At 61.6% G+C, this 56079-nt stretch carries 53 protein-coding genes and 1 pseudogene (1 of these 54 only partly in view); 32 read left to right on the forward strand and 22 right to left on the reverse strand.

Annotation, left to right across the window (positions count from 1 at the left end; genetic code table 11):
* Positions 1-96: 96 nt before the first annotated feature.
* Positions 97-1503, forward strand: coding sequence for an amino acid permease (locus ACW9IB_RS04935; protein WP_457412582.1), 1407 nt, complete (start codon positions 97-99; stop codon positions 1501-1503).
* Here the strand turns inward: ACW9IB_RS04935 and ACW9IB_RS04940 are convergent.
* Entirely contained in the window at positions 1449-2339 is an 891-nt protein-coding gene (locus ACW9IB_RS04940) for a LysR substrate-binding domain-containing protein (protein ID WP_457365893.1), read from the reverse strand. The two genes, ACW9IB_RS04935 and ACW9IB_RS04940, sit on opposite strands and share 55 nt — an antisense overlap.
* A 174-nt stretch (positions 2340-2513) precedes the next feature.
* Here ACW9IB_RS04940 and ACW9IB_RS04945 point away from each other — a divergent pair, with 174 nt between their 5' ends.
* From ACW9IB_RS04945 to ACW9IB_RS04965, 5 genes are all read left to right on the forward strand, one after another.
* Positions 2514-3278 (forward strand): sulfite exporter TauE/SafE family protein, encoded by a 765-nt coding sequence (locus ACW9IB_RS04945; RefSeq protein ID WP_457412583.1) that lies wholly within the window; start codon positions 2514-2516, stop codon positions 3276-3278.
* Between the two features lie 124 nt (positions 3279-3402).
* Positions 3403-3993 (forward strand): NAD(P)H-dependent oxidoreductase, encoded by a 591-nt coding sequence (locus tag ACW9IB_RS04950; protein ID WP_457365891.1) that lies wholly within the window; start codon positions 3403-3405, stop codon positions 3991-3993.
* A gap of 31 nt (positions 3994-4024) precedes the next feature.
* Positions 4025-4921: a LysR substrate-binding domain-containing protein gene (locus ACW9IB_RS04955; RefSeq protein WP_457412585.1), complete on the forward strand. Its 897-nt coding sequence runs from the start codon at positions 4025-4027 to the stop codon at positions 4919-4921.
* A 103-nt stretch (positions 4922-5024) separates the two neighbouring features.
* Complete coding sequence (locus ACW9IB_RS04960; protein WP_457412587.1) at positions 5025-5918, forward strand: NAD-dependent epimerase/dehydratase family protein; 894 nt, start codon at positions 5025-5027, stop codon at positions 5916-5918.
* 186 nt (positions 5919-6104) lie between these two features.
* The gene (locus tag ACW9IB_RS04965; RefSeq protein WP_457412589.1) at positions 6105-7550 is read left to right on the forward strand and encodes a SulP family inorganic anion transporter; all 1446 of its coding nucleotides are present in this window, start codon (positions 6105-6107) and stop codon (positions 7548-7550) included.
* Here ACW9IB_RS04965 and ACW9IB_RS04970 read toward each other — a convergent pair whose 3' ends face one another.
* Positions 7551-7943, reverse strand: coding sequence for a lysozyme inhibitor LprI family protein (locus ACW9IB_RS04970; protein WP_457412591.1), 393 nt, complete (start codon positions 7941-7943; stop codon positions 7551-7553).
* A gap of 258 nt (positions 7944-8201) precedes the next feature.
* On the opposite strand from ACW9IB_RS04970, the gene ACW9IB_RS04975 reads away from it, so the two are divergent.
* From ACW9IB_RS04975 to ACW9IB_RS04990, 4 genes are read left to right on the forward strand one after another with little or no spacing between them, the layout of a single operon-like run.
* Positions 8202-9551, forward strand: a complete 1350-nt coding sequence (locus tag ACW9IB_RS04975) for a GntT/GntP/DsdX family permease (RefSeq protein WP_457412592.1) — start codon at positions 8202-8204, stop codon at positions 9549-9551.
* Between the two features lie 12 nt (positions 9552-9563).
* Positions 9564-10424, forward strand: a complete 861-nt coding sequence (locus ACW9IB_RS04980) for a MurR/RpiR family transcriptional regulator (RefSeq protein ID WP_457412593.1) — start codon at positions 9564-9566, stop codon at positions 10422-10424.
* Position 10425: 1 nt separating this feature from the next.
* Positions 10426-11889 carry an N-acyl-D-amino-acid deacylase family protein gene (locus ACW9IB_RS04985; protein WP_457412594.1) on the forward strand — a complete coding sequence of 488 codons (1464 nt, stop codon included), beginning with the start codon at positions 10426-10428 and terminating at the stop codon, positions 11887-11889.
* 29 nt (positions 11890-11918) lie between these two features.
* Positions 11919-12287, forward strand: coding sequence for a glyoxalase superfamily protein (locus ACW9IB_RS04990; protein ID WP_457365883.1), 369 nt, complete (start codon positions 11919-11921; stop codon positions 12285-12287).
* Positions 12288-12924: 637 nt separating this feature from the next.
* Here the strand turns inward: ACW9IB_RS04990 and ACW9IB_RS04995 are convergent.
* The 3 genes and pseudogenes from ACW9IB_RS04995 to ACW9IB_RS05005 form a co-directional block, all read right to left on the reverse strand.
* Positions 12925-13788, reverse strand: coding sequence for a methyl-accepting chemotaxis protein (locus ACW9IB_RS04995; protein WP_457377542.1), 864 nt, complete (start codon positions 13786-13788; stop codon positions 12925-12927).
* A 39-nt stretch (positions 13789-13827) separates the two neighbouring features.
* A pseudogene (locus tag ACW9IB_RS05000) lies at positions 13828-14934 on the reverse strand (methyl-accepting chemotaxis protein); the annotation flags it as partial.
* Between the two features lie 74 nt (positions 14935-15008).
* The gene (locus ACW9IB_RS05005; protein WP_457412596.1) at positions 15009-20705 is read right to left on the reverse strand and encodes a membrane-targeted effector domain-containing toxin; all 5697 of its coding nucleotides are present in this window, start codon (positions 20703-20705) and stop codon (positions 15009-15011) included.
* 176 nt (positions 20706-20881) lie between these two features.
* Here ACW9IB_RS05005 and ACW9IB_RS05010 point away from each other — a divergent pair, with 176 nt between their 5' ends.
* Positions 20882-21499 (forward strand): FKBP-type peptidyl-prolyl cis-trans isomerase, encoded by a 618-nt coding sequence (locus ACW9IB_RS05010; RefSeq protein ID WP_106578202.1) that lies wholly within the window; start codon positions 20882-20884, stop codon positions 21497-21499.
* Between the two features lie 130 nt (positions 21500-21629).
* Here ACW9IB_RS05010 and ACW9IB_RS05015 read toward each other — a convergent pair whose 3' ends face one another.
* From ACW9IB_RS05015 to ACW9IB_RS05025, 3 genes are all read right to left on the reverse strand, one after another.
* A complete protein-coding gene (locus ACW9IB_RS05015) occupies positions 21630-21887 on the reverse strand; it encodes a PA4570 family protein (protein ID WP_457365881.1) in 258 nt (85 codons plus the stop codon).
* A gap of 161 nt (positions 21888-22048) precedes the next feature.
* Positions 22049-22390, reverse strand: a complete 342-nt coding sequence (locus ACW9IB_RS05020) for a zinc ribbon domain-containing protein YjdM (protein ID WP_457365880.1) — start codon at positions 22388-22390, stop codon at positions 22049-22051.
* Positions 22391-22577: 187 nt separating this feature from the next.
* Complete coding sequence (locus tag ACW9IB_RS05025; RefSeq protein ID WP_457365879.1) at positions 22578-23546, reverse strand: polyprenyl synthetase family protein; 969 nt, start codon at positions 23544-23546, stop codon at positions 22578-22580.
* A gap of 239 nt (positions 23547-23785) precedes the next feature.
* Between ACW9IB_RS05025 and rplU the strand changes: the two genes are divergently transcribed.
* The 7 genes from rplU to ACW9IB_RS05060 all read left to right on the forward strand — a co-directional run bounded on the left by rplU (position 23786) and on the right by ACW9IB_RS05060 (position 29365).
* Positions 23786-24100: a 50S ribosomal protein L21 gene (rplU, locus tag ACW9IB_RS05030; protein ID WP_007950961.1), complete on the forward strand. Its 315-nt coding sequence runs from the start codon at positions 23786-23788 to the stop codon at positions 24098-24100.
* A 34-nt stretch (positions 24101-24134) separates the two neighbouring features.
* Positions 24135-24392: a 50S ribosomal protein L27 gene (rpmA, locus tag ACW9IB_RS05035; protein ID WP_003205738.1), complete on the forward strand. Its 258-nt coding sequence runs from the start codon at positions 24135-24137 to the stop codon at positions 24390-24392.
* Positions 24393-24585: 193 nt separating this feature from the next.
* A complete protein-coding gene (gene cgtA, locus ACW9IB_RS05040; protein WP_457365878.1) occupies positions 24586-25809 on the forward strand; it encodes an Obg family GTPase CgtA in 1224 nt (407 codons plus the stop codon).
* A gap of 109 nt (positions 25810-25918) precedes the next feature.
* On the forward strand, positions 25919-27037 hold the full coding sequence (gene proB, locus ACW9IB_RS05045) for a glutamate 5-kinase (protein WP_457412679.1): 1119 nt from the start codon (positions 25919-25921) through the stop codon (positions 27035-27037).
* 16 nt (positions 27038-27053) lie between these two features.
* The gene (locus tag ACW9IB_RS05050; protein WP_457365877.1) at positions 27054-27518 is read left to right on the forward strand and encodes a CreA family protein; all 465 of its coding nucleotides are present in this window, start codon (positions 27054-27056) and stop codon (positions 27516-27518) included.
* Positions 27519-27618: 100 nt separating this feature from the next.
* Positions 27619-28101 (forward strand): glutathione peroxidase, encoded by a 483-nt coding sequence (locus ACW9IB_RS05055; protein WP_457365876.1) that lies wholly within the window; start codon positions 27619-27621, stop codon positions 28099-28101.
* Between the two features lie 160 nt (positions 28102-28261).
* A complete protein-coding gene (locus ACW9IB_RS05060; protein WP_457412598.1) occupies positions 28262-29365 on the forward strand; it encodes an NADH:flavin oxidoreductase in 1104 nt (367 codons plus the stop codon).
* A gap of 51 nt (positions 29366-29416) precedes the next feature.
* Here the strand turns inward: ACW9IB_RS05060 and ACW9IB_RS05065 are convergent, their stop codons facing one another.
* The 3 genes from ACW9IB_RS05065 to cysZ form a co-directional block, all read right to left on the reverse strand.
* Positions 29417-29686 carry a hypothetical protein gene (locus ACW9IB_RS05065; RefSeq protein WP_457412599.1) on the reverse strand — a complete coding sequence of 90 codons (270 nt, stop codon included), beginning with the start codon at positions 29684-29686 and terminating at the stop codon, positions 29417-29419.
* Positions 29687-30009: 323 nt separating this feature from the next.
* Positions 30010-31188, reverse strand: coding sequence for a glycosyltransferase family 4 protein (locus ACW9IB_RS05070; RefSeq protein WP_457365873.1), 1179 nt, complete (start codon positions 31186-31188; stop codon positions 30010-30012).
* Between the two features lie 54 nt (positions 31189-31242).
* A complete protein-coding gene (gene cysZ / locus ACW9IB_RS05075; protein ID WP_457365872.1) occupies positions 31243-32007 on the reverse strand; it encodes a sulfate transporter CysZ in 765 nt (254 codons plus the stop codon).
* Positions 32008-32300: 293 nt separating this feature from the next.
* Between cysZ and trxB the strand changes: the two genes are divergently transcribed.
* Entirely contained in the window at positions 32301-33263 is a 963-nt protein-coding gene (gene trxB / locus ACW9IB_RS05080; RefSeq protein ID WP_457365871.1) for a thioredoxin-disulfide reductase, read from the forward strand.
* A gap of 182 nt (positions 33264-33445) precedes the next feature.
* Here trxB and ACW9IB_RS05085 read toward each other — a convergent pair whose 3' ends face one another.
* The 6 genes from ACW9IB_RS05085 to ACW9IB_RS05110 are packed head-to-tail and all read right to left on the reverse strand — an operon-like array spanning position 33446 to position 36378.
* A complete protein-coding gene (locus ACW9IB_RS05085) occupies positions 33446-33784 on the reverse strand; it encodes a HopJ type III effector protein (protein WP_457412600.1) in 339 nt (112 codons plus the stop codon).
* Entirely contained in the window at positions 33777-34073 is a 297-nt protein-coding gene (locus ACW9IB_RS05090; RefSeq protein WP_457365869.1) for a DUF1244 domain-containing protein, read from the reverse strand. Before ACW9IB_RS05090 ends, ACW9IB_RS05085 begins: the two co-directional genes overlap by 8 nt.
* 22 nt (positions 34074-34095) lie before the next feature.
* Complete coding sequence (folX, locus tag ACW9IB_RS05095; RefSeq protein ID WP_003176029.1) at positions 34096-34467, reverse strand: dihydroneopterin triphosphate 2'-epimerase; 372 nt, start codon at positions 34465-34467, stop codon at positions 34096-34098.
* Positions 34468-34469: 2 nt separating this feature from the next.
* Entirely contained in the window at positions 34470-35030 is a 561-nt protein-coding gene (gene folE, locus ACW9IB_RS05100) for a GTP cyclohydrolase I FolE (RefSeq protein WP_457365868.1), read from the reverse strand.
* Positions 35031-35050: 20 nt separating this feature from the next.
* The gene (folM, locus tag ACW9IB_RS05105; protein ID WP_457412601.1) at positions 35051-35761 is read right to left on the reverse strand and encodes a dihydromonapterin reductase; all 711 of its coding nucleotides are present in this window, start codon (positions 35759-35761) and stop codon (positions 35051-35053) included.
* A 56-nt stretch (positions 35762-35817) separates the two neighbouring features.
* Positions 35818-36378: an antibiotic biosynthesis monooxygenase gene (locus tag ACW9IB_RS05110; RefSeq protein WP_457412603.1), complete on the reverse strand. Its 561-nt coding sequence runs from the start codon at positions 36376-36378 to the stop codon at positions 35818-35820.
* A gap of 215 nt (positions 36379-36593) precedes the next feature.
* On the opposite strand from ACW9IB_RS05110, the gene ACW9IB_RS05115 reads away from it, so the two are divergent.
* Complete coding sequence (locus tag ACW9IB_RS05115; protein ID WP_457412604.1) at positions 36594-37550, forward strand: MerR family transcriptional regulator; 957 nt, start codon at positions 36594-36596, stop codon at positions 37548-37550.
* Between the two features lie 2 nt (positions 37551-37552).
* Here ACW9IB_RS05115 and ACW9IB_RS05120 read toward each other — a convergent pair whose 3' ends face one another.
* Both ACW9IB_RS05120 and ACW9IB_RS05125 read right to left on the reverse strand, forming a co-directional pair.
* Positions 37553-38158, reverse strand: coding sequence for a hypothetical protein (locus ACW9IB_RS05120; protein WP_457365864.1), 606 nt, complete (start codon positions 38156-38158; stop codon positions 37553-37555).
* A 58-nt stretch (positions 38159-38216) separates the two neighbouring features.
* Entirely contained in the window at positions 38217-38684 is a 468-nt protein-coding gene (locus tag ACW9IB_RS05125; RefSeq protein ID WP_457365863.1) for a PAS domain-containing protein, read from the reverse strand.
* Positions 38685-38822: 138 nt separating this feature from the next.
* On the opposite strand from ACW9IB_RS05125, the gene ACW9IB_RS05130 reads away from it, so the two are divergent.
* On the forward strand, positions 38823-39278 hold the full coding sequence (locus ACW9IB_RS05130) for a flavodoxin (RefSeq protein WP_457365862.1): 456 nt from the start codon (positions 38823-38825) through the stop codon (positions 39276-39278).
* Here the strand turns inward: ACW9IB_RS05130 and ACW9IB_RS05135 are convergent.
* Positions 39259-40155 (reverse strand): LysR family transcriptional regulator, encoded by an 897-nt coding sequence (locus ACW9IB_RS05135; protein WP_457365861.1) that lies wholly within the window; start codon positions 40153-40155, stop codon positions 39259-39261. The genes ACW9IB_RS05130 and ACW9IB_RS05135 overlap by 20 nt on opposite strands.
* A gap of 98 nt (positions 40156-40253) precedes the next feature.
* Here ACW9IB_RS05135 and ACW9IB_RS05140 point away from each other — a divergent pair, with 98 nt between their 5' ends.
* The 8 genes from ACW9IB_RS05140 (at position 40254) to ACW9IB_RS05175 (ending at position 50754) form a co-directional block, all read left to right on the forward strand.
* Positions 40254-40640: a CidA/LrgA family protein gene (locus ACW9IB_RS05140; protein ID WP_457412605.1), complete on the forward strand. Its 387-nt coding sequence runs from the start codon at positions 40254-40256 to the stop codon at positions 40638-40640.
* The gene (locus tag ACW9IB_RS05145; protein ID WP_457365859.1) at positions 40630-41316 is read left to right on the forward strand and encodes an LrgB family protein; all 687 of its coding nucleotides are present in this window, start codon (positions 40630-40632) and stop codon (positions 41314-41316) included. Before ACW9IB_RS05140 ends, ACW9IB_RS05145 begins: the two co-directional genes overlap by 11 nt.
* A gap of 150 nt (positions 41317-41466) precedes the next feature.
* A complete protein-coding gene (locus tag ACW9IB_RS05150) occupies positions 41467-42249 on the forward strand; it encodes a class II aldolase/adducin family protein (protein ID WP_457412606.1) in 783 nt (260 codons plus the stop codon).
* Positions 42249-43154, forward strand: coding sequence for an alpha/beta fold hydrolase (locus tag ACW9IB_RS05155; RefSeq protein WP_457365857.1), 906 nt, complete (start codon positions 42249-42251; stop codon positions 43152-43154). The genes ACW9IB_RS05150 and ACW9IB_RS05155 overlap by 1 nt, the downstream gene beginning before the upstream one ends.
* Before the next feature lie 330 nt (positions 43155-43484).
* Positions 43485-44396, forward strand: a complete 912-nt coding sequence (locus ACW9IB_RS05160) for an SDR family oxidoreductase (protein ID WP_457365856.1) — start codon at positions 43485-43487, stop codon at positions 44394-44396.
* 498 nt (positions 44397-44894) lie between these two features.
* The gene (locus tag ACW9IB_RS05165) at positions 44895-46673 is read left to right on the forward strand and encodes a DUF1302 domain-containing protein (protein WP_457412681.1); all 1779 of its coding nucleotides are present in this window, start codon (positions 44895-44897) and stop codon (positions 46671-46673) included.
* Positions 46674-46700: 27 nt separating this feature from the next.
* Complete coding sequence (locus ACW9IB_RS05170; protein ID WP_457412608.1) at positions 46701-48059, forward strand: DUF1329 domain-containing protein; 1359 nt, start codon at positions 46701-46703, stop codon at positions 48057-48059.
* 190 nt (positions 48060-48249) lie between these two features.
* Positions 48250-50754, forward strand: a complete 2505-nt coding sequence (locus tag ACW9IB_RS05175) for a LuxR C-terminal-related transcriptional regulator (protein WP_457412610.1) — start codon at positions 48250-48252, stop codon at positions 50752-50754.
* 4 nt (positions 50755-50758) lie between these two features.
* On the opposite strand, the gene ACW9IB_RS05180 is transcribed toward ACW9IB_RS05175, so the two are convergent.
* Positions 50759-51637 (reverse strand): helix-turn-helix domain-containing protein, encoded by an 879-nt coding sequence (locus ACW9IB_RS05180; RefSeq protein WP_457412611.1) that lies wholly within the window; start codon positions 51635-51637, stop codon positions 50759-50761.
* Between the two features lie 138 nt (positions 51638-51775).
* Here ACW9IB_RS05180 and ACW9IB_RS05185 point away from each other — a divergent pair, with 138 nt between their 5' ends.
* Positions 51776-52678, forward strand: a complete 903-nt coding sequence (locus tag ACW9IB_RS05185) for a DMT family transporter (RefSeq protein ID WP_457412612.1) — start codon at positions 51776-51778, stop codon at positions 52676-52678.
* A 255-nt stretch (positions 52679-52933) separates the two neighbouring features.
* On the opposite strand, the gene norR is transcribed toward ACW9IB_RS05185, so the two are convergent.
* Positions 52934-54478 carry a nitric oxide reductase transcriptional regulator NorR gene (gene norR / locus ACW9IB_RS05190; RefSeq protein WP_457412614.1) on the reverse strand — a complete coding sequence of 515 codons (1545 nt, stop codon included), beginning with the start codon at positions 54476-54478 and terminating at the stop codon, positions 52934-52936.
* 146 nt (positions 54479-54624) lie between these two features.
* Between norR and hmpA the strand changes: the two genes are divergently transcribed.
* Entirely contained in the window at positions 54625-55806 is a 1182-nt protein-coding gene (hmpA, locus tag ACW9IB_RS05195) for an NO-inducible flavohemoprotein (protein ID WP_457365851.1), read from the forward strand.
* 196 nt (positions 55807-56002) lie between these two features.
* Positions 56003-56079 carry the 5' portion of a disulfide bond formation protein B gene (locus ACW9IB_RS05200; protein WP_457365850.1) on the forward strand. 430 nt of this gene lie beyond the right edge of the window, so only the first 77 of its 507 coding nucleotides appear in the window; the start codon lies at positions 56003-56005; the stop codon falls past the right edge of the window.

A 56079-nucleotide genomic window follows, 5' to 3' on the forward strand; every position in this document is an offset into this window, starting at 1 on the left:
GCGTCGGTGCATTTACAACCGCCATCGCAGGCAAGCCAGCTCCCACAGGTTTCAGCGCCAGCAACAACAATCACAATAAGAAAAGGGGCTCACCACGTGACCACGCCAGACACCGGCTTTGCAGAGATCACCCATCGTGAGCAGGGCCTGCGGCGCCAGCTCACTTCCGGCCAGATGAGCATGATCGCCATCGGTGGCGCCATTGGCACCGGACTGTTCATGGGCAGTGCTTACGCCATCGGCTATGCCGGGCCCAGTGTGTTGGTGAGCTACGCCATCGGTGCGTTGATCACCTTGCTGTTGATGGGTTGCCTGGCGGAGATGACGGTGGCCCATTCCACCTCGGGCTCCTTTGGAGCCTACGCCGAGTTCTACATCAGCCCGCTGGCCGGCTTCCTGGTGCGCTATGCCTATTGGGCGGCGATTGTGTTGGCGGTGGGGGCCGAGGTCACGGCGGTGGCGATGTACATGAAATACTGGTTCGCCAACGTGCCGGAGTGGGTGTGGATCGTGTCGTTTTCCAGCGTGTTGATCCTGCTCAATGGGATCAGCGTGAAGACTTTCGGCAACTTCGAATACTGGTTTTCCACGATCAAGATCAGCGCCATCGTGGGCTTCATCCTCCTCGCCGTCTACGTGGTGTTCGGCTCGGGCAACCCGGAGTATGGCGTGCAGAACTACACGGCCCACGACGGCTTTTTCCCCCATGGATTGAGCGGTATGTGGATCGCGGTGATCGTATCGATCTTCAGCTACCTGAGTGTGGAGATGATCGCCGTGGCCGCCGGTGAAGCTGCCGACCCGGAGCAGGCCGTGAAGAAGGCCTTCCGCGCCACCATCGTGCGCCTGGTGGTGTTCTACCTGTTGACCCTGGCGCTGATGCTGGCCATCGTGCCGTGGAACCAGGCCGGGCAGGCTCAGAGCCCATTCGTCACGGTGATGCAGACGCTGGGCATTCCCGGTGCCACCGGGGTGATGAATTTCGTGATCCTGATCGCGGCCCTGTCGGCCATGAACAGCCAGCTCTACATCACCACGCGCATGATGTTCAGCCTGTCCCGTGCCGGTTTTGCGCCCAAGGCCATGGGTGCCTTGAGCAAGCGCGGCATTCCGCTGAACGCGTTGGTGCTCTCCAGCTCGGGCATTGCCCTGGCGACCTTGCTCAACGTGGTTTACCCGGAAAGCTCATTCACGCTGATGATGGCCATTTCCATGTTTGGCGCGATCTTCACCTGGTTCATGATCTTCCTCACGCACTGCTTCTTTCGTCGTTACCGCAAGCGCCATGGCGGGCCGCAGCTGTCGTTCCAGCTGCGCCTGTTTCCCTACAGCACGCTGTTGGGTCTGGTGTTGATGGGCGCGGTGATGATCACCACGTATTTCACCGAAGCGTTCAAGATGACCCTGGTGTTTGGGGTGCCGTTCCTGCTGATTCTGTCGGCGGTGTATTACGGGTTCTTCCGCAAGGGCAGGGCCAGGGCGTCGAACAAGGCTTTGGCGTAACCCGGCAACTGTTCGAATGCGCGCGCGCAGAGCAGCAGCTTTCGGCAGGCCCAGTCTTCTTGCAGGGAGTGGACCTTGAAACGCTGTGCCAGCGGCCAACGCGCCAGTGCCGCCTGGGGAACGATCCCCAGGCCTGCGCCGCCTGAAACCATGCGGATCAACCCGTCAAAGCCCTCGGCGCGGATGCGCGTTTGCAGGCGAAAGCCTGCGTGCAGGGCCTGTTCTTCCAGGTAGACCGTCAAGGCGCTGCTGGCGGTCAAGCCGACGAAATCGTGGTGCAGGCTGTCGATGAAACTGCCGTGGGTGAATGGATGATCCAGTGGTGCAATCAGCACCAGCGGGTCATCGCGAAAGGGCAGGGTCTGCAAACCCTGGGTGTCCACTGCGTCGGAGATGATCCCCAGGTCCGCCGTGCCCTGGCGCAGGGCCTGGGTGATGCGCAGGCTGGGCAGTTCCTGGAGGTCGATTTCGAGGTTGGGATGTTGGCGCAAAAAGTCGGCCAGCAGCTCCGGCAGGTATTCGCTGAGTGCCGTGGTGTTGCACAGCAGGCGCACTTGGCCTTTGACGCCATTGGCATACTCGGCCAGGTCCTGTTGCAAGTGTTCGGCCTGTTGCAGCAGCAGACGCGCGTGACGGGCCAGGGCCTTGCCCGCCGCCGTGGGCGTGACGCCCCGGCGATTGCGCTCCAGGAACTCGATGCCCAGTGACGCTTCCATCGCGCGGATGCGGGCACTGGCGGCGGCCAGGGACAAGTGGCTGCGCGCTGCGCCGGCGGTGATGTTGCCGGCGTCGAGGATGTGCAGGTAAAGGCGCAGGTCGATCAGGTCAAAGTGCATGGTCGGGTTTCTCGGGTGACTGGAATGGCCTCATCGCAGGCAAGCCAGCTCCCACATACATCAAATGTGGGAACTGGCTTGCCTGCGATGACGTCTTTAGCCTCATGCAAAACAAGAGGCTGCCTCAGTATATGGCGAATTTTCGATCCCATCGAAAAGCGCCACAATCGGCCCATGAATACCTTCCTGGCGTTTTACCAAGACATTGGCCCAGCCCTGACTTTGCTGGTGATCGGCACCTTCCTGCTGGCCGGCGCCGTCAAGGGGGTGATCGGCCTGGGCCTGCCCACCGTTGCCATGGGCTTGCTTGGCCTGGCTATGCTCCCGGCGCAGGCTGCGGCCTTGCTGATCATTCCGTCCACAGTGACCAACCTTTGGCAGTTGGCGATCGGCGGGCATTTGGGCGCGCTGCTCAAGCGGCTATGGCCGATGCTGTTGCTGATTTTCTTCGGGACCGGGCTGGGTACGCTGGGGCTGGGCATGAACGGCGCCACTTGGGTGGTGCATGCCCTGGGCGCAGCCTTGCTGCTGTACGCGCTGAGCGGGTTGTTCCTGCCGGTGCTCAAGGTCAAGCCTGCGGCCGAGCGCTGGCTGGGTCCGCTGTGTGGGCTGATCACCGGGATCATTACTTCGGCGACCGGTGTGTTCGTGATTCCGGCGGTGCCGTATCTGCAAGCCCTGGGCTTGAACCGTGATCAATTGGTGCAGGCGCTGGGGCTGTCGTTCACGGTATCGACCCTGGCGCTGGCGGCTGGATTGGCCTGGCGTGGAACCCTGGGCGGTGGCGAAATCAATGCGTCCCTGTTGGCACTGTTGCCCGCGTTGCTGGGCATGTGGCTGGGTCAGGCAGTGCGTCAGCGCATCAGCGCAGTGTTGTTCAAACGGGTGTTTTTCATCGGTATGGCGGTGCTGGGGGGGCATCTGTTGATTAGTGGCTAAAATCAAAAGTACGGCGCTATTCGTGCTTTTTGATCAAAGGTGTTTTGCCGTGCCCCTGCTTATTCCGCAGGGGCAATGCCGATAGCCTGCCTCCAGAAATTTTCAACCTTCTGGATACCCTCCCATGAAAAAAGTACTCCTGCTCAACGGCGGCAAACAATTCGCACACTCCGACGGCCGCTACAACACCACGTTGCATGACGCCGCCGTGGCCCTGTTGGACCGCGCGGGGATCGACGTCAAAGTCACCCATATCGACCAAGGCTATGACGTGGCCGAAGAAGTCGCCAAGTTCCTCTGGGCCGACGTGGTCATCTACCAGATGCCCGGTTGGTGGATGGGCGCGCCGTGGATCGTCAAGAAGTACATGGACGAAGTGTTCACCGAAGGTCACGGCAGCCTCTATGCCAGCGATGGCCGTACCCGGTCCGATGCGTCGCAGAAGTACGGCAGCGGCGGCCTGATCCAAGGCAAACAGTACATGTTGTCCCTGACCTGGAACGCACCGCAGCAAGCCTTCGATGACCCGACCGATTTCTTCGAAGCCAAGGGCGTGGACGCGGTCTACTTCCCGTTCCACAAGGCCAACCAGTTTCTGGGCATGACCGGCCTGCCGACCTTCTTGTGCGTTGACGTGATGAAGCGCCCGGCCATCGAGGCCGACGTGGTGCGTTACGAACAGCACCTGGCGCAGGTGTTCAGTTTCTCGGTGTAAGCTGCTACCCACCGAATACAGAGGACTGCCCGTGAAAGCCCGATCCGATGAGCTACAGATCTTCGTCAGCGTGATTGAGTGCGGCTCGATTTCCGCTGCGGCGGAGCAGGTCGGGCAGACGCCGTCGGCGGTGAGTCGCACCTTGTCGCGCCTGGAGGCCAAGCTCGACACCACGTTGATCAACCGCACCACGCGGCGCATGGACCTGACCGAAGAGGGCAAGTATTTCTTCGAGCAGGCCAAGGTGATCCTGGCGCAGATGGACGAGCTGGAAGAGCGCCTGTCATCCCGTCACAAAAAACCGGCGGGGCGGCTGCGCATCAACGCCGCCGTGCCGTTCGTGCTGCATGGCTTGATCCCGTACATCGCCGAGTTTCGCAGCCTCTACCCGGATATCCAGCTGGAGTTGAACAGCGATGACCTGATCATCGACCTGCTGGAACAAAGCACCGACATCGCGATCCGCATCGGCGTCCTGGCCGACTCCACCTTGCACGCGCGCTCCCTCGGGTGCACGCCGCTGCATATCCTCGCCAGCCCTGAATACCTCAAGCAATACGGCACGCCGACCAGCGTGGCCGAGCTTGCGCAGCATACCTTGCTCGGCTTCACCCAGAGCGACACGCTCAACCACTGGCCGCTGCGCCATGTGGAAGGCGACCGCTGGCTGATCCAGCCGAGCATCGCGGCCTCCAGCGGCGAAACCGTGCGCCACTTGGCGTTGGAGGGGCAGGGCATTTGCTGCCTGTCGAACTTCATGACCATCGCCGATATCGAGGCCGGGCGGTTGGTGCCGGTTCTGGAGGCGTTCAACAGCGGTTATCGCCAGCCGATCCACGCGGTGTTTTATCGCAACTCGCAGTTGGCGTTGCGCATCCAGTGCTTCCTGGACTTCATTCAAGCCAAGCTGGTGCGCTATGCCTGCTGATTCGTGACTATCGCGCAAGACTGATTTGGGCGATGAGGGCTTATTCGGTGGCGCATGGGCCTTGATACTGGGCCCATCACTTACCCAGTCAGGAGAACCTTCCATGAACGTATTCGTTACCGGTGCCGCAGGTTTTATCGGCGGTTCCATCGCCACCGGTCTGGTCCAGGCCGGCCACCGTGTCACCGGCCTGGTGCGCAGTGCCGAGCAAGCAACTGAAATGACCGCTCTGGGCATCACCCCGGTGATCGGCACGCTCGACGATGCCGGCGTATTGACGGAGCAGGCGCAGCAGGCCGATGCGGTGATCAATGCCGCCAGCAGCGATCACCGTGCAGCCGTGGAAACACTGCTGGCGGCATTGAAAGGCTCGAACAAGCCGTTCCTGCACACCAGCGGTTCGAGCATCGTCGGGGACGCGTCGGGTGGTAAATCCAGCGACGTGATCTACTTCGAAGACAACCTGCCGGAGCCAACCGTCGACAAAGCGGCGCGCGTGGCCATCGACAACCTGATCCTCGCCGCTGCGAAAGACGGGGTGAACTCGGCAGTGATCTGCAACACCCTGATCTACGGTCACAGCCTGGGCGTGAAACGCGACAGCGTGCAACTGCCGCGCTTGCTCAAGCAGGCGCGCAAGAGCGGCGTGGTGCGCCATGTGGGCAGCGGACAGAACATCTGGTCCAACGTGCACATCGAAGACGTGGTGGCGCTGTACCTGCTGGCGCTGACCAGGAATGTACCGGGCACGTTCTACTTTGTGGAAAGCAGCGAAGCCTCGTTCGTCGATATGACCACCGCGATTGCCCAGGCCCTGAACCTCGGCCAGCCACAGGATTGGCCACTGGCCGAGGCGGAAGCCGAGTGGGGCTATGAAATGGCCAACTACGGCCTGGGCTCCAACAGCCGGGTGCGTGGCAAGCATGCGCGTGAATTGCTGGGCTGGGCGCCGAAGCGGGCGTCGGTGGTGGAGTGGATTCGCCACGAGATGATTTGATGTTCGCTTGAGACCGGGGGGCTGCCATCGCAGGCAAGCCAGCTCCCACATTTTGAACTGTGAACACGGTCAAGTGTGGGAGCTGGCTTGCCTGCGATGCAGGCGACGCGGTTTTCAACGCTAGCCGCAACCCCTTCAATTCCGTACCATTCCCCGCCTCATCCCCCGCATTACCCTGGTACCCCCATGAACCTCACCCGTCTGCGCGCCGATGCCCTGGCCGGGCTCACCACGTCTTTTGCGTTGCTGCCCGAATGCATCGCCTTTGCCCTGGTGGCCCACCTCAACCCGCTGATGGGGCTCTATGGCGCGTTTATCATCTGTACCCTCACGGCGTTGTTCGGCGGCCGGCCGGGCATGGTCTCGGGTGCCGCCGGTTCGATGGCGGTGGTGATCGTCGCGCTGGTGGTGCAACACGGTGTGGAATACTTGCTGGCGACGGTGTTGCTGGGTGGGTTGATCATGATCGCCTTCGGCCTGCTGCGATTGGGCAAACTGGTGCGCATGGTGCCGCATCCGGTCATGCTCGGCTTCGTCAATGGCCTGGCAATCATCATTGCCCTGGCGCAACTGGAGCATTTCAAAAGCGGTGAGGCCTGGCTCAGCGGCACACCGATGTATGTGATGGTCGGGTTGGTCGCAGCAACCATGGCCATCGTGTATGTGTTGCCACGTCTCACCAAAGCCGTGCCGCCGGCGTTGGTGGCGATCCTCGGCGTGGGCCTGGCGGTGTACCTGCTCGGTCTGCCCACCCGCACCCTCGGCGACATGGCGCACATTGCCGGAGGCCCGCCGACCTTTGCCTTGCCGCAATTGCCCTGGACCCTGGAAACCCTGGGCATCATCGCGCCCTATGCGTTCCTGATGGCCATGGTCGGCCTGCTGGAAACCCTGCTGACCTTGAACCTGACCGACGAAATCACCGAGACCCGTGGCTACCCCGACCGCGAAAGCGTGGCCTTGGGCGCCGCAAATATGGTCTCGGGCTTGTTTGGCGGCATGGGCGGATGCGCGATGATCGGGCAAACCGTGATCAACCTCAGTTCCGGCGGGCGCGGGCGTTTGTCCGGGGTGCTGGCGGGGGTGATGATCCTGCTGTTCATTTTGTTTCTGTCACCGCTGATCGAGCGGATCCCGCTGGCGGCGCTGGTGGGGGTGATGTTCGTGGTGTCCCAGCAGACGTTCGCCTGGGCATCGTTGCGGGTGATCAACAAGGTACCGCTCAACGATGTGCTGGTGATTGCGGCGGTCACCGTGATCACGGTGTTCACCGACCTGGCCACGGCGGTGCTGTGCGGGATCGTGATCGCGGCGCTGAATTTCGCCTGGCAACAGGCGCGCGAACTGTATGCCGATGAGCATCTGCAAGCCGACGGCAGCAAGCTCTACCTGGCTCATGGCACGCTGTTTTTTGCCTCGACCACACCGTTTCTCAACCGCTTCGACCCAGCCAACGACCCGGCGCAGGTGACCCTGGACTGTCGTCATCTGCGCTTTGTCGATTATTCGGCGATTGCTGCGCTGATGACCCTGCGCGAACGCTATGCCAAGGCAGGCAAGCACCTGCGTGTGCTGCACTTGTCCGAGCGCTGCAAGAAACTGCTCAAGCGCGCCCGGGTACAGCACGACTGATCACAGTGGCAGCAGGCTTTCCAGCTCGGCAGCACGGGTCTGGGTCATGTCCAGCACGCAGGCGGCGCCGTTGACCTGATCGATGGTGCCGCCGCTGGCCGAGCCCATGAAGCCGCAGTTGGCGTCACGGTATTTGATCCACAGGCGCTGAACGTTCTGCAATTGCTGCTTTTTATCGCCTTGCTGAAGCTTGATAGCGGCCTGGTAGGCCTTGTTCAGTCGCGCGTCCTGCACCTTGGTTTCGTTGACGTTGCAGGTGACCATCGCGGCCGTGGTGTTGGCGCCATCCAGGCATTTGGTCAGTGCCGGGTTGTCGGCGGCCGACGCGGTACCACTCAGGCCCAGGAACAGGGCGCTGGCGATGAAAGGAACAAGCAGGGATTGACGATTCATTGTTGGTTTTCCTGGTTGGAGGGTGGACGACAGTGCGTCCGCCTTCTATGACTGGACCTGTCGTTTCTAGTTTCAGCGCCGCTTGAATTTCATGTAAGAACGCCCTTCGAATTTTCATGCACGGCTGTCGCACATATCCCACTGCGACAGGGCGTGTCTGTGCGCGAAAATTACTTTCATGAAAATTGAAAAACTACCTCGGTAATGATTTATGAGTTTCACAACCAATTCGACGTGACCCTTTCCGAGGAGTACCGCATGGCCGCATCACCGGGCTTCGGGCTGTTGGCATACGCTGCCATCGCCATCATTGCATTGATCGTGCTGATTGCACGTTACCGGCTCAACCCGTTTATCGTCATCACGTTGGTGTCCATCGGGCTTGCGCTGATGGCCGGGATGCCGGCGGACACCATCATGGGTTCCTACGAGGCGGGGGTCGGCAAGACCCTGGGGCATATCGCGCTGGTGGTGGCGCTGGGCACCATGCTCGGCAAGATGATGGCCGAGTCCGGCGGTGCCGAGCAGGTGGCGCGTACGCTGATCCAGCGGTTTGGCGAGCGCAATGCGCACTGGGCGATGGTGTGCATCGCCTTCCTGGTGGGGCTGCCGCTGTTTTTCGAGGTCGGTTTTGTCTTGCTGGTGCCGATTGCCTTCACTGTGGCGCGCCGCGTGGGCGTGTCGATCCTGATGGTCGGCTTGCCGATGGTCGCCGGTTTGTCGGTGGTGCACGCGCTGGTGCCGCCACACCCGGCGGCGATGATGGCGGTGCTGGCGTACAACGCGTCCGTGGGACAGACCGTGCTGTATGCGATCCTGATCGGGATTCCCACGGCGATCATTGCCGGCCCCGTTTACGCCAAATTCATCGTGCCGCGTATTCAGTTGCCGGCGGAAAACCCGCTGGAACGCCAATTTATCGAGCGCGAGCCGCGTACCCGTCTGCCGAGCTTCACGCTGACAATGGGCACCATCCTGCTGCCAGTGGTGCTGATGATGATCGGCGGTTGGGCCAATGTGATCTCCACGCCGGGCACCGGCTTTAACCAGTTCCTGTTGTTTATCGGCAACTCGGTGATTGCGCTGCTGGTAGCCACGTTGGTGAGTTTCTGGACGCTGGGCCTGGCCCAGGGTTTCAACCGTGAGTCGATCCTCAAGTTCACCAACGAATGCCTGGCGCCGACCGCGAGCATTACGTTGCTGGTGGGGGCAGGCGGCGGTTTGAATCGCATCCTGGTGGATGCCGGTGTGACCAACGAAATCCTGGGTCTGGCCCATGCTTTCCATCTGTCGCCGCTGGTGATGGGCTGGCTGTTCGCGGCGTTGATGCGGGTGGCCACGGGGTCGGCGACGGTGGCCATGACGACTGCATCCGGCGTGGTGGCACCGGTTGCGATGGGCCTGGGTTATCCACACCCTGAATTGCTGGTGCTGGCTACCGGCGCGGGTTCGGTGATCTTTTCCCACGTCAATGACGGCGGCTTCTGGCTGATCAAGGAATACTTCAATATGACGGTGATCCAGACCTTCAAGACCTGGACCGTGCTGGAGACCCTGATTTCCGTGGTCGCTTTCGGTCTTACTTATGGTTTGTCGTGCATTTTGTGATTCGGAGACCCCATGGACATCCTCTACCAGATCCGCGCCCGCCAGGACGCCTTCAGCGCCGGTGAGGGGCGCATCGCCAGGCTGATGCTCGATGACGTGGGCTTTGCCGCGTCGGCCAGTCTGGAAGCGTTGTCTCAACGGGCCGAGGTCAGCACGGCAACCCTGTCGCGTTTTGCCCGCAGTGTGGGTTGTCGGGACTTGCGCGATTTGCGCCTGCAACTGGCCCAGGCCAGCGGCGTGGGCAGCCGCTTCCTGGACCCGGCGGGGCTGCCGGAGCAATCGGCGTTTCATCGGCAGATTCTGGGCGATATCGAGGCGACCCTGCGTCAGCACTTGTCGGGGTTCAATCAGGCAAGTTTTGCCGATGCCGTCAGCCTGCTGGGCAAGGCGCGGATGATCCACGCGTTTGGCATGGGCGGCCCGTCGAGTATGTGCAGCGATGAGTTGCAGGTACGCCTGGTGCGCCTGGGTTATGCCATAGCCGCCTGCCATGACCCGGTCATGATGCGGGTCACCGCGGCGACGCTGGGGCCGGAACATGCGCTGATCCTGTGTTCCTTGACCGGCCTCACCCCCGAGCTGCTGAACGTGGTGGAGCTGGCGCGCAACTATGACGCGCGCATCATTGCCATCACCCTGGCCGATTCGCCTCTGGCGCGATTGGCGGACGTAGTGCTGCCGCTGCAACCGGCCGAAACCAGTTTTATCTACAAACCGACCGCCGCGCGCTACGGCATGCTGCTGGCCATCGACCTGCTCGCCACCGAACTGGCGCTGGCGTTGCCGGACGCCAACCAGGAGCGTCTGCGCCGGATCAAGCTGGCCCTGGACGATTATCGCGGCGGCCCCGACAACCTGCCGCTGGGAGACTGATATGAAGTACGACACGTTGATCCGTCAGGCGCTGATCATCGATGGCAGCAACACGCCCGGCTACGTGGCTGATGTGGGCTTGCTTGATGGGCGCATCAATACGATCGGCGACTTGTCTGCGGCGACGGCGACGGACGAAATCGACGCCCGTGGCCGCGTGCTGGCGCCGGGGTTCATCGACGTGCACACCCATGACGACACCGTGGTGATCCGCCAGCCGCAGATGCTGCCCAAGCTCAGCCAGGGCGTGACCACGGTGATTGTCGGCAACTGTGGCATCAGTGCGTCGCCGGTGACGTTGCGCAGTGATCCGCCGGACCCGATGAACCTGTTGGGCAGCGCTTCGGCATTTGTCTACCCGCGCTTCAGCGATTATCGGGCGGCTGTCGAAAAGGCTCATCCGGCGGTCAACGTCGCTGCGTTGATCGGCCACACGGCGCTGCGCAGCAACCATATGGACGACCTTCATTGCACGGCTTCAGCGGATGAAATCGCCGCCATGCGTGTGCAGTTGCAAGAGAGTCTCGAAGCCGGTGCCCTCGGTTTATCCACCGGCCTGGCCTACGCCAGCGCTTTCAACGCCGAGACCGACGAGGTGCTGCAACTGAGTGAAGCGCTCACCGCGTTCGGCGCGGTGTACACCACCCATTTGCGCAGTGAGTTCGAACCGGTGCTGGAGGCCATGGACGAGGCGTTCCTGATCGGTCGGCATGCCAAGGCGCCGGTGATCATTTCCCACCTCAAATGTGCCGGCGCGGGCAACTGGGGGCGTAGTCCGCAGTTGCTGGCATCGCTGGAGCAGGCGGCGAAAACTCATCCGGTGGGCTGTGACTGCTACCCCTATGCGGCCAGTTCCTCGACCCTGGATCTCAAACAGGTGACCGATGCGTTTCGGATCACCATCACCTGGTCGACGCCGCACCCGGAAATGGGCGGGCGCGATTTGCAGGACATTGCCGCCGAGTGGGACGTTTCGCTGATGGACGCCGCCCGCCGGCTACAACCTGCGGGGGCGGTGTACTACGGGATGGATGAGGCGGATGTGCGGCGTATCCTCGCGCATCCGTTGTCGATGGTGGGCTCGGACGGGTTGCCGGAGGATCCGTTCCCGCACCCCCGCTTATGGGGCGCGTTCCCACGGGTACTCGGCCATTTCAGCCGGGATGTGGGGTTGTTTCCACTGCACACGGCCGTACACAAGATGACCGGCTTGTCGGCGGCGCGATTTGGCTTGGCCGAGCGTGGCGAAATCCGTGAAGGGCACTGGGCTGACCTGGTGTTGTTCGACCCGGTACGCGTGCGCGATGTGGCCGATTTCAAGGCGCCGCAGCGAGCCGCGGAGGGCATTGACGGGGTGTGGGTCAACGGCGTGTTGAGCTACCGCGACGGGCAGGCGAACGGTCAGCGGCCAGGTCGGTTCCTGGCGCGCAGCGGGGATTTGCGGCGTGGGTTTTCGTCTCTATAGTGAGCGTTCTCAAAAACGGAGCGGTTGCCATGCACTTAGGAAAAGTCATCCCCATCCTGCGGATTTTCGACGAGGCCAAGGCCTTGGAGTTTTACGTCGATTTCCTGGGATTCAAAGTGGATTGGCAACATCGTTTCGAGGCGAATTTCCCGCTGTATCTGCAAGTGTCCTTGGGTGAATGCGTACTGCATTTGAGTGAGCACCATGGCGATGCGTCGCCGGGCGCGGCGGTGCGGATTCAGGCGCAGGGTGTGGACGCGTACCAGCAGCAGTTGCTGAGCAAGGATTACCGTTATGCCAAGCCCGGGGTCGAAGAAACGCCTTGGGGCTCGCGTGAGATGAGCATCAAGGATCCGTTCGGGAACCGGGTGGTGTTTGTCGAGGAAGGCGAGGGCTGAGGGGAAATCCCAGGCAATAAAAAACCGCCTTGATAGGGCGGTTTTTTTGCAAACCCAGTTAGTGGCTGGGGTTGCTGTCTCAAAGATGCGTTGACCCGCAGGCCGATACTACCGCCGGTCATTTTATCGCGCAAGGTTGGGCGATGGTCGGCACCGATAACCTTAAACGTTTCATGATGTCGATTTTCACTGCAAAAGTTTGCAATAACTCTTCGACTCAGATACTGGATATTTGACCAATGTCTGTCACACCTTCATGGCGTATTTTGGTTAGGCTTCACCCTGTTCTGCGTTTGTTGCTTTTAGGTGAGTCGGGCACGCGCGCGCGAGTTTTTGGACTGATCGCCACGGGCTAGTAATCCGTGCCGGATTAATGCGAGAAGCCCACTAGCCCGGCCGCCTCAAAGATGCGATGACCCGCGTCCAAAGGCCCACATGTTCCGGTAAGTGCGCTGGAGGTAAGGCCTAACTCACGGAGGGCCGAGTATGTCTAAGTTTGCACGACGTACGTGGAACCTCGTAGTGAACTGCCTGCGTGCTTATCACGTCTGGAAGTTCCTGCGGGACAGCTTCGATGACCGCTAAGGTCTGAGAAGTGGAGCCGCCCCGGTTTAGGCCGAGGCGGCTTTTTGGTTTGTCAAACGCGGAAATGGCTGACCATCTGCTGCAACTGGCTGCCCAGACGCGCCAGCTCCACGCTGGACTTGGCCGTCTCGTCACTCGCAGTGGCGGTCTGCTCGGACACATCGCGCACGTTCACGATACTGCGGCTGATTTCTTCGGCCACGGCACTTTGCTGCTCGGCGGCTGCGGCGATCTGCTGGTTCATCGACTGGATATTCGACACGGTGCGGGTGATGTTTTCCAGGGAGGCGCCGGCCTTGCGCGTCAGCTCGACGCTGCTGTCGGTGAGGCTGCGGCTGTTGTTCATCACAGTGGCCACTTGCTGCGTGCCGTTTTGCAGACCGGCCACCAGGCCTTCGATTTCCTCGGTGGATTTTTGCGTGCGTTGGGCCAGGCCACGGACCTCGTCGGCGACCACGGCAAACCCACGGCCGGCTTCACCGGCACGAGCCGCTTCGATGGCGGCGTTGAGGGCCAGCAGGTTGGTCTGCTCGGCCACCGCCTTGATCACGTCCATCACGCTGCCGATCTTGTTGCTCTCCTGCTGCAGGTGCGTCATGGCATCGGTCGAGCGCGCCACTTCGTCTGCCAGGCGTTCGATCTGGGCGATGGCTTCGGCCACCACCTTGTCGCCTTCGCGGGCCTGGCCGTCGGCATCGGAGGCGGCTTGTGAAGCCTGTTCAGCGTTACGGGCCACTTCCTGCACGGTGGCGGTCATTTCATGCATGGCGGTGGCGACCTGATCGGTCTCGACTTTCTGGCTGTTCACGCCGGCACTGGTCTGTTCGGTCACGGCCGACAACTCTTCAGCGGCGCTGGATATCTGCATCACGCCATCGCGAATTCCGCTGATCAGTTCACGCAGGGTCGTGCCCATGCGTTGGATGCCTTGTTGCAGCACGCCCAGCTCGTCACGGCGGGTGACCTGGATGTTGTGGCTCAGATCGCCGGACGCGATGCGTTCGACCACGACCAGGGTTTCCTGCAACGGGCGAGTGATCTGGCGGGTGATGACCACGGCCGCGATGATGCCCACCAGCAGTGCCAGCAGTGTGCTGATCAATTGCAGGCTGCGCGCCTGGCTGCTTTCAGCGTCGCGGCGCTCCAACTGGATGTCGTAGAGCTTGTCGCTGATGGTGACGATTTCGTTGCCTTGGGTGGTCATTTCCGCACGGGCGGCCACGATGTTGGCGTTGGCTGCCTTGTAGTTCTGCACGGCGGTGCGATAGGCGCCCAACGCGGTTTCCAGCGAGGTCAGCGCGCTTTGCTGGCTGGCACCGAAGACGGCGCTGAGGTCTTTCAAGCCGTTGATGGTTTTTTCGATCTGTGCGGCGGCGCGGGCTTCGGTGTCTGGATTGACGTTGCCGGTGTAGCCGCGCACTTCGTAGCGCGACAGCTGGAACTGCATTTTTGCGTCGGCCACTGCCTGGAATTGGGCAAAACGCTCCGCGCTGTCGTCCATTTGTTTCACGCTGGTTTCCAGCGTGGTGATCTGAGCGTTGGCAATATCGGCCTTGTCGCCCATGGTTTGCCGGGAGGCGTTGCCATTACGGTAGGCCTCGCGCATTTTGTTCAAGGACTGCTGGTACGCCGTGATGATTGCTTTCTGCTCATTGAGCAGCTTGAGGTTTTCAGGGCTCTTGAAGCTGTTCAGCAGTTTTTGTTGCAGGGCGATGAAGGCGTCCAGGTTGGTCTGCACGTTCTGCGCGGTGGTTTCGTCGCCGTTGGCCAGCATGTATTGCAGGCGAGCCACACGCAGCTTGGTCAGGGAGGAGTTGAGCTGGGTGATGTCGCTCATCCAGTTGCTGCGGTCGATCAGGCCACCCAGGCTGGTCCAGCTGGTCAGCGCCAGGATGGAGGTAAGGACCAGCACCAGGCCGAAGCCCAGGCCGAGTTTGAGGTTGACGCTGATGTTGCCGAACCAGCTATTCATCGAATGCTCCGCAAGTTGATGTCTGTCTGCTGGACGGTCTTGTTGTTTGAGCCAGCCAAAGTATGTAGATGGGTATCGGCGGCGATACATGATTCTGAAATGACTTTTTCGGCTGGGGGGTAAAACAGGCCCCCTGCCCGATGAACGGGCAGGGGGCTGGCGGCCTATCCCGCCACGAGTGTCAGCCCCATGCCTCTTGGAGGGGAGGCCTTGAGCGCTTCGACCAATTGAGAAAGGTAGTAGAAGCGTAATGGCCTGAAGGATTCCCAGCGCTCAACGAAATACTGACCCTTTTCGTCGATTTGAATCGGTGTGGTGAGAATTTCATGACTACGCGAAAAATGCACCAGGTTGACCTCGTTGGCGCTGGGGCGCTCGATGAAGAAGTGCCCGGGTGCCGTCAGCCTGCTGCGGTCCGGCGGCGGTTCGACGGGGAGAGGCAGCGGCCGCCCTGCAATGCCCACTTCGACGCGGTAGTCGCTGCGCAAGGCCACGCCGTAGCTGTCATCAACCGATTGCCAGCCAGCGCTGTGCAATGGCTTGGCCAATTGCGGTGTGGTGTCACGCACATGGAGGCTGACGGCATCCTGCAACTGCGCGATGCCCGGTACACCGACATACATGTCCGTGTGTGCACTGCCCATGAACGCCACCCACTTATGTGGACCAAGGGCCTGTTGGTCCGAGCTGATCATCTGGTTGGCAAAGTAGCTGAACAGCCGGGCACGGTTGTTATCCCCACTGAGCCCCTTGATGTGATAACTGGCGGTGCAGTCCAGCGCGCGGATGCGGATCCCGTGTTTATTGGCAGCCTTGACCACTTGGGTGAAGCTGTCCGGGCCCTGGTATCGCGGCATATGGCCGGCGTCCATACCGAGCAGGTAATTTTCCAGAATGGGCGGCATTTTCAGCGTGCGCTGGTAAGTCTCCAGTGCGGCCTGGTGCAGGTCGGTGAGCAGATGCTCCATGTATAGCGTCTTGACCCCCTGTTTTTTCAGGTGCTTGAAGTTGTCGATCAGCAGCCGCTTGCTGGCGCGGGCACTGTGGGCTTCGCCGATGACCAGCCCGAGTTTTTGTTGGTACAGCCGCTCGATGAACACGGTTTCACTGCTGGTCGTGGCCAGGTTTGCCGGCACATTGCGTGGGGGCACTGTGAAATCGCTGAAAAATGCCTTGGCCTCTTCCGAAAGCCGCTGCCGGGTTTGGCTGAAGGTGGATTGCGCGGCAGCATGTCGGGGGGTGGAAATTGAATAGCGAGTGTCGAGGCCGCGATGGGTCTGCCTGATCAGGTTGATATCGCTGCGAATGCCCGGGGGGAGGTCGAACACGGCATAGTGGCTGACAGCGATTGCCGGCGTGCCCGATGTGCCGGGTGTGCGCAACGTGACGTGGGTGGTTGGCAGAGCCAGGGTGAAGTCACCGCGGGACTGTGCGCCAGTGGCGGTGTCGGGCCACACGCCGATGCGTTGGCCGGGTGCGGCATCTTCAACCCGCAGGGCCGGGGTGTTTTGCAGATCTGCCAGGCCTGCGGCCTGTTCATAAGTGCCCAGGCGGTTGGAGTCCACCAGCGCCACCCAGCCTTCGCCGGGGTTGTCTTTCAGGTTTTGTTCAATCACCGAGTGGGAGTAGAAATTGCGCAGCTTGCTGCTGCGGGGAATGAGGCGCGGACCATCCTCCAGAGCCAGTACGTGCTCCATATGGTACGAGGCGGACCCGTCGATGCCATCGATGGCGATATTCAAGCGTTGGGTTTCCAGCAGCAATTTTCGATAAGTGAAAGGGGCATCGGCCGTGAGTCCCAGGGTTTGATCGACTTGCATCAGATGCCGTTCGACCTGTGCCAGCGCCTGAGCCTTGCTGCCGCCGAGCTGGTTGTTAAGAATCTTCAGCTTGCGATGGAACAGGTCGCGAGGCAGGTTTTCGATGTAGACGCGCTTGAGCCCCTGTTCGGCCAACGCAGGCAATTGTTCGATCAACAGTTGTTTGCTGGCAATGGAGCTGTCGAGGGCGCCGATGATCAGGCGCTTGTTGCGATTGAACAGGGTTTTGAGGATATCTACAGGCGCGGCTTCGACCGCGAATACGGGCAAGGGGGATTTGGGCGCGGCAACGGGCAACGCCGAAAAGAACGCCTCGGCGCGCTGGTTCAGCAGCTCGATCTGTTTGGCGTACGCCGTGCGCAAGGGGGCCGCTTCGGTGAAGGCCTTACCCTGGGCTGCACCGGCAAAGTCGGCCTCCATATCCTGAAAATGGGTCTTGAACTCCGGGTCGAGCAGCGCGCGGAAGGTCTTGGCCTGGTCGGGCCCTACGTCGAATACTTCCAGCGGGCTGCTCTCATCGGCCAGCAGTTTTTCGTACTTCTTGCGCCCGCCACCGATCACACCGGAACGTACCCATCGGCCGTCGGCATTGCGGCTGACCAACCGTGCGGTGGACAGCAACTGGCCGCTCTGCGGGTCATGGCGATACAGCAAATAGCGACCCAATGCATCCGGGGTGTTTGACGCCCACAGCGAACTCCCGTCAAACAACACCGGTTGCATACCCTCGGGCTTGAGCACCGCCATCTGGCTGATCAGCGCGTTGTCGACGGCATGCGTGCTGGTGCGGATGGTCGGGCGCAGTGACTTGAAGACGCCCTTCAACGCCGGACGCACGTCGAACAACAGCGCGCCACCCACGTTGGCCAGGTAACCGAGGTAGTGTTGCAGGGCGCTGTCTTTGTCGTTCTGGTGGTAGGCATTCAGGGCGAGCATGGCGTCCTTGAAGGCCAGCAGCCCGCCCAGGGTCAGGCTGAGTAACGGGAAGGGCATGGTGGCCACGGCGGTCAGCCACTCGACGCAGGTCCACAGAATACCGGTGATCATCTGAAGCCGATTGGCCGTAGTGGCGTGCACGTCATCAATCTTGCGCTGCAGGTTCATGTTGTAGAACTCATGGCGCAGATCGGTCAGTGTGGTGCTGGGCCGGATGCTGTCATACCGTGCAGGGCTCGGGGTGGAGCGGTTGATTTCGGCGGGCAACCCTTCGCGAGCGGTTTTCAGGAACAGCGCAACCCGCGCCACTGACGGCAACGGTACCCGCGCGCACCAGTAAGCAGGCATGCCCTCGACTTTTTTGAGCAGGTAGTTGAACAGCCTGGCCTCGCGCCAACCAATGCCGTCTGGCGCATTGGGGGTGTAAAGCAATATCGGGTTGTCGCCGTGGCTGAACAGGTAATTGCCGATGACCCAGTCCCCATCAATGGACAGCCGGTGCACCCTGTAGGTGTTGCGCTCGAGGGGGCTGCTGTCGCACAGACCGTCAATGGCCTTCTCCAGCCAGGCCAGGTCAGCCGAAGTGATGTGACCTTGCAGGCGGGATTCCAGAGCGGCGCCTTTCATTTGTAGCTGCACGATTGCCAGCACGGCATTGCGTCGTTCGCCATAACCCGGGCTGTCACTGTTTTGCAGGCGCCGGCGGATTTCGTCAGTGTAGCGTTGGCCGATCCACACGCCCGTGACGGAGCGTGCAACCTTCTGCGCTGTCAACGGGCTCAGGTCAACACCGGGCGGGCCGCGGAAGGTCGCAGAGGCTGAAAATTTTTCATTGATAAAGCCGATGCCATCCTCATACCCGTCGCGGTACAGCGTGGTGTAAGACACTGGCGCCGGCCCAGCGCCGATCAGTGGTTTGGGGGCATAGGCAAATACGGTGTCCGGGTCAATATCGTTTTGCTGGCGACCTAACAGTCGGTTGAGGCTGAGCCTGGCTTGTTCATGCAGGTAGCGTTCAAACGTGGGGACGCTGGATTCAGCATCTGGCCTTGCGTTATAGACACGCAGTGCGCCGGCCGCATCGTCGGCCAGGCTTGCCAGGCGGCTGCGATCATTGACAGAGGCCCTGCGGTACCAGGCCGGCGAGCTGAACTCGTAGTCATCCAACAGTATTGCCAACCGGTGCGCAGTTATCGCTTCCAGGCAATCGGTATAGGCGCTCGGTTTGCCAAAGGTCACCTCCAGGTGCTCGTTGGCGTCAGGGCGCCGGCTGATGCTGCGCAGGAAATCGTGCATTTTTGGCTTGAAACGCTGCGGCACTTGCTCCAGCAGGTAATCGATCATGGTGCGCCCCTTGAGGCGAGCCGTACTGCCTGTCCAGCCGATGATGTGGGTCTGGCACTCACGTAGCGTGCTGAACGCAATGAACTGTTGGGCGCTCGGCGCATCGGGCGTACACAGCAGCACGCGCGTGATCCGGCCCTGGCCGTCTGCTTCGCGCAGCAGCCACAGGTCCTTTAGTTGTGCGCCGTGAAGCCACACGGTTTGGGCGTGCAACTGTTGGCTCGGCTGTTTTTGCAGGTCTTCGAAGCGTCGGAAATCATCCGGGGCCAGATGGCCTTGCAGCCTGGCGATGTGGGCCATGAGTACGAGGCGTTGATCAAAGAAGCTGCGTGCGGCCAGCTTGATTTGTGGAGTGGCCAATGCTGTTTTCAGCGTGCTGGCGAAGTCCAGACGCGGTTGCAGGTCTTGCAGCAGCATGAGCAGGGTTTGCACGTTGAGGTGAGCGTGGGCCACACCCAGTGGCGCACCGGCGTAGCTCAGGGTACTGCGCTGGAGGAACGCCGAGCCGGGTGTGCTGTCGCCAGGGTGCAGACCGCGCAGGGCCAATTCCACCAATGAGCGTTGCTGGTTGTAGGTGCCGACCCGAGGCACCGTACGAACGGTGGTGATGTGCAGCAGGTCTGGGTCCAGGTCGTGGATATCCAGCTCATCTGCCAACTGCTCGGCCCATTGATGGCGGGCCAGTGCTTGAGGTGTCGCGGCGGGGCCGAGCAGATCGAGGAACGCGAGGCGAGCCCTGTTGTAGTGGTGCAGGTGCTGGTCGATGGTCGTGCGCTCAAGCTTGTTGGCGCTGCGATACCAGTCGGGCAGGGCGTTGAACAGGTTGCGTTCCAGCAGGCGCTGCGCGCGAAAGTCCAGGCGCGCCGTGAGGTCGGGCAGCGCGGCGTGGAGAGCGCTGTCGAGGTGCTGTTTGAGCTGGGTGGCGTTCAGCTGAGCGTTCTCGGCCAAGGCCAGGGCGTGGTGGATGTCTTTTTTGCGCTTGTCGAGCAGGGCTTGATAGGCGTATTCGAACAGCGGTTGACCGGTGATCGGTTGCAGTGCCAGCGGCCAGATATCGGTGACGGTCAAGTGTTGATAGCGCACTGGCAAATGACGACTGAATTCAGCGTGGCTGCTGCGCAGTGTCATGGCTTGCAGCAGGCCGCGGTCGAGTTCTTGCAAGGTAGCGAAGGCTTCCAGCCCGCGTGAGGGCGTGAAGAGCAGCACCGGCCCGACGCCCGCGTCGCCGCTCAGGCTGTCAACACGTGGGTTGGCCTGGCGTGTCAGCACGAACGCCCCGGCGAACTCGATGCGCTCGTCCTGGTAATCGAAGGTCAAGGCGTACAGGCCGGGGCGTAACGCCGGAGGTCGGGAGCAGTCTTCCAGCATCTGCAGGTCGGAGGGGGATAGCAGGGCATCACTGACGTTAAGTCGGGTTTCCTGTTCCAGCGCTTTGATGCCGGCGGTGTCGGTCAGGTAGGTCTTGCGGCTCTGGCCATTGACGGCACTGGTGTCATCCAGATCTTGCAGTTGGGTGTCGAGGCGGGTTTTCAGTTGGCTCAGTTGGCTGGGGTCGCTCAGGTCCAGTGCCTGGTAAAAGGCGCTGGCCTGAGTCATGTAGGCCAGGTTGATGCGCTTGAGGGTGGTGTTGAGGGTGTCCAGTGCCAGCCGCTCGGCTGGCAGGGTGACGGGGCGCCGACTGTAAGGGCGCAGTGTCGGATCGATTTCCAGCAGATGGCTATGGATTTGTTGCAGGGCAAGCGGGTTATTCTGCGTACTCATCGGTACGGTCCCAGGGTGATGAATGGAATCACCAGCATGGTCGGCGGCGGCTTGTGCCCGGCTGTAGATAGCTATGCCGTGACGCTCATCAAGGTTGGGTGTTGTGTGCTAGTCTGCTGGCCCTTTTAGATCTGGAGGGCACGGTAAATCGTGCCCTCCTACAGCGGAGCACCTTCATGTCCGAAGTTAATCTGTCCACCGATGAAACCCGTGTCAGCTACGGTATTGGCCGTCAACTGGGCGACCAACTGCGCGACAACCCGCCACCGGGCGTGAGCATCGACGCGATCCTCGCCGGCCTGACCGATGCTTTCGCCGGCAAGCCAAGCCGTGTGGACCAAGAGCAAATGGCTGCCAGCTTCAAGGTCATCCGCGAAATCATGCAAGCCGAAGCGGCTGCCAAGGCTGAAGCGGCTGCTGGCGCTGGCCTGGCATTTTTGGCTGAAAACGCCAAGCGTGATGGCATCACCACCCTGGCTTCCGGTCTGCAATTTGAAGTGCTGACCGCTGGTACTGGCGCCAAGCCAACCCGTGAAGACCAAGTGCGTACTCACTACCACGGCACCCTGATCGACGGCACTGTGTTCGACAGCTCCTACGAGCGCGGCCAGCCTGCAGAATTCCCGGTCGGCGGCGTGATCGCCGGCTGGACTGAAGCCCTGCAACTGATGAATGCCGGCAGCAAATGGCGCCTGTACGTGCCGAGCGAACTGGCGTACGGCGCTCAAGGCGTTGGCAGCATCCCGCCGCACAGCGTGCTGGTGTTTGACGTCGAGTTGCTTGACGTTCTGTAAGACCTGCTTCCCCGCTGTAGGTGGGAGCTGGCTTGCCTGCGATAGCATCACCTCGGTGAGACGTCAGACCGAGTCGTCTGCATCGCGGGCAAGCCCGCTCCCACAAAAAGCTCAATCCCGCAGGCTGGGCTCATGGATGAAACTTGCCATTCAACTCCGTGGCCGGGCGCAACGCTCGGGCATAGCAGAACAGAAACAGGTTGCGCACCACCTCCTTGAGCACCCCAGGTTCGCTGGAGCTCAGTCCGCTGACGTCCAGATCACCCTGATCCTGCAGCTCATGCAGCGCTTCTTCTTCCAGTACCGCACAGACTTCGCCGGTTTCCCGGTGCAGGATCCGCAGGTAAGGATGAGGGCGGTCCAGCCAGGCATCTATCAAATAAGTCATGGGTCGCATCTCCTTGATGGGTTTCAATGAGAATAATTCTTATTCGTAGAATAGCAAGTGCCTATTGGCGGATTCTGGATTTTTCTGTGTGGATATTGCGCGGGATCAACGGGAAGGGCGAAACGCCATCCCGCGACGGGCGCGGGATGGAAGCAGCAGGTTCAGACCTTGCGGACGAACTCGGACTTGAGCTTCATCGGACCGATACCGTCGATCTTGCAATCGATATCGTGGTCGCCGTCGCACAGGCGGATGTTCTTGACCTTGGTTCCGACCTTGACCACAAGCGAAGTGCCCTTGACCTTGAGGTCCTTGATCACGGTGATGGTGTCGCCGTCCTGCAGCACATTGCCTACAGCGTCTTTCTTCACGGTTTCATCGCCAGCGGCTTCGGCCTCGCCGTTGACGGACCACTCATGGGCGCATTCCGGGCAGATCAGCTGGGCGCCGTCTTCGTAGGTGTATTCGGAATTGCATTTCGGGCAGGGTGGCAGCGTGCTCACTAAGTCTCCTTGAGAGTCAGGATGGCTAAAGGGCGCACATTGTATAGGGTTTATTGCAGTTAGGGCGAGGCGCCTCAGGACCTTGGGGGAGCCGGGCTTGCCCGCGATGCAGGCACCACGGTGTATCAGCAATACAGAGGCGATGCTATCGCAGGCAAGCCAGCTCCCACATGAAGCAGGGGGAGTATCAGTGCGTACGGGCTACCGCAAACTCACTCAGCTCGACCAGGGCATCCCGGTATTCACTGGCTGGAATCACTTCCAGGCACTGGATGGCACGGGCCACATAGTCACGCGCCAGTTGTGCGGTGTAGTCCAGGGAGCCCGAAGCTTCCACGGCGGCGCGGATGCTTTCCAGGTCCTCGATCCCGCCTTTCTGGATCGCCTTGCGCACCAGGGCCGCCTGTTCCGGCGTGCCTTCGCGCATGGTGTAGATCAGCGGCAGGGTCGGTTTGCCTTCGGCCAGGTCGTCACCGACGTTCTTGCCCAGGGTTTCGGCATCGCCACGGTAGTCGAGCAGGTCGTCCACCAACTGGAAGGCCACGCCCAGGTGGTCGCCAAAGGTGCGCAGCGCTTCGGCCTGTTCGGTCGTGGCGCCGGCCAGTGCGGCGGCACTGTGGGTCGATGCCTCGAAAAGCATTGCGGTCTTGCCGCGGATCACTTCCATGTAGGTTTCTTCGGTCGTGCTGGCGTCGCGGACCTTCGACAGCTGCAGCACTTCACCTTCAGCGATGATGCGCGTGGCCTGTGAAAGAATCTTCATCACCGGCATCGAGCCGAGTTCAACCATCATTTCGAACGAGCGCGAATACAGGAAATCGCCCACCAACACGCTGGGTGCGTTGCCCCACATGGCGTTGGCGGTCTCGCGGCCACGGCGCATGCCGGACATGTCGACCACATCGTCATGCAGCAGGGTAGCGGTGTGCAGGAACTCGATGGTGGCGGCGAGCAAGCGCAGGTCATCGCCTTCGCGACCCAAGGCCTTGCCACACAGCAACACTAATAAAGGACGCAGGCGTTTACCGCCCGCCGACGTAATGTAGTCGCCGATTTTGGAGACCAGCGGCACTTTGGACGTCAGCTGCTGCTTGATGATGCCGTCGACGGCGCTAAAATCGTCCGCGACCGCGCGGTAGAAAGCTTGGGGTTGCATCAGCGACAGTCGCTCCAGAAGGGTTGCGCGGCATGCTAGGACCCTGACCCCCGGGTGTCAAGGCGCGATGGGCGGCTACTTGCAACGTATCAAAGCCTTGCGTACAATCGCGCACCCTGAACTTCCTGGGCAGCACCTGCCTTACGCAATTGCATTCGGGACGTCCATCCCATGCAGCCATGCCAGCCAATACCTTTTCTTATAAAGCGCTGGGTGAGCAGGATTATCGGAGAAATACCATGTCGTATGCAGTAATTGTTACTGGTGGCAAGCAATACAAGGTCGCCCCAGGTGAATACCTGAAGATCGAAAAACTGGAAGTCGCTACTGGCGAATCCGTTACTTTTGATCGCGTTCTGTTGGTCGCCAATGGCGATGACGTGAACATCGGCGCTCCAGTCGTTGCTGGCGCTACCGTTGTGGCTGAAGTGATCTCCCAAGGTCGTCACGATAAAGTCCGCATCATCAAGTTCCGTCGTCGTAAGCACCACATGAAGCGTATGGGCCACCGCCAGTGGTACACCGAGATCAAAATCACCGGTATTCAGGCTTAATTTCAGCCTAATTCCTCACTAGGAGAATTGACTCATGGCACACAAAAAAGCTGGTGGTAGTACCCGTAACGGTCGCGACTCAGAAGCCAAACGCCTTGGCGTGAAGATGTATGGCGGCCAGGCTATCAAAGCGGGCAACATCATCGTGCGTCAGCGCGGCACCCAATTCCACGCTGGCTACGGCGTTGGTATGGGTAAAGATCACACTCTCTTCGCTAAAGTCGAAGGCGTGATCAAGTTCGAAGTAAAAGGCGCCTTCGGTCGTCGTTACGTAAGCGTTATCGCAGCTTAATTGCGAGATCGCTGGAAAAGCCCTGTCTTGCGACGGGGCTTTTTCGTTTGTGGAGTGAGTCTCTTGCAAAGCTGTCTGTAATGAGCTCAAGCGCTGGATTTGCGGTCGTTGATTGAGGTCGCTGCGCTCATTTTTGCAAGAGTCTTATGTCTTGGTTTCTTAAGCTCGTCCATGCGACGAGAGGCGTTTTGTTATGAAGTTCGTTGATGAAGTTTCCATCCGAGTAAAAGCTGGCGACGGCGGTAACGGTTGCATGAGTTTCCGTCGCGAAAAATTCATCGAAAACGGTGGCCCGAACGGCGGTGACGGCGGTGACGGCGGGTCCATCTTCATGATGGCCGATGAAAACCTCAACACCTTGGTCGACTACCGCTACACCCGGCACTTCGATGCCGAGCGTGGCTCCAACGGTGGCAGCACCGACTGCACCGGCAAAAAGGGTGAAGACCTGATCCTGCGCGTACCGGTCGGTACCACGATCATCGACTCGGCCACCCAGGAAGTCATCGGTGACCTGACCAAGGCCGGTCAGAAACTGATGGTGGTACAGGGCGGTTGGCACGGCCTGGGCAACACCCGTTTCAAATCCAGCACCAACCGTGCGCCACGCCAGACCACGCCAGGCAAGCCGGGCGAGCAGCGTGACCTCAAGCTGGAAATGAAAGTGTTGGCAGACGTCGGTTTGCTGGGCTTGCCGAACGCCGGCAAAAGTACCTTTATCCGCTCGGTATCGGCCGCCAAGCCAAAAGTTGCCGACTACCCGTTCACCACCCTGGTACCCAACCTGGGCGTGGTCAGCGTCGATCGCTGGAAAAGCTTTGTGATCGCCGACATTCCTGGCCTGATCGAAGGCGCTTCCGACGGCGCAGGCCTGGGTATCCGCTTCCTCAAGCACCTGGCGCGTACTCGTTTGCTGTTGCACCTCGTGGATATGGCGCCGCTGGATGAAAGCAGCGCGCCGGATGCCGCCGAAGTCATCGTCAACGAACTGGCCAAATTCAGCCCCTCCCTGGCCGAACGCGATCGCTGGCTGGTGCTGAACAAATGCGACCAGATCCTTGAAGAAGAGCACGAAGCGCGCGTCAAGGAAATCGTCGACCGCCTGGAGTGGACGGGCCCGGTCTACGTGATCTCGGCCATCGCCAAAGAAGGCACCGAGCGCCTGACCCGCGACATCATGCGCTACCTCGAAGACCGTGCCGACCGCCTGGCGGCCGACCCGGTGTTCAAGGCCGAACTCGCCGATCTCGACCAGCGCATCGAAGACGAAGCCCGCGCTCAACTGCAGGCTCTGGACGACCAGCGTGCCCTGCGCCGCAGTGGCGTGAAGTCGGTCCATGACATCGGTGACGACGATTGGGACGAGGAAGATGTGGATGATGAAGATGGTCCGGAAATCATTTACGTGCGCGACTGATCCGTTGCGATAAACTTGAACGCCGCTCCCTGGAGCGGCGTTTTGGTATCCGGGTATAACGTTATGGGCCGCGCTGGGTCGCGCGGTCCTCTAGCCAAGGTTGAAGATGATGCGGAGCAAAGTGACGGGTGCGCAGCGCTGGGTCGTGAAGATCGGCAGTGCGCTGCTGACGGCGGACGGCAAGGGGCTGGACCGCACGGCGATGAGCGTGTGGGTCGAGCAGATGGTGGCCTTGCATGAGGCCGGCGTGGAACTGGTATTGGTCTCTTCCGGGGCTGTGGCCGCCGGGATGAGCCGCCTCGGCTGGACCGCGCGACCCAGCGCGATGCACGAGCTGCAAGCCGCCGCCGCCATCGGCCAGATGGGTCTGGTGCAAGCCTGGGAATCCAGCTTCGCCGAGCACGGCCGCCACACGGCGCAGATCCTGCTGACCCACGACGACCTGTCCGACCGCAAGCGCTACCTCAACGCCCGTAGCACCCTGCGCGCGCTGGTGGAGCTGAAAGTCATCCCGGTGATCAACGAAAACGACACCGTGGTCACCGACGAAATCCGTTTCGGCGACAACGACACCCTGGCCGCCCTGGTGGCCAACCTGGTGGAAGCCGACCTGCTGGTGATCCTCACCGACCGCGACGGCATGTTCGACGCCGACCCGCGCAACAATCCCGAAGCCCAGCTTATTTACGAGGCGCGTGCCGATGACCCTGCGCTGGACGCCGTGGCCGGCAGTGTCGGCGGCGCCCTTGGCCGTGGCGGCATGCAGACCAAGCTGCGTGCTGCGCGCCTGGCAGCGCGTTCAGGCGCCCATACCATCATCATCGGCGGGCGCATCGAACGCGTGCTGGATCGTCTGAAGGCCGGCGAGCGCATCGGTACGCTGCTGTCACCGGAACGCGGCATGCTGGCGGCGCGCAAACAGTGGCTGGCCGGTCATCTGCAAACCCGTGGCACCCTGGTGTTGGACGATGGTGCTGTATCGGCGCTGTCCCAAGGCAACAAGAGCCTGTTGCCGGTGGGCGTCAAGTTGGTGCAGGGCAGCTTCCGCCGTGGCGAGATGGTGGTATGCGTGGCGCCCGACGGTCGCGAAATCGCTCGCGGCCTGGCCAACTACAGCGCCCTGGAAGCGCAGAAAATCATTGGACAATCGTCCGATGCGATTGTCGGACTATTGGGCTACATGGCTGAACCTGAACTGGTTCACCGCGATAACCTGATCCTGGTTTAACCAAAGGGAATACACGATGCGTGTGATGAAGGGATTGCTCGGCCTGCTGCTGGCCATGCCGCTGCTGGTCTCGGCCGAAGAAATCGGCCAGGTGTCGACGGTCTTCAAGTTCGTCGGCCCCAACGATCGGATCGTCGTGGAAGCCTTTGATGATCCCAAGGTCGATGGCGTGACCTGCTACCTGTCGCGTGCCAAGACTGGCGGCGTCAAAGGCGGCCTGGGCCTTGCCGAAGACCGTGCCGAAGCCTCGATCGCCTGCCGTCAGGTCGGCCCGATCCGCTTCAAGGGCGAGCTCAAGGACGGCGACGAAGTGTTCAAGGAGCGCACCTCGCTGGTGTTCAAGACCATGCAGGTGGTGCGCTTCCTCGACAAGAAGCGCAACACCCTGGTGTACCTGGTCTACAGCGACCGCCTGATCGAAGGCAGCCCGCAGAATGCCGTGACCGCGATTCCGATTTTGCCGTGGCCGACCGCTCAGTAACTTGCGCGCGGGTTTTGTCATCGGCGTCTATGATTGCAGGCTTGCGAGTTGTACTCTCGAACAGTCGCAATGCGAAAACATGGGATATCTGGAGTTCGTCATGAGTGCTTTCCACGACCTGAAACTCAAAGCTTTGGACGGACAAGAGCTGCCGCTGGCGCCCTTCAAGGGGCAAGTGGTGCTGGTGGTCAACGTGGCCTCCAAGTGTGGTTTGACCCCGCAATACGGGGCTTTGGAAAAGCTTTATCAGCAGTACAAGGATCAGGGATTTACCGTGTTGGGCCTGCCGTGCAACCAGTTTGCCGGGCAGGAGCCAGGAACCGAGGATGAGATCCGTGAGTTTTGCAGCCTCAACTACGGCGTGACGTTTCCCTTGGGCAGCAAGCTCGACGTGAACGGCCCTGATCGTCACCAGCTGTACCGACTGTTGGCGGGCGAGGGGGCGGAGTTTCCCGGGGACATCACCTGGAACTTCGAGAAATTCCTGCTGGGCAAGGATGGGCGCGTGCTGGCACGCTTCTCGCCGCGCACTGCGCCGGATGATCCCACCATCGTCCAGGCCATTGAAAAAGCCCTGGCCTGAGCTTCTGATCCGATCGTTCCCACGCTTGCGTGGGAATGTCTCCCCCCGGACGCTCCGCGTCACGCTTTTGCACCTTAATCACCCAGATCAATAGTGCTATCCAGCGCTCTGCACTCTCCATATTATCCACATCATAAACCCTCTGACGTGGAGTGCTCCCATGCCTGTCCAAGCCTTGTTCAAACCTTTCCAGCTCGGCGCACTGCAACTGTCGACCCGTGTCGTCATGGCGCCCATGACCCGGTCGTTCTCGCCGGGCGGCGTACCCAATTCCAAAGTCATCGAATACTACCGTCGCCGTGCTGCGGCAGGCGTGGGGCTGATCATCACCGAAGGCACGGTAGTCGGCCATCAAGCGTCCAACGGCTATCCGAACGTCCCGCATTTCTACGGCGAGGCTGCATTGGCCGGCTGGAAGAAAGTTGTTGACGCGGTACACGCCGAAGGCGGCAAGATCGTGCCTCAGCTATGGCATGTGGGCAATGTGCGTCGCATCGGCACCGAGCCTGATGCCAGCGTGCCGGGCTACGGGCCGGTGGAAAAACTCAAGGATGGCAACGTAGTTGTCCACGGCATGACCACCCAAGACATCAAGGATGTGATCAATGCGTTCGCCCAGGCCGCGAGTGACGCCCAGCACATCGGCATGGACGGTGTGGAGATCCATGGCGCCCACGGCTACCTGATCGATCAGTTTTTCTGGGAGGGCAGCAACCAGCGTACCGACGAGTATGGCGGCAGCCTGGCCAACCGCTCGCGTTTTGCCATTGAGCTGATCCAGGCCACCCGCGCCGCCGTCGGCCCGGATTTCCCGATCATCTTCCGCTTCTCCCAGTGGAAGCAGCAGGACTACACCGCGCGCCTGGTGCAAACCCCGGAGGCGCTGGGCGAGTTCCTCAAACCATTGTCTGACGCCGGTGTGGATATTTTCCACTGCTCCACCCGTCGCTTCTGGGAGCCGGAATTCGAAGGCTCCGATCTCAACCTGGCTGGCTGGACCCGTCAGCTCACCGGCAAGCCAACCATCACCGTGGGCAGTGTCGGCCTGGATGGCGAGTTCCTGCAGTTCATGGTCAATACCGACAAGGTCGCGCAACCGGCGAGCCTGGAAAAACTGCTGGAGCGTTTGAACAACGACGAGTTCGACCTGGTCGCGGTGGGGCGTGCGCTGCTGGTAGACCCGGATTGGGCGGTGAAGGTGCGTGATGGTCGTGAGGATGACATCCTGCCGTTCAGTCGTGAGGCATTGATGACCCTGGTCTGAGTGGCTGGGCTCCCTGTGAAGGTCACAGGGAGCGTTTTGCGTCAGTTGACGTCAGGCGTAGTAGTCGTTGTTCGTCTGGCCATAGTCATATGACGGGTAGGGATAGGTATCGTTGTGCGTGGGGTAACGGTCAGCGGGTTGTGAGTGGTGCTGGCTGTATTGGTCGTAAGAGCCTGTAGGTTGCGGGCGATTCCAGCTTGGATCCGGGCGGCTGGGCTGCGGGCGATCCCAGCCGTGGTCCGGACGGCTAGGCTGCGGGCGATCCCAGCCGTGGTCCGGACGGCTGGGCTGCGGGCGGTTCCAGCTGGGATCCGGCCGCATAGCCTGAGGGTAGTTCCAGTCATTCCCTTGCGTCGGCGTGTTGAAAGGCATGTAGCGCAACGCCATTGATCCATTTATCAGATTCGACATAGTGGTCTCGTTCAGTTTTTCGTCATGGGCCTGCCACCGCGTCTTCCATCCGGAACACACCTTTCATGTGGCAGGTACCCTATGGGTGGCGATAAAACCCACGACGTTCCGGAAATATCCTGTTGTGGGGCGGCCTTTCGGGCGGATTTACAGGAAAATGCCTACTGCCGACGCCAGTCTTCAAGGGGTAGGTGGGTGGGCGGGAGAATAGCCCCACACCATTGGCAGACCGTTCAGCGAACGTAAGGCTGTACTGGAGCCACGAAATGCTCCTCGCACACACCTAGTAACTGCTTCTCGAATTGCTCGATAACCGCCGGCCAACCCTGACGGCTGGCATGTTGACGGGCATTGAGTCGCGCTCTGCGCAACGTTTCGCGCTCTTCGAGCAGCCAACAGGCTGCATCGCAGAATGCTTCCTCATCTCCCGGCATCGCCAGCGCGCCGTTGTAGCCATGACGAATGTGCTGGCTCGCGGCGGCTTGGTCGTAAGCCACCACCCCCAGGCCGGAGGCCATGGCTTCGAGCACCACATTGCCAAAGGTTTCGGTCAGGCTGGGGAACAGAAACAGGTCGCCCGAGGCGTAATGCCGTGCCAGTTCCTCACCCCGTTGAGTGCCGCAGAACAAGGCCTCGGGCAGATCGTGTTCCAGCAACGGGCGTTGTGGCCCGTCACCCACGATGATCAGTTTCAGCTGGCGCTGTGGATATGTGCGGCGCAGGGATTCGAAGCAGCGCTTGAGCAAGCCGAGGTTCTTTTCCTGGGCCAGGCGTCCGACGTGCAGCACCGCAATATCGTCAGCCTCCAGGCCCCAGCTTTCACGCAAGGCATTGTCTCGTCGGGCAGGGTGGAACAACTGGCTGTCCACGCCACGGGACAACATGCCCAAGCGCTCGAAATGCCGGCGCTCCAGTTCCATGCGCTGGCTGGCGCTGGGTACCAGGGTCAGCGTGGAGCGGTTGTGGAACCAGCGTAAATAGTGGGTGACTACCCGGCTCAACAGGCTCAAGCCGTACTGGTTCGAATACTGTTGGAAATTGGTGTGGAAACCGCTGACCACTCGGATACCCAAGCGTCGCGCCGCGCGCAATGCCGACAACCCCAGGGGGCCTTCGGTGGCGATATACAGCACGTCGGGGCGCTGGCGGGTCCAGCGGCGCAACAGTTTGTGCATCGACGACTGACCCCATTGCAGGCCCGGATACCCCGGCAGTGGCCAACCACGGCACAGCAGCAATTCATCGTCGCTCGCCCGGCTGTGGTCCGTCCCCTGGCGCGGGCGCACCAATTCCACCTGATGGCCGCGGGCGCGCAAACCATCGCACAAGCGGCCAAGGGTATTGGCCACCCCGTTGATCTCTGGCGGGAAGGTTTCGGTGATCAGGGTGATGTGAAGCGAAGCTGTCGTCATGACCCACAGTGTCGCTGCGGGCCATGTCGTCATTGTGTCATCAGGATGATGGATTTATGACTTGATCACAGTCTGCCGCGCCATCGCCTCGGCCCCTTGCTCGCGCACCCAGAACAATGTGGCCCCGGCCACCGCCGCCGGCATCATCAACAGGTTGACCACCGGCACCAGCAGCACCAGATAAACGATGCCGCCGAAGCTCATGCTCTGCCAGCGCTTCTGGCGCAACCAGGCGAGCATCTCGTTCCAGCCCAGTTTGTGGTTATCCGCCGGGTAGTCGATGTACTGGATCGCCATCATCCACACGCCAAACAGCAGCCAGAGCGGCGCTGCGATCAGATTGACCACCGGGATGAACGACAGGATAAACAAGCCGATGGCACGGGGCAGAAAGTAACCCAGCTTGCGCATTTCCCGGCCCAGGGTGCGCGGAATCATGGCGATCAATTCACCCCAGCTGAAGGCCGGAAAGTCATCGGTGCCACGCACCACCACTTCCACCTTCTCCGAGAGAAAGCCGTTGAACGGTGCGGCGATGATATTGGCCAGCATGGTGAAGGTGAAAAACACCATCAGCACCACCAGTACCACAAACAGCGGCCACAGCAGGTAGTTGAGAAAGCTCAGCCAGCTTGGCAGCGTCGGCATCAAGTGGTCGACCCACAGGCTGAATTGATGACCGGCGAAGTAGATCAGGCCGACGAACAGCACCAGGTTGACCGCCAGCGGCAGCAGCACGAACAACCGCAGGCCTGGGCTCAGTACCAGTTTGAGGCCTTCGCGCAGGTATTGCGGGCCGGAAAGAGCAGGGGCGGGCATGGAAAACTCCGAGCAGGATGGCGAACGCGCCGACCTTACCGGCTTTACCTTCAGGACGAAAGCATGGCCAGCACGACGACATCAACGGTAACAAAGGCGTCGATCAACCGGCTCGACAACATAGAGACCACCTATGAGCTGGATTGTTATTCCGTATTTCCTTAATCTTGCCCCCCTCGATACGCTGCACCCATTATTTTTCAGGGCCTGCGAGTTCAAGCCTTCCCCAAGTGCTTCGCGGTCCTTTTTTATTCCAGCCGCCTTGTAGTCCGGGCGGTCGACAGGAGTGAGTCATGTCTGATACCCGTCATTCGCGAGTGATTATTCTCGGTTCCGGCCCTGCCGGTTACAGCGCCGCCGTCTACGCGGCCCGAGCCAACCTCAAGCCGCTGCTGATCACCGGCATGCAGGCGGGCGGTCAGTTGACCACCACCACCGAAGTCGACAACTGGCCGGGCGACGTCCACGGCCTGACCGGTCCGGTGCTGATGGAGCGCATGAAAGAACACGCCGAGCGCTTCGAAACCGAGATCGTCTTTGACCACATCAACAAAGTCGACTTCTCCAAGAAGCCTTACAGCCTGACCGGCGACAGTGGCGTCTACACCTGTGACGCGCTGATCATCGCGACCGGCGCCAGCGCCCGCTACCTCGGCCTGCCGTCGGAAGAAGCGTTCATGGGCAAGGGCGTCTCCGCCTGCGCAACTTGCGACGGTTTCTTCTACCGCAACAAACCGGTCGCCGTGGTCGGTGGGGGCAACACCGCCGTGGAAGAGGCGCTGTACCTGGCCAACATCGCCAGCACCGTAACCCTGGTTCACCGTCGCGAGACCTTCCGCGCCGAGAAGATCCTGATCGACAAGCTGCATGCGCGCGTGGCTGAAGGCAAGATCATCCTCAAACTCAATGCCACCCTGGACGAAGTCCTGGGCGACAACATGGGCGTGACCGGTGCCCGCCTGAAAAACAACGACGGCAGCTTCGACGAGCTGAAAGTCGACGGCGTGTTCATCGCCATCGGCCACACTCCGAACACCTCGTTGTTCGAAGGCGTGCTGGAAGCCAAAGACGGCTACCTGGTCGTCCAGGGCGGTCGTGAAGGCAACGCCACCGCGACCAACATCGAAGGCATCTTCGCGGCCGGTGACGTGGCGGACCACGTGTACCGCCAGGCCATCACCTCCGCCGGCGCCGGTTGCATGGCGGCACTGGATGCCGAGCGTTACCTCGACGGCCTGCAGAACGCCGCGTTCTGAACCCGCTGAAACGAAAAAACCGGCTGAAAGGCCGGTTTTTTATGCCCGCGATTCAAGCGACACCCAGGCGATGAAGTGTTAACCCAATCCCTGTGGGAGCTTGCCTGCGATGGCGGTGTATCAGTCACCACCGCCATCGCGGGCAAGCCCGGCTCCCACAGGGATCGGGTTTCCAGATTGAATCAGCGGCGAGTCAGTGGCTGCGCTGCAAACGTCACACCCGCCAGACCATGGGCGATCAGTGCGCGAATATTGCCGTGATCGCTGCCCTCGGGCGTCGCCACCACCGAACGGTAGTGCTCGCCAAACGCCAGCAACGCTTCCTGATCGCTCAAGCCTTCCAGCAACGCCAGGCCCAGGGTCTTGCACGAGCCTTCGTTCTGCCCGGCAGCGTTTTCCACCGCGCCATTGGTGAACGCTTGCGGTTGATAGTCGTAACCTGCGGCGACAAACGCCAGGGTATCGGCAAAGACGTGTTCGCCGCTGGTGAGGCTGGCGCGCAGGGTGTTCAGATCAGTCATGGGCTTTTCCTTTGGCGAACGCCGCCTGTTGGTCGGCGCTGGCTTCTTTCTGGTATTGGGCTTTCCACTCGGCGTACGGCATGCCGTACACCACTTCACGGGCGTCATCGAGGCTCAGCTCGATGTGACGCTCGTCGGCTTCGGCCTTGTACCACTTGGACAAGCAGTTGCGGCAGAAACCGGAGAGGTTCATCAGGTCGATATTCTGCACATCCTTGCGGCTGTCCAGGTGGGCCACCAGCCGGCGGAAGGCGGCGGCTTCGAGTTCGAGGCGTTGTTGATCGTTCATAAGGCTCACGCAGGTTCAGGGATTAGCGGCTGGCCGCCAGGGTAATCGACACCGACTCGGCAAAGCGCAGCGCATGGGGCTTGTCCACTTCGACCTCGGCGTACAGCACCGATTCGTTGCTCATCACCAGGTCCAGCAGTTCCTGGGTCAGGCGCTCCAGCAGGGCAAAGCGATTGCCTTCGACATGGGCAATGATCGCCTTGGTGATGGTGCGGTAGTTCAGCGCGTGGTCGATGTCATTGTCGCGCACGGCTTCCTGGGCGGCATACAGGATGGTCAGGTTGATCAGCACATCCTGCTTGTTGAGGATCTCATCCTCGTTGATACCGATGTAGGTGCGCAGGCACAGGTCCTTGACCCGGATGCGTGCCATGCCTGGTTGAAGTTGTGGCATTGCTACTTGCTCCGTCCAATCAGTTGCAGGAACTCCATGCGCGTGGTGTTCGACTCGCGGAACGCGCCGAGCATCACCGAAGTGTTCATGGTTGAATTCTGTTTTTCCACGCCGCGCATCATCATGCACATGTGCCGGGCTTCGATCACAACGGCCACGCCGGCGGCCTGGGTCACTTGCTGGATGGCGTCGGCAATCTGCCGCGTCAGGTTTTCCTGGATCTGCAGCCGGCGCGCGTACATGTCGACGATGCGCGCCAGCTTCGACAGGCCCAGCACCTTGCCGGTCGGCATATAGGCCACGTGAGCCTTGCCGATAAAGGGCAGCAAGTGATGCTCGCACAGCGAATACAGCTCGATGTCCTTGAGGATCACCATCTCGTCATTGTCCGAGGAGAACAGCGCGCCGTTGACGATCTCTTCCAGGTTCTGCTCGTAGCCATGACACAGGTATTGCATGGCCTTGGCCGCGCGCTTGGGCGTGTCGAGCAGCCCTTCGCGCTCCGGGTCTTCGCCCAGGCCTTTGAGAATTTCGCGGTAGTGTTGGGGCAGGGACAAGGTCATACAACATCCTCACAAACGGCTTACTTGATATGCCGCCCGCCGTTGACGGTCAGGGTGGTACCGGTGACATAGGGGGTGTCCAGCAGGTAACGCAGGCTCTGGTAGATCACCTCGGCCCCGGGCTCGATGCCCAGCGCCGACTTGGCCAGCACCTTGCTGCGGTAGGCCGCATCGTCGCCTTCGTTGAACATCACCATCGCCGGCGCGATGCCGTTGACCTTGATCGACGGCGCCAACTGCGCGGCGAACGACAGCGTCAGGCTGTCGAGCCCGGCCTTGGTGGCGCAGTAGGCGATGTGCCGACGGCTGCCCTTGCGCACCACGTCGTCGCTGATATGCACGATATCGGCAGGTGTGGCGCGTTGCAGCAAGGGTGAACAATGCAGGTTGATCAGGTAGGGCGCAAGCATGTGCACACTGAACATGTCGCTAAAAGCACGGCTTTCGTCGCCCGGGGCTTCAGCGACCCAGGCCGAGGCGTTATGGACGATGGCGCGCAGGCTGTCGGTATGGGTCTTCAGCTCGGCGATAAACGCGAGGATCCCGGCCTCGCTGGAAAAGTCGGCAAACAGGCCGGTCGCGCCGCGTTCACGCAAGGCTTGCACGCCGGGGCGGTCGCTGCGGTAGCTGAACAGCACCGAATGGCCGTCATCCAGCAGCCGCTGGGCGCAGTGCAGGCCGACACGCTGGCCGGCGCCGGTGATCAGGATCGGGGCGTTCGTTGCAGTCATGGGAGGCTCGCGTCGCTGGCAGGCTCAAATCATACCAGCGACGCGGGTGCCTGTACTCACGCTGCGGCTTGCGTCGCCTTGCGGGATGTTGGGGCCGGGTGCAGCCAGTTCGCCAACAGGTGGGTCGACAGCGGGATGAACCAGTAAACCATCAGTGGCGTCAGCGCCAGGGTGCTGGCCAATACGCGTGGGACCAGGTCGAGTTCGCTCAGCAGTGGGCTCAGCACAAAGTTGAAGAGAAGCGACACCGGAAAGAACGCCAACCAGATCGCCACTGCCTTCTTCCAGCGCGGCGGTCTTGCGCCCACAGCGCCGAACCAGCCATCGATGCCCCGCACGCGGTGCTCGGACGGGTTGGCAAACAGCTCGCTGCCACGGCTCAGCCAGGCACTGCGGGAGGCCGAGAATTCCCAGGCATGCAGAGTCTTTTCATCGGCGAAGCGGAAAACGATCTGGAATTCATCATCGTGAGGGGGCGGTGCGAGTACGCCGGAACCCAGGTAACCGGGGAAGTCGGTGGCCAGTTGCTCGCCTTCGCGCAGCCAGGCCATCAATTCTTCATAACGCCCTTTGGCCACGCGGCGCGCAACCATCAGGGTGACGGGTGAGGTAGACATTGTGTATCTCCAGGGATAGGGCGCAGGTGTCCGGGTAGGAGGTGCGCCAGCCGTAGCGGCGGGGTAATGCGGCTACGCTGTTCTGTGTGGCAAGAATTATTCCTGATTTACACAAATACACCAGTGGCGTTGATCGGTTTGCCCGAAAGGTTGAACCCGCTACCTGAATCGGCGTTAAATGCCCCCACCTCCAGCCGGACGTTTTCAAACCGCAGATGCCCGAAATCATTGCTCCTTTTCGCGAAACCAGCGGTGCAGACCACGCTGATGGCGAGATGTTGTTTCCGATTCGTGAGGTCGCGCGACTGACCGGTGTCAACCCGGTCACCCTCAGGGCCTGGGAGCGCCGTTATGGTTTGATCCAGCCCACGCGCACCGAAAGCGGGCATCGGCTCTACTCGAGTGCCGATATCGACACCGTGCACCGCATTCTCGATTGGATCGAGCGCGGCGTCGCGGTGAGCAAAGTGGGCAAGATCCTCGCCCGTGACGGGCTTGCAGGCGACGCTGGCGCACTGTCACAACTGTCGTCCGAACAGGAGTGGAACCCATGGCAAGCGCAGGTGCGTGCCGCCATCAGCGCCTTCGACGACCGTCAACTGGACAGGCTCTACACCCGGATTTTCTCCGCTTATCCCACTCCGGTGGTGTTCCAGGATGTGCTCATGCCGTTGTGGCGGCAGTTGTTGCGTCATCAGGGGCATTTTGGCCAGGCCAGTGAATGGCTGTTCTTCGACAGTTTCCTGCGCGCACGCATCGCCCAGCGTTTGCAGATAGCGTGTGCCTCGCCTGCGCCCAGGGTGCTGCTGGCGGCCATTGCTGGCGAATGCCGTGAACTGGAACTGATGGTCGCCGGCGTGCTGCTCGCCACCGACGGGCTGGCGGTGAAGGTCATCGGTGTCGGCCAACCCTTCGACGAGCTGACGTTGATTTGTGAAAAGACCCGTCCCGAAGCCCTGGTGCTGTTCTCCAATCGCGCGCCTTCCAGTGAGCTGCCGTTGCGCCTCAAGCGCCTGGCGCTGACGCTGGAGTGTCCGTTGCTGTTGGCCGGGGATGCGTCGGATTTGGCCGAGGCCAGCCTGGCCGGTTCATCGATTGGCTGTCTGGGCAACGAAGGGCCGTGGATGCAGCAGCGCTTGCAGCAATACTTGAACGGCGGCCTGGACACCTGATCTCAGGCGTGGACTTCAGGGTGAATCAGCCGGTGCTGATGCAGGATGAACTGGCGCAGACGTTCGGTTTCATCGGCATCGCCCTGGCTCAACCGGTAAGCGAACAGGCCGCGCGCGGTTTCACGCTCGAAGGTGCCACGCAAAGCAATGCGCTCGTAGCCCGAGGGGCTGAACCACAGGGAAAAACTCTTCGGCGGCTTGATACGCCCGCGGATCTCTACCAGCACGCCTTTGAACGACACTTCATGCACCCATAACGCCCCGGCGTGTCCCTTGATGTTCTCCAGCGCAACCGGGTTTTCCAGCGCCAGGCGCCAGGGCCGGATCATCGGCCCGTCTTCAAAAATGGTCGGCACGCCCAGGCGCAGGTGAACCGCATGAAACTCGTCTTCCACCAGGTGCAGCGGGAAGGTGAGTTGCTGGTTATCGAACTGGGCCTGGATGGTGAGGTGGTCGTGGGCGGCCAGCCGCGTGAGCAAGTCGCGAATCTGTGCACCGCCGTTGACGGTCAGGCTCGACATGCCATCCCGCACGTTGAGCTGCGGGTTGTGATGCATCGTCTGAATGAAATCCAGCTCGTCTTGCGTCAGGAGTGCGTCGCGTTGCATGGGGCTTGCTCAACGGGAGGGTGTTAAAACGCCATTATCCTCTTAATGACCGGTTTTCCTAATTTTTGTTAGGCCCGCTCGTCGCTTTCAGGGCCGCCAGTTCGGCCTTGAGCTCAGCCACTTGGGCTTCCAGTTGGGCCACGCGCTGCTGGGCTTTCACCTGGGCGGTGACATCTTTCTGCACCCCCACGAAGTAGGTCTGTTTGTCGGCGGGGTTGTAAGTTGTTGATAACGACAGCTCATTCCAGAAGTGCGTGCCATCCTTGCGGTAGTTGCGCAGGGTTTCCCGGCAACTTGCACCATTGCCCAGGGCCTCGCGAATGGCGATCAGCGCCGGCTGGTCGCGGTCGCCCGATTGCAGGAAGCGGCAATCCTGATAGAGGATTTCATCGCGGGTATAGCCGGTCAGTCGCTCGAACGCCGGGTTGACGTAAATCAGCGGTAAATCCTGGCCTTCGCGCTCAGCGATGACGATCCCTTCGTTGGACGCGTCGATGACCATTTGCATCAATTGGGCGTTAATCATGCCGGCAAATCCATGTGTCTTGAGCGTTGAGAGTCTAAGGCAAGGCGCTTGTCTGTCCATGCCGGGGCGAGGTTTTTTCGTGGTCCTCGGCTGAGCTGGTAATATCCCACGCTTTCGCTCAACTACAGGATCAGATTGATGAAAGTCGCCATCCTTTCCGGCTCGGTCTACGGCACCGCAGAAGAAGTCGCCCGCCACGCCAAGGGCATTCTCGACGCTGCCGGTTTCGAAACCTGGTACAACCCGCGTGCGACCCTGGCCGAGGTGCTGGCGTACGCGCCCGAGGCGTTTCTGGCGGTGACGTCCACGACCGGCATGGGTGAATTGCCTGACAACCTGCAACCCCTGTATTCGATGATTCGCGACCAACTGCCCGCTGCCTGGCGTGGCCTGCCGGGTGCCGTGATCGGCCTGGGCGACGCCAGTTATGGCGATACCTTCTGTGGCGGCGGCGAGCAAATGCGCGAACTGTTTGGCGAGTTGGGCGTGCGCGAAGTGCTGCCGATGCTGCGCCTGGACGCCAGTGAAAGCGTCACTCCCGAAGCGGATGCCGAACCCTGGCTGGCCGAACTGGTCACTGCACTGCGCGGTTGACCGGAAACTCGCGCAGCAACGCCAGCCACGCCTGGGCGGCCTTCGACAGATAGGCGCCCTCGCGCCAGATAAAGGCGATGTCCCAGCGCAGATAGTCCGGTGCCTTGAGGGTCAGCCGTACCACGCCCGGCCGCACCAGCCCGCGCGCGACCACGCTGGGCAACAGCACCACGCCCTGGCCGGCGGCGACCAGGGCGGCGAGAAAATCCGCCTGCCCGCTGCGCCCGACTTCCTTCGGGGTAAAGCCTTCTCGCTGACACGCCTGCATCAGGCGGTCGTTCAGCACAAAGCTGCGCTGGTACATCAGAAAGGGCGTGTCGGCCAATTCCTCAAGGCGCACGTGCGCGTTTTCCGCCAGCGGGTGGTCCATCGGCAGCAGTGCATCCAAAGGCTCATCGCAAAACGCTTGCCAGGCGAAGGCTGGATCGCTGGGCGTCAGGCCGCCGCCGACTTCCAGTTCACCGCTGAGAATCGCCTGTTCGATGTGACGGCTGCCGCCTTCGAGCAATTGAATGTTGACGTTCGGATAGCGCCGCCGGTATTCGGCGAACAAGCCGGCAAACAGCGTGTCGCCGCCCAGTTGCGGAAGGCCCAGGCGCAACTCGCCGCGGGTGAGCTGCTGCATGTCATCCAGCTCGCTGAGCAATTCGGTCTGTAGCCGCAGCATCGCTTCGGCCTTGTGCAACACCACCTGGCCGGCGGCGGTCAGGCGGATCTGCGAGCCGGAGCGCTCCAGCAGCGGCGTGCCCAGGCTCTGTTCCAGCTGGGCCACTTGTTTGCTGACGGCGGACTGGCTGATGTACAGGGTCTTTCCGGCCTGGGTGAAACCGCCCCGATGAATGACTTCGACGAAGCTGCGCAGCTGTTTGAGTTCCATGATCGAGATTCCAGTCTGGAATAGTGGCAAGTCTAACAATTCGCTTCGGGGATGGGCACGGCCTCTCTAAAATGGACGCCTGCGAGGACCCAAAGCCCATGAACCGTCTCACCCTCAAACACCTTGGCCGGCTGCTCATCGAGCTGGTCGTACTGCTGGCGATCTATTTGCTCGGCTGCCAGTTGGCCGTGTGGCTGGCCTGGCCGATTCCGGGCGGGGTGGTGGGCCTGGGCCTGCTGTTGGCGACGTTTGCCAGCGGCCTGCTCAAGCCGGCGGCGCTGCAACTGGGCGCCGGCGTGCTGATGGCCGAGATGCTGCTGTTTTTTATCCCGGCCCTCATGAGTCTGCTGGATTACGGCGGGCTGCTGCGCAATGACGGCTGGCGCATCCTGCTGGTAATCGGCTTCAGCACCCTGGCGGTGATGCTGGTGACCGCCTTCACCGTGGAAATGGTCTGTCGCTGGAGGCTGCGTCGTGAAGCTTGAGCTGATGCCGGTGTTCTGGCTCGCCTTGACCCTGGGCGCCTACATCTTCAGCCGCTGGATCTACCAGCGTACCGGGCGTTACCTGTTATCGCCGTTGATCCTGGTGCCGGCGCTATTGCTGGCGGTGGCGGTGCCGATGAAGACCGCCTACGCCGAATACGCGGCCGACACCCACTGGCTGATGCTGGTGCTGGGCCCGGTCACCGTGGCCTTCGCAGTGCCGATCTGGCAGCAGCGGCGGTTGTTGGCGCGGCATTGGTCGGCCTTGTTGCTGGGCATGGTGGCCGGCAGCGTGGCGTCCATCGCCACCTCGTTCGGCCTGGCCAGGGCGCTGGCGCTGGACAGCGCGGTGACGATGTCCCTGGTGCCGCGTTCGATCACCACACCGTTCGCCATGCCAGTATCGTCCGACCTCGGCGGCGTGCCTGAACTCACCGCCGTGTTCGTGATGTTCACCGGCGTGTTCGGCGCCATGCTCGGCGGCATCCTGCTCAAGTGGCTGCCGTTGCGTACGCCCCTGGCACGCGGTGCATTGTTTGGCGTGGGCGCCCATGGCGCGGGCGTCAGTCGGGCCCGGGAAGTGGGTGGCGAGGAGGGCTCGGTAGCGGGGCTGGTGATGGTGTTGACCGGCTTGCTCAACCTGTTTGCCGTGCCTTTATTGGCGGCACTTCTCTGACACGCTGCGCCTGTATTTGAACTATTCTCGAGACTGACTCGCTCGGTCATCAAGCTGGCTGCGAAGGCAACTCCGGCAACCACGACGTCTGACTAGACTGGCCCTTCACTCAAAAAAACAATAAGAAAGTGCGCCAAGGAGGTCATTGCCGTGAGCCTAGCCCCCGTTCTATCGACACAGAATGTCAAAGACCAGGTCAGCGCTGCCGAATGGCAAGCCCGTGTCGACCTGGCAGCCTGCTATCGCCTGGTGGCGCTGCATGGCTGGGATGACCTGATCTTCACGCACATTTCGGCCAAGGTGCCGGGGACCGAAGACCTCCTGATCAACCCCTACGGGCTGATGTTCCACGAGATCACCGCATCGAGCCTGGTCAAGATCGACGGGGCCGGCAACAAGCTGATGGACAGCCCCTACGAGATCAATCCAGCAGGCTACACCATCCACAGTGCCATCCATGAAGTACGCCACGACGTGACTTGCGTGCTGCATACCCACACCGCCGCCGGCGTCGCGGTGGCGGCGCAGAAGCAAGGCGTGCTGCCCATCAGTCAGCAATCGATCTTCGTGCTGTCCAGCCTGGCCTATCACGCCTACGAAGGCGTAGCGTTGAACCACGAAGAAAAGGCCCGCTTGCAGGCCGACCTCGGTGAGAACAACTTCCTGATGCTGCACAACCATGGCCTGCTGACCTGCGGCGGGACCATCGCCGACACTTTCCTGATGATGTTCACCTTCCAGCGTGCCTGCGAAATCCAGGTGCTGGCGCAAAGTGGCGCAGCCGAGTTGATCCCGATCGGCCCACCGATTCTCGCCGGTGCCAAGGCGATGGTGGCGGCGGTTACCAAGAGCGCCCAGGGCATGGGCGGCGCGCTGGCCTGGCCGGCGTTGCTGCGCAAGCTGGACAGCCAGGACCCGGGGTATAAAAGCTGATGCCACTCGCCGAGATCCCGCTCAGAGCCTGGCGCAAGCGCGCCCAGAGTTTCGTCTTTCGTGACCGCACCATCCGTTACTGGGTGGCCGGGCAGGGCGAGCCGCTGCTGCTGATCCATGGCTTCCCCACCGCCAGTTGGGACTGGCACTACCTGTGGCAACCGTTGGCCCAGCGCAACCTGGTGATCGCTTGCGACATGCTCGGTTTCGGCGACTCGGACAAGCCGCTGGATCACGGCTATTGCCTGCTGGAGCAGGCGGATTTGCAGCAGGCGTTGCTGGAACACCTGTGCGTGCGGCAACCGGTGCATGTGCTGGCCCACGACTACGGCGACAGCGTCGCGCAAGAGTTGCTGGCCCGGCATTACGAGGGGCGTTTTCACATGGCCAGTTGTGTGTTCCTCAATGGCGGGCTGTTTCCCGAAACCCATCGCCCGGCCCTGGTGCAGAAACTCTTGCTCAGCCCCCTGGGCTGGATGATCGGCCGCGCCTTCGGGCGCAACGCGCTGTCGAACAGCTTCAGCCAGATTTTCGGCCCCGACACGCGCCCCAGCGAAAGCGCCCTGGATGATTTCTGGAGCCTGATCGACTGCAACGATGGCACGCGCATCCTGCACAAACTCATTGCCTACATTCCCCAGCGCCGGCGCCTGCGTGAGCGCTGGGTGACGGCGATGCAGCGTGATGAAGTGCCGATGCGGGTCATCGATGGCGAGCTGGACCCGATCTCCGGCGCCCATATGGTGGCGCGCTACCGCGAGCTGGTGCCCCACGCCGACACGGTACTGCTGGCCAACATCGGCCACTACCCGCAGATCGAAGCGCCCGTGCAGGTGCTCAGGCACTACCTGGCGTTTCGCGAGCGCATTGCCGGCCCAGTGTGGGAAGTGGCTTGCCTGCGCTAGGCTCTGTACGAAAAGCCTTGATACTCGGTGATGCTGCGTTGAAAACAGCCTCGGAATGCTCATTTACGATCCGTAAAGTCGAGCGCGACTCCGACCGTTCCTCGGCTGTTTTCGCCTTGCCTGACCTTCGTCTCACGACTTTTCATACAGACCCTAGCATCGCTGCGGCTCAACTGAAACGCCGAGGCGTTTGCATCGCAGGCGAGCCTGCGGTCACAGGATCATCCCCCTGCCTTATCGCGCACCATTCAGCCTCGGCTGTGTTGATTGTGACCCGCGCACCCGTGCCCGACACTCGACCTATTCCCATTGTCGTCCTTGGAGTTCGGTATGAGTGAGTCGGTGCAGTTTCAAGATAAGGTCGTGATTGTCACCGGCGCCGGCGGCGGGTTGGGCCGGGCCCATGCGCTGCTGTTCGCCCGGCACGGCGCGCGGGTATTGGTGAATGACCTGGGCGGCTCGGCCCAGGGTGAAGGTGCCAATGCTTCGGCCGCCGACCGCGTGGTGGCCGAGATCCGTGAGGCAGGCGGCATCGCCGAGGCCAACCATGACTCCGTCACCGACGGCGACAAGATCGTGCAGAACGCGCTGGACGCTTTCGGGCGCGTCGATGTGGTGGTCAATAATGCCGGGATCCTGCGGGACAAAACCTTTCACAAGATGGATGACAGCGACTGGGACCTGGTTTACCGGGTGCATGTCGAAGGTGCCTATAAAGTCACCCGCGCCGCGTGGCCGCATCTGCGTGAACAAGGTTACGGACGGGTGATCTTCACGGCCTCCACCTCGGGTATCTACGGCAACTTTGGCCAATCCAACTACGGCATGGCCAAGCTCGGGCTGTATGGCTTGACCCGCACCCTGGCGCTGGAAGGGCGCAAGAACAACATCCTGGTCAACGCCATCGCGCCCACCGGCGGCACGCGCATGACCGAAGGCCTGATCCCGCCGCAGGTGTTCGAGCGTCTCAAGCCCGAACTGGTCAGCCCGCTGGTGGTGTACCTGGGCAGCGAGGCCTGCCAGGAAACCTCCGGGTTGTTCGAAGTGGGCGGTGGCTGGATCGGCAAGACCCGCTGGGAGCGCAGCCTGGGTGTGGGCTTCGATCCAGAGGTCGGGTTCTCGCCCGACGACGTGGCCGCGCACTGGCAGCAGATCTGCGACTTCGAGGGGGCGGCCCACCCCAGGGACAATATCGAGGCCTTGAAGGAAATGATGGCCAACTTGCAGAAATTCAGCCTCTGATCATTGCTGAAAAAGGATCCAATGACGCGGGGCACCCAGGGTGCCCCGTTTTATTCGAGGCATAAAAAAGGCCGCTGCAAACGCAGCGGCCGAAGTAAGACGTTGGATCAAGGAGCGATAAATCAACGTCATTGAGCGCGGGTAACAGATTGAAAATAGAGATCAATCCATCGGAATTCGGCTTTTCTTCCGAACCTGGAAGCGGGCGGTCTGCCCTGAAAGCCCGGCAAGCATAGCCCCTGGACGGCGAATGAGTAATACCCAATCCAGACAAGGACTGTTACAGATAATGAAACAGTGGCGACCGAGACTATCCACGGTCCTGATAATCCGCCATCCACCCCATGCATGACCCCCCTGGGAGCCCGTGCCAGAGCCCGGGTCATCCTTTCGAGCGACAACACGAATACCTCCTTGGTGCGCTTATCGCCCCTGATGGCCGGCAGTAGGGTGGGACCTTCTGTCACTCACCGGGGAAGACGCATGACAAAAACAACAATGCGCGCCATCTTCACGCCACAGGCGCTGGCTGCTGCCGTCGCACTGGGCTGCTGTGTCCAGGCACAGGCTGTTTCGTTCAACATAGGCGATGAGATCGAAGGGCAATTCGACTCTTCGCTGTCGGTCGGCGCCAGTTGGGGCATGCGCGATGCCGACAGTAAACTGGTGGGCACGCCCAATGGCGGCACCGGCCAGGCATCCACCGGGGATGACGGGCGACTGAACTTCAAGAAGGGCGAGACCTTTTCCAAGATCTTCAAGGGTATCCACGACCTGGAGCTCAAGTACCGGGACAGCGGTGTATTTGTGCGCGGCAAGTACTGGTACGACTTCGAGCTGCAGGACGAAGACCGCGAATTCAAGCCGATCAGCAACCACCACCGTGACGAAGGCGCGCGTTCATCCGGCTATGAATTGCTCGATGCGTTCGTCTACCACAACTACTCCATCGCCGACCTGCCGGGCAACGTGCGTGTGGGCAAGCAGGTGGTGAGCTGGGGCGAAAGCACCTTCATCGGCAACTCCATCAACAGCATCAACCCGATCGACGTTTCGGCATTCCGTCGCCCGGGTGCGGAGATCAAGGAAGGGCTGATTCCGGTCAACATGCTGTTCGCCTCGCAAAGCCTCACCAACCAACTGACTGTGGAAGGCTTCTACCAACTCAATTGGCAGAACACCGTGGTGGACAACTGCGGCACCTTCTTCGGCAATGACGTGGTCGCCCATGGTTGCAACAGCAACTACACGGTCGGCAACCCGGCGATTGCGCCGTTGCAGCCCCTGGCCGCGGCGTTCGGGCAAGGTTTCCAAGTGACCAACGAAGGCGTGGTGGTACAGCGCGGGCGAGACCGTGAAGCCCGTGACGGTGGCCAGTTCGGTGCTGCCTTGCGCTGGCTCGGGGACGACACCGAGTACGGCCTGTACTTCATGAACTATCACAGTCGTACACCGACGGTAGGCACCACCACCGCCGGCCAAAGCACCCTTACCGCCCTGAACAGCATCCTCCCGCTGGCCCCGGCGGCCTTCCGCTCGGGTCTGGCCCAGAGCATCATGCTTGGCCGTGGCCAGTACTACCTCGATTACCCGGAAGACATCCGTCTGTACGGTGCCAGTTTCTCCACCACCTTGCCCACCGGTACGGCCTGGACCGGCGAAATCAGCTACCGGCCCAACGCGCCGGTGCAGCTCAACACCACCGACCTGACCCTGGCCCTGGCCCTGGTCAACCCGATCGCGGGTGGCACCGCCTCACCGATCCGCACGGCGCCGGGTGCCGACAACGCCGGTTACCGCCGCAAGGAAATCACCCAGATTCAAAGCAGCATGACGCAGTTCTTCGACCAGGTCCTGGGGGCCGAGCGCCTGACCTTGGTTGGTGAAGCGGCCATCGTGCATGTTGGCGGACTGGAGGCCAAATCCAGGCTGCGCTACGGGCGTGATTCGGTGTACGGCGCCTACGGTTTTCAAGGGGATACCGGCGGCTTCGTCACCGCTACTTCCTGGGGTTACCGCGCCCGGGCGATCCTGGACTACAACAACGTGTTCGCCGGGATCAACCTCAAGCCCAACCTGTCCTGGTCCCACGACGTGAACGGCTACGGCCCCAACGGCCTGTTCAACCAGGGCGCCAAGGCCATCAGCGTCGGCGTGGATGCGGACTACCGCAACACCTACACCGCCAGCCTCAGCTACACCGACTTCTTTGGCGGCGACTACAACACCCTGACCGATCGCGACTTCCTCGCCCTCAGCTTCGGCGTGAACTTCTGATCCGGCTTAAATCAAGGATAAGCACCTATGCGTAAGATGATTGCGGTGATGGCCCTCAGTCTCCTGGCAACCCATGTGATGGCCGCTGTGTCACCGGAAGAAGCCGCCAGGCTCGGCACGACCCTGACCCCCATCGGCGCCGAAAAAGCCGGTAATGCCGACGGCTCCATCCCGGCCTGGACCGGTGGCATCCCCAAAAATGCCGGCGCGGTGGACAGCAAGGGTTTCCTCGCCGACCCGTTCGCCAATGAAAAACCGCTGTTCGTGATCACTGCGGCCACGGTCGACAAATACAAGGACAAGCTTTCCGACGGCCAGGTGGCGATGTTCAAGCGCTACCCCGAGACCTACAAGATCCCGGTGTACCCGACCCACCGCACGGTCAACCTGCCGCCGGAGATCTACGAGTCGATCAAGCGCAGCGCGCTGAACGTCAAGGCGATCAACGACGGCAATGGTCTGGATAATTTCACTGGCAACCGCTACTACGCGTTCCCGATTCCGAAGAACGGTGTGGAAGTGCTTTGGAATCACATCACCCGTTATCACGGCGGCAACCTGCGCCGCATCATTACCCAGGCTACGCCGCAGACCAATGGCAGCTACACGCCGATCCGCTTCGAAGAGGAAGTGGCGGTGCCGCAACTGATCCCGGACATGGACCCGGCCAAGGGTGCCAACGTGCTGACCTTCTTCAAGCAGTCGGTCACCGCCCCGGCGCGCCTGGCCGGTAACGTGCTGCTGGTGCACGAGACCCTCGACCAGGTGAAGGAGCCGCGCCTGGCCTGGGTCTACAACGCCGGTCAGCGTCGCGTGCGCCGTGCGCCTCAAGTGGCCTACGACGGTCCGGGCACCGCCGCCGACGGCCTGCGCACCTCCGACAACTTCGACATGTTCTCTGGCGCACCGGATCGCTATGACTGGAAGCTGGTGGGCAAGAAAGAAATGTACATCCCTTACAACAGCTACAAGCTCGATCAGCCGACGCTCAAGTACGACGACATCATCAAGGCTGGCCATATCAACCAGGATCTCACTCGCTATGAGTTGCACCGCGTGTGGGAAGTGGTCGGCACGGTCAAGCCGAGCGAACGGCATATCTACGCCAAGCGCCACATGTACATCGACGAAGACAGCTGGCAGGTGGCGCTGGTGGACCATTACGACGGTCGCGGCCAGCTGTGGCGCGTCGCCGAAGGCCATGCGCAGTTCTACTACAACCACCAGACCCCGGCTTATACCGTGGAAACCCTGTACGACATCATCGCCGGGCGCTACATCGCCCTGGGCATGAAAAACGAAGAAAAGAGCAGTTTCGTGTTCGGCTTCGATGCCAAGGCGGCGGACTACACGCCGGCTGCGCTGAGGGCTTCGGGCGTTCGATAACCGCGCTGTGAAATGCAGTGCCGATGTGGGGCTTGTGTGGGAGCGAGCAAGCCCGCTCCCACATCGGGTTGTGGATACCTTGAATTTTATGGCCGGCAATCACCCTGCTGAATACTTCTTCAACAACCGCCGACCCCAGGACTAGGGTAGGCGTCAGGTTGCAAAAACAATAAAAAAGCAGGATGCAGCAATGACCGCCATGACTCGCTGCCTGGACCGTCCTGGCTTCATGCCGAGGTTGTCCGCCCACCATCTGCTGCGCCCCCGACTGGCCGAGCCGCTGCTCGCGGCACCGGCCCGCGTGAAGCTGCTGTGCGCGCCGGCCGGCAGTGGCAAAAGTGCGCTACTCGCCGAATGCGCGTTGCAGGCGCCGACGGGGTGCCAGGTGCATTGGCTGGCGTTGAACGGCATGCCGCTCAGCCCCGTGGAGGTATGCCAGCGCCTGGCACAAACCCTGGGGCTGGCGTTTATCGATGAGGCTACGCTGCTGCTGGACTTGAGCCGCTGGCAAGCGCCGGCGTGGTTGTTTCTCGATGATTTCTGTCGCCTGCCCGCGCCGCAGACCGACGCTTTGCTCGACCGTTTGCTCACCGCCAGCAGCCCGGTGCTGACCTGGTGGTTGGGCGCTCGACGCCGCCCGTTGTGCAATTGGCCACGGCTGCTGCTCGACGATGAGCTGCTGGAGTGTGGGGCGGAGCTGGCGTTCAACCCGGTGGAGATCCAGCACCTGCTCAGCCAGGCGCCCGGGCACAGCGTCGACAGCGTGCAGCAGTTCAGCGCCGGCTGGTGCGCTGGCGTGCGCATCGCCTTGCTCGGCGACGGCCACCCGCAACGAACCCTGCTCGACTACCTGCAGCACGAGCTGTTCAGCGCCTTGCCTCCTGAACTGGCCGAAGCCTGGCGGGTGCTCGCGCAGTTGCCGCGTTTCAACACCGGGCTGTGCGAGCACTTGTTCGGTTTCGGCGAGGGTGATCAGTACCTCAAGGCCCTGCAGGCCCTTGGCGCGTTTATCCAGCCGTGGGAAGACACGGACTGGTTGCAGGTTTTCCCGCCGCTGGCGCAGTTGATGCGCGATGAGCCCTGGCCGGCCAAGCGCTCCTGGCATCGGCGCGCTTGCCAGTGGTTCACCGCCGGGCAGGATTGGCAGGCGGCCTTTGAGCAGGCGTTGCAGGCCGAAGAATACGAAATGGCCGTGAGCTTGTTGCAGCATTTCAGTTTTGAAGACCTGTTCCGTCCGCACAACGCCGCGCTGCTATTGACCTTGCATGAGCAGCATGGCGACGAGTTGATGCTCGGCTCGGCGCAGCTGGTGGGGCTGGTCACGGCGGCGTTGCTGTTTGCCGGGCGTTTCGACCAGGCAGCGCTGTGCATTGATCAATTGGCACGCTTCGCACCGCAACCGACGCCTGTGCAACAACGGCACTTGCTGGCGCGCTGGCAGGCGCAGTGGGGCTGGTTACTGCATTTGGGGGGCGATGCCGAGCGGTCCCGGGAGCATTTTCTCGAAGCCTTGCAAGCCTTGCCCGACAGTGCCTGGACGTCGCGCTTGATGTGCCTGTCGGGTCTGACCCAGCAAGCCCTGCTGCGGGGCGAGCTGGACGTGGCCCAGGCCTTGAGCCGTGAGGCGCTGTGCCTGGCGCGGGCACACAATTCATTGCTGCTGGAAGCCTTGCTCGAGCTGGACCACGCGCAGTTGCTGGAACAGCGCGGTGCGCCGTATCGCGCGCAGAGCCTGCTGGAAAATGTCCAGGCGATGCTGGCGCGGCAGCGGCTCAAGAGCGGCCCTTTGGTCGGGCGTATCGCCCTGCGACGCGGTCACCTGGCGTTGCGCCAGGGCCAGGACAGTCTGGCCGGCGAATGCTTCAACGCTGGTTTGGTGATGTGCCTGCACAGTCAGGACAAGCGCGTGCTTTACGGGTTTCTGGGGCTGGCGCTGCTGGCGGCCAACCGTGGCGACTACGCCCAGGCCTTTTTCCAGTTGCGCGAAGCCGAGCGGCTGATGCAGCAGCGGCAAGTGCCGGACGCGGTGTACCGTGCGGTGCTGCTGTTGGTCAGTGGGCATTTCTGGTTGCAGCAGGGCCGTGCCGAACTGACAGCACAAGCCTTGCGCCGCGTGCTGCGCCATTTCCGTGGGCCCCAGGCGCGGCAGGCGCCGCCGGCCACGCTGGAGCTGATCCCGCGTCTGGAATACCTGCTGGTGCTGGCGGAGGTGAAGCTGGGCTGCGCCGAGCAACCCGTGGCTCGCCTTCGGGCTTTGCTGGAAGCCACCCGGCAGCGCGGCATGCTTTGCCTGGAAACCGAACTGCACCTGGTGCTGGGGGAGGTGACCTGGCAATTGGGCGACCCGGCGCTGGCACGTCGTTCATTGCAAACGGGGCTGGAGCTGGCCGGGCGTTGCCAGGTGCAGCAGGCGATTCGTGAGCTGCGTTTGCGCCAGCCGGGGCTGTTGAGCGAGTTGGGTCTTGAACCGCAGGCCGCCTCGGGTGCGGGTGGGGACGGCTTGCTGAGCCAACGTGAGTTGGAGGTGCTGCAGTTGATTGCCCTGGGTAACTCCAACCTGCAAATCGCCGACCGGTTGTTTATTTCGCTGCACACGGTCAAGACCCACGCGCGACGTATCCACAGCAAGCTCGGGGTGGAGCGGCGTACCCAGGCGGTAGCCAAGGCCAAGACCCTGGGGTTGATGAGCGGGTAAGAGGTCAGGCGCCGCCGAACGCCTGGCGGTATTCGCCGGGCGTCGCGCCCATGGTCTGGCGAAAGCGGTGGGTGAAGTGGCTGGCGCTGGAGAACCCGCACATCAGGGCGATTTCACCCACAGGTAAGCCGCCGCTGCGCAACAGCGACCGAGCGCGGGTCAGCCGCCGTGCCAACAGATACTGGTGAGGCGGCAGGCCGAAGCTTTGGCGGAACATCCGCGCAAAATGGTATTCCGACAGTGCGCACAGCGCCGCCAGTTGCCCGAGGCTGAGGGCTGCGTCCAGGTGCTGGTCGATGTACTCCACCAGCCATCGCCGCTGGTACGGCGCCAGCCCGCCCTTGACCCGCAGTCCCTCGCGGGCGCCGACCTGGTTGAGCAAGGTATGGCTGATCAATTCATGGGCGAGGCTGCTGGTAAGCAAGCGTTCGGCGGGCTCGTGCCAGTTAAGTGCGATCAATTGGCGAAAGCGTTGGGCCTGATGGGCGTCCTCGAGAAACGTGCTTTCCCGCAACTGCAATTCGCGGGGCTCGCGGTCGAGCAGGGTGACGCAGCCGAGGGCGAATTGTTCCGGGCTGAAATACAGGTGGGCCAGGCGGATGTCGCCGTTGATCACCCAGCCCGACTGATGCTCGGCGGGCAGGATGCACTGTTTGTCGGGACCGCCCTTGGTGCCTGGCTGGCCACGCCGGAACGTGCCGGTGCCGCCACTGATGTAGCACGACAGCGTGTGATGGCTCGGCGCCTGGTAATCCTGGGCGTCGTGATGGTTGCTCCACAAGGCCGCCGACAAGCCGTCACCGAGCTCGGCGCAGGCTTCGAGGCGTGCGTTGGGCGAGCGGTTAAGGGCTTGAAAGACTTGCAGGGATTGCAGTTCAGGCATGGTGGTTATTCTCCGACGCTTTGCATCCTACTCCGCGCGGGCGGGGCTGTGCTGCCGTTGGCCGACAAAAGCGCAAGAATCTGCAAGCGCGGCTTTTGAGGCGGATGTGACACTGGGGCTCAATCACCGGAGCCCGCCATGAACCTTTCCCTGTATTTACTCACTGTGCTGATCTGGGGCACCACCTGGATCGCCCTCAAGTGGCAGTTGGGTGTGGTGGCGATTCCCGTGTCGATCGTGTATCGCTTTGGCCTGGCGGCGCTGGTGCTGTTCGCCTTGCTGCTGGTCAGCCGCAAGCTGCAGGTGATGAACCGGCGCGGGCACCTGATCTGCCTGGCCCAGGGGCTCTGCCTGTTTTGCGTCAACTTCATGTGCTTTCTGACCGCCAGTCAGTGGATCCCCAGCGGGCTGGTGGCGGTGGTGTTTTCCACGGCCACGTTGTGGAACGCGCTGAATGCACGGGTGTTCTTTGGCCAGCGGGTGGCGCGTAACGTGTTGCTCGGCGGCGGCCTCGGCTTGCTGGGGTTGGGCTGCCTGTTCTGGCCGGAACTGGCCGGGCATGCCGCCAGCCCGCAAACCTTGCTTGGCCTGGGCTTGGCGCTGCTCGGCACCCTGTGTTTTTCCGCCGGCAACATGCTGTCGAGCTTGCAGCAGAAGGCCGGGCTAAAGCCGTTGACCACCAACGCCTGGGGCATGGCCTATGGTTCGGCGATGCTGGCGACCTACTGCGTGCTGCGCGGGATTCCCTTCGAGATGGAGTGGAGCGCGCGGTATGTCGGCGCCCTGGCGTACCTGGTGATCCCGGGTTCGGTGATTGGCTTTACCGCCTATTTGACGCTGGTCGGGCGCATGGGGCCGGAACGCGCCGCGTACTGCACCGTACTGTTCCCGGTGGTGGCGCTGAATGTGTCGGCGTTTGCCGAGGGCTACCAATGGACGGCCCCGGCATTGGTGGGGTTGGTGCTGGTGATGCTGGGCAATGTGCTGGTGTTTCGCAAGCCCAGGGCCGCAAACCCTGTTTTAGAGGCGAAGGCAATCTAGTCTTGGCATAGCTAACAGAGACGCTGCCTGACCCACCGCTTTCGCAGCCTCGCCGGGGCTCGACAGCTCCCACAGGGAATTGGCGGTGACTGGTGGAACTCTGTCAGTAGGGCCATCGCGCCGAACGCTTTCTCGCCAACAACAGCGCTCCAATGTGGGAGCTGGCTTGCCTGCGATTGCAGCGTGCCAGCCAACTCATCGCTCACTGAATCACCGCTATCGCAGGCAAGCCCGCATTTGACCGGGTTGATCGGGTTATTTAAGGCCCAGGCGCTTGGCCATTCGACCCAGGTTGGCGCGGTCCAGGCCCAGCTCGCGGGCGGCGCTGGCCCAGTTGTGCTGATGGCGTTCCAGGCAGGCCGTGATCACCTGGCGCTGGTAGTGCTCGGTGGCCTGGCGCAGGTCGCCGGTGGCAAGGGGCGGCGCATCGGTGGGTTCTTCGATGAGCGGCGCGCTGACGTCGGGCAGGTCCAGGTCGAGGGCGTTGAGGCTCAAGATCTTCGGCCGCTCCTGGCAGTTGCCCAGGGCCTTGAGGGCGCTGCGGCCGATCAAATGTTCCAGCTCCCGCACGTTACCCGGCCAGTTGTAGGCCAGCAGCGCCGCCTGGGCATCGCTGGTCAGGCGCAGGCTGCCCAGCCCCATGCGCGAGCGGTTCTGCTCAAGGAAGAATCCCGCCAGCAGCAAGACGTCCCGCCCGCGTTCACGCAGCGCCGGCACTTGCAGCGGGTACACGCTCAGGCGGTGGTAGAAGTCGGCACGATAACGGCCATTGCGCACTTCCAGGGCAAGGTCGCGGTTGGTGGCGGCGATCAGGCGCACGTCCACTTGATGTTCCTTGTCCGAGCCCAGGCGCTGCAACTGGCCACTTTGCAGGACGCGCAACAGCTTGGCCTGTACGGTCAAGGACAGCTCGCCCACTTCATCCAGAAACAGCGTGCCGCCATTGGCCAGTTCGAATTTGCCCCGACGTTCGTTGAGCGCGCCGGTGAAGGCGCCGCGCACATGGCCGAACAGCTCGCTTTCCACGAGGGTTTCCGGCAGCGCGGCGCAGTTGAGGCTGATCAGCGGTTTATCCGCACGGGATGACGCGGCATGAATGGCCTGGGCCACCAGTTCTTTGCCCACGCCGGTTTCTCCAGTGATCAACACCGTGAGGTCACTGCCGCCGACCAGCTTGATCTCTTCCACCAGGCGTTTGTGGGCCTTGCTCTGGCCGATCATTTCCTTGTGCTGCTGGCCGCTGGCCTGGCGGTAGATTTCGGCGCGCTGGTGCTCGTCTTCGGCGCGCAAGGCCAGGCGCTCGATGCGTTCGGCCACGTTGACCGTGGCGGCGGCGAGGCTGGCGAAGGCTTGCAAGGCGTCGAGTTCCACGCGTTCGAAGCGCTCATTGTCGAGGGCATCGAGGGTCAGCAAGCCCCAGGGACGATCGTCGATGAACAGCGGGCAGCCCATGCAGTCGTGCACTTCCAGATGACCGTGCACACCGTCCACCAGGCCGTCATAGGGATCGGGCAATTCGCTGTCGCTGTCGAAGCGGGTAGGGCCGGGGCTGCTCAGCAGCAGGGCGAAGCGCGGGTGCTCGCTGATCTTGAAACGCCGGCCCAGGGTGTCGGCGCTCAAACCGTCCACGGCCAGGGGCACCAGCCATTCGCCGTCCAAACGCAACAGCGCGGCGGCATCGCAGGGCAGCAGGGCGCGCATGGCTTGCAGCAGGCGGCGATAGCGCTCGCCTTCGGGCAACTCGCGGGACAGGTCGGCGACCAGGGGCAGCAGCGTGGTGAGCAGCGATTGTGCAGTCATAATGACTCCTTGTAGTCCTTGTGACTATACGGTGTAGGAAGTCATACTGACTACAAAATAATTAAGCCATTGAAAAATAACGATTTATAAGTTGGCATGAATACTGAGTAGTAAAGGCAAACAGTAAAGCAGCCCAGGAGGCTCCCATGCTTAGTGCCCAAGACCGTGCCATCGTCAAATCCACCGTGCCCCTGCTTGAAAGCGGCGGCGAAGCGCTGATCACCCATTTCTACCGCATGATGCTTTCCGAGTACCCCGAGGTTCGCCCGCTGTTCAACCAGGCCCACCAGGCCAGCGGCGACCAGCCCCGTGCGCTGGCCAATGGCGTGCTGATGTATGCGCGGCATATCGACCAGTTGGACCAGCTCGGCGACCTGGTGGCCAAGATCATCAACAAGCATGTGGCGTTGCAGATTCTGCCGGAGCATTACCCCATCGTCGGCGCCTGCCTGCTGCGGGCGATTTCCGAAGTGCTCGGCAGTGAAATCGCCACCCCGGAGGTGATGAGCGCCTGGGGGGCGGCCTACGGCCAGCTCGCCGATATCCTGATTGGCGCGGAAGCGGCGATCTATGACGAGAAAGCCCAGGCTCCTGGCGGCTGGCGCGGTGCGCGGCCCTTCATCGTGGTCAAGCGCGTGGTGGAGAGTGACGAAATCATCTCGTTCTACTTCGCCCCGGTGGACGACGGTCCGATTCTCTCGGCTGCACCAGGCCAGTACATCGGCATGAAGCTGGTGCTGGACGGTGAAGAAGTGCGCCGCAACTACTCCCTGTCGGCCCTGAGCGATACCGGTCTGTACCGCATCAGCGTCAAGCGCGAAGCGGGCGGGCGCGTGTCCAACTACTTGCATGACCAGATGCATGTCGGTGCCCGGATCGACCTGTTCCCGCCTTCGGGCGAGTTCACCCTGGCGGCCAGCGACAAACCCCTGGTGTTGATCAGCGGCGGCGTGGGCATCACGCCCACATTGCCGATGCTCGAAGCGGCCCTGGCCACCACACGGCCCATTCACTTCATTCATTGCGCGCGCAATGGCGGGGTGCATGCGTTCCGTGACTGGGTCGACGCCCTGGCGGCCGAAAACCCGCAGCTCAAGCGCTTCTACTGCTATGCCGAGGACGATGGCGTGAGCCCGCCGGCGGACAAGGTTGGCCTGCTGAGCCTGGAGCAACTGGCGGCGTGGTTGCCCGAGCAGCGTGACCTCGACGCCTATTTCCTGGGGCCCAAGGGTTTCATGGCGGCCATGAAGCGTCACCTCAAGGCGTTGGGCGTGCCAGAGCGGCAGGCGCGTTATGAGTTCTTTGGTCCGGCGTCGGCGCTGGAATAGTTTTTTTCCTCACATGTGGGGCCGGGCCTGCTGTGGTGAGCAGGCTTGTCCTGCGCTGGGGCGCGAAGCGGCCCCGCCAAACTCCCCCCATATTGACCGCGATTAATCTCCCGTTAACCCCCCTCTGTTTAAACGACACTCTGTGTGTACACTGGCCGCCATCGGCAAAACCATAATCAGGCAAAGGGAAACGGGGATGAGTGACGAATTGCGTTTGGGCAGGGAGCGGCGCTTTCTGGTGTTGTTGGGCATCATCTGCCTGGCGCTGATCGG

The sequence above is a fragment of the Pseudomonas sp. SDO524_S393 genome (genome assembly GCF_054071875.1).

Excerpts from the sequence above, each read along its gene's own strand:
- ACW9IB_RS05175 (WP_457412610.1), top strand. The coding sequence starts at position 48,250 with ATGACCGCCATGACTCGCTGCCTGGACCGTCCTGGCTTCATGCCGAGG.
- cysZ (WP_457365872.1), bottom strand. The coding sequence starts at position 32,007 with ATGCCCGCCCCTGCTCTTTCCGGCCCGCAATACCTGCGCGAAGGCCTC.
- ACW9IB_RS05185 (WP_457412612.1), top strand. The coding sequence starts at position 51,776 with ATGAACCTTTCCCTGTATTTACTCACTGTGCTGATCTGGGGCACCACC.
- ACW9IB_RS05050 (WP_457365877.1), top strand. The coding sequence starts at position 27,054 with ATGCGTGTGATGAAGGGATTGCTCGGCCTGCTGCTGGCCATGCCGCTG.
- ACW9IB_RS05060 (WP_457412598.1), top strand. The coding sequence starts at position 28,262 with ATGCCTGTCCAAGCCTTGTTCAAACCTTTCCAGCTCGGCGCACTGCAA.
- rplU (WP_007950961.1), top strand. The coding sequence starts at position 23,786 with ATGTCGTATGCAGTAATTGTTACTGGTGGCAAGCAATACAAGGTCGCC.
- rpmA (WP_003205738.1), top strand. The coding sequence starts at position 24,135 with ATGGCACACAAAAAAGCTGGTGGTAGTACCCGTAACGGTCGCGACTCA.
- ACW9IB_RS05120 (WP_457365864.1), bottom strand. The coding sequence starts at position 38,158 with ATGCAACGCGACGCACTCCTGACGCAAGACGAGCTGGATTTCATTCAG.
- ACW9IB_RS05125 (WP_457365863.1), bottom strand. The coding sequence starts at position 38,684 with ATGATTAACGCCCAATTGATGCAAATGGTCATCGACGCGTCCAACGAA.
- ACW9IB_RS05025 (WP_457365879.1), bottom strand. The coding sequence starts at position 23,546 with ATGCAACCCCAAGCTTTCTACCGCGCGGTCGCGGACGATTTTAGCGCC.
- ACW9IB_RS04985 (WP_457412594.1), top strand. The coding sequence starts at position 10,426 with ATGAAGTACGACACGTTGATCCGTCAGGCGCTGATCATCGATGGCAGC.
- ACW9IB_RS05085 (WP_457412600.1), bottom strand. The coding sequence starts at position 33,784 with ATGACTGATCTGAACACCCTGCGCGCCAGCCTCACCAGCGGCGAACAC.
- ACW9IB_RS05170 (WP_457412608.1), top strand. The coding sequence starts at position 46,701 with ATGCGTAAGATGATTGCGGTGATGGCCCTCAGTCTCCTGGCAACCCAT.
- ACW9IB_RS05160 (WP_457365856.1), top strand. The coding sequence starts at position 43,485 with ATGAGTGAGTCGGTGCAGTTTCAAGATAAGGTCGTGATTGTCACCGGC.
- hmpA (WP_457365851.1), top strand. The coding sequence starts at position 54,625 with ATGCTTAGTGCCCAAGACCGTGCCATCGTCAAATCCACCGTGCCCCTG.
- ACW9IB_RS05135 (WP_457365861.1), bottom strand. The coding sequence starts at position 40,155 with ATGGAACTCAAACAGCTGCGCAGCTTCGTCGAAGTCATTCATCGGGGC.
- ACW9IB_RS04940 (WP_457365893.1), bottom strand. The coding sequence starts at position 2,339 with ATGCACTTTGACCTGATCGACCTGCGCCTTTACCTGCACATCCTCGAC.
- ACW9IB_RS05110 (WP_457412603.1), bottom strand. The coding sequence starts at position 36,378 with ATGTCTACCTCACCCGTCACCCTGATGGTTGCGCGCCGCGTGGCCAAA.
- ACW9IB_RS05015 (WP_457365881.1), bottom strand. The coding sequence starts at position 21,887 with ATGACTTATTTGATAGATGCCTGGCTGGACCGCCCTCATCCTTACCTG.
- ACW9IB_RS05005 (WP_457412596.1), bottom strand. The coding sequence starts at position 20,705 with ATGAGTACGCAGAATAACCCGCTTGCCCTGCAACAAATCCATAGCCAT.
- ACW9IB_RS04950 (WP_457365891.1), top strand. The coding sequence starts at position 3,403 with ATGAAAAAAGTACTCCTGCTCAACGGCGGCAAACAATTCGCACACTCC.
- ACW9IB_RS05155 (WP_457365857.1), top strand. The coding sequence starts at position 42,249 with ATGCCACTCGCCGAGATCCCGCTCAGAGCCTGGCGCAAGCGCGCCCAG.
- ACW9IB_RS05140 (WP_457412605.1), top strand. The coding sequence starts at position 40,254 with ATGAACCGTCTCACCCTCAAACACCTTGGCCGGCTGCTCATCGAGCTG.
- ACW9IB_RS05010 (WP_106578202.1), top strand. The coding sequence starts at position 20,882 with ATGTCCGAAGTTAATCTGTCCACCGATGAAACCCGTGTCAGCTACGGT.
- ACW9IB_RS04970 (WP_457412591.1), bottom strand. The coding sequence starts at position 7,943 with ATGAATCGTCAATCCCTGCTTGTTCCTTTCATCGCCAGCGCCCTGTTC.
- ACW9IB_RS05180 (WP_457412611.1), bottom strand. The coding sequence starts at position 51,637 with ATGCCTGAACTGCAATCCCTGCAAGTCTTTCAAGCCCTTAACCGCTCG.
- ACW9IB_RS04965 (WP_457412589.1), top strand. The coding sequence starts at position 6,105 with ATGAACCTCACCCGTCTGCGCGCCGATGCCCTGGCCGGGCTCACCACG.
- norR (WP_457412614.1), bottom strand. The coding sequence starts at position 54,478 with ATGACTGCACAATCGCTGCTCACCACGCTGCTGCCCCTGGTCGCCGAC.
- ACW9IB_RS04980 (WP_457412593.1), top strand. The coding sequence starts at position 9,564 with ATGGACATCCTCTACCAGATCCGCGCCCGCCAGGACGCCTTCAGCGCC.
- ACW9IB_RS04990 (WP_457365883.1), top strand. The coding sequence starts at position 11,919 with ATGCACTTAGGAAAAGTCATCCCCATCCTGCGGATTTTCGACGAGGCC.
- ACW9IB_RS05115 (WP_457412604.1), top strand. The coding sequence starts at position 36,594 with ATGCCCGAAATCATTGCTCCTTTTCGCGAAACCAGCGGTGCAGACCAC.
- ACW9IB_RS05165 (WP_457412681.1), top strand. The coding sequence starts at position 44,895 with ATGCGCGCCATCTTCACGCCACAGGCGCTGGCTGCTGCCGTCGCACTG.
- folM (WP_457412601.1), bottom strand. The coding sequence starts at position 35,761 with ATGACTGCAACGAACGCCCCGATCCTGATCACCGGCGCCGGCCAGCGT.
- folX (WP_003176029.1), bottom strand. The coding sequence starts at position 34,467 with ATGCCACAACTTCAACCAGGCATGGCACGCATCCGGGTCAAGGACCTG.
- ACW9IB_RS04975 (WP_457412592.1), top strand. The coding sequence starts at position 8,202 with ATGGCCGCATCACCGGGCTTCGGGCTGTTGGCATACGCTGCCATCGCC.
- ACW9IB_RS05130 (WP_457365862.1), top strand. The coding sequence starts at position 38,823 with ATGAAAGTCGCCATCCTTTCCGGCTCGGTCTACGGCACCGCAGAAGAA.
- ACW9IB_RS05070 (WP_457365873.1), bottom strand. The coding sequence starts at position 31,188 with ATGACGACAGCTTCGCTTCACATCACCCTGATCACCGAAACCTTCCCG.
- ACW9IB_RS05065 (WP_457412599.1), bottom strand. The coding sequence starts at position 29,686 with ATGCGGCCGGATCCCAGCTGGAACCGCCCGCAGCCCAGCCGTCCGGAC.
- cgtA (WP_457365878.1), top strand. The coding sequence starts at position 24,586 with ATGAAGTTCGTTGATGAAGTTTCCATCCGAGTAAAAGCTGGCGACGGC.
- ACW9IB_RS05090 (WP_457365869.1), bottom strand. The coding sequence starts at position 34,073 with ATGAACGATCAACAACGCCTCGAACTCGAAGCCGCCGCCTTCCGCCGG.
- ACW9IB_RS04960 (WP_457412587.1), top strand. The coding sequence starts at position 5,025 with ATGAACGTATTCGTTACCGGTGCCGCAGGTTTTATCGGCGGTTCCATC.
- ACW9IB_RS04945 (WP_457412583.1), top strand. The coding sequence starts at position 2,514 with ATGAATACCTTCCTGGCGTTTTACCAAGACATTGGCCCAGCCCTGACT.
- folE (WP_457365868.1), bottom strand. The coding sequence starts at position 35,030 with ATGACCTTGTCCCTGCCCCAACACTACCGCGAAATTCTCAAAGGCCTG.
- ACW9IB_RS04995 (WP_457377542.1), bottom strand. The coding sequence starts at position 13,788 with ATGGGCACGACCCTGCGTGAACTGATCAGCGGAATTCGCGATGGCGTG.
- ACW9IB_RS05055 (WP_457365876.1), top strand. The coding sequence starts at position 27,619 with ATGAGTGCTTTCCACGACCTGAAACTCAAAGCTTTGGACGGACAAGAG.
- trxB (WP_457365871.1), top strand. The coding sequence starts at position 32,301 with ATGTCTGATACCCGTCATTCGCGAGTGATTATTCTCGGTTCCGGCCCT.
- proB (WP_457412679.1), top strand. The coding sequence starts at position 25,919 with ATGCGGAGCAAAGTGACGGGTGCGCAGCGCTGGGTCGTGAAGATCGGC.